The organism is Nocardia alba NBRC 108234 (assembly GCF_001612665.1).
In the GTDB taxonomy this organism is placed as follows: domain Bacteria; phylum Actinomycetota; class Actinomycetes; order Mycobacteriales; family Mycobacteriaceae; genus Nocardia; species Nocardia alba.
In genome coordinates, this window is sequence record NZ_BDAX01000001.1 from 57672 (window position 1) to 113472 (window position 55801).

Genomic DNA, 55801 nt, shown 5'->3' on the forward strand with positions numbered 1-55801 from the left:
CAACATCGGGACCCGTTTCCCCGCCTACGCCACCTCGATGGGTCGGGTCCTGCTCGCCGACCTCGACGCCGACGCGCTGGAGAACTATCTGGCCACGGTCGAACTGACGCCCCTCACCGACACGACGGTCACTACGAAACGACAACTGCGCGCCGAGCTGGCCCAGGTCCGCGCGGACGGCTACTGCGTCGTCGACCAGGAACTCGAGCACGGTCTGCGGTCGATGGCGGCGCCGGTGCGCGACCAGCGCGGCGTGGTCGTCGCCGCGGTGAACATCTCCACTCAGGCCGCCCGCTACACGCTGCGCGAGGTCCGCGACTCCCTGGTTCCCGCCCTGCTCGAGACCGGTGCCGCGATCGAGCACGACCTCACCCGGATCCGATCCACCACCTGACACCTACGAGGAAGAGCTATGCCCGAAGCTGTTATCTGCGAACCACTGCGAACCCCGGTCGGACGATTCGGCGGGGTTTTCAAAGACATCGCCCCGCAAGACCTCGCCGCGACCGTGATCACCGAACTGATCACCCGCACCGGACTCGACGCCACGACCGTCGACGACGTCATCCTCGGCCAGTCCTCGCCCAACGGCGAGGCGCCCGCGATCGGCCGCATCGCCGCGCTGGACGCGGGCCTGGGGGTCGGCGTGCCCGGCATTCAGGTGGACCGGCGTTGTGGGTCGGGTCTGCAGGCGGTGTTGCAAGCCTGCATGCAGGTGCAATCGGGCGGCAGTGATCTCGTCCTGGCGGGCGGTGTGGAGTCGATGAGCCGCACCGAGTTCTACGCCACCGACATCCGCTGGGGCATCCGTGGTGACGGGCCGGTGTTGCACGACCGCCTCGCGCGTGCGCGAATCACCGCCGGTGGCAAGAACTTTCCGGTCGACGGCGGCATGATCGAAACTGCGGAGAACCTGCGCGCGCAGTTCGCGATCAGCCGTGCGGACCAGGACGCGCTCGCCGTGCAGTCGCACCAGCGTGCTGTCGCCGCGCAACGTGATGGTCGCTTCGAAGCGGAGCTGGTTAGTGTCGCTGTGCCGCAACGCAAGCGGGAGCCGCTGCTGGTGCGCACCGATGAGCATCCACGAGCCGATACCGACCTGGACACGCTGGGCAAGCTTCGCCCGATCCGGCTTGGTATCGATCCTGAATCCACGGTGACCGCCGGAAATTCCAGCGGTCAGAACGACGGTGCGGCAATCTGTATCGTGACGACACCGCAGCGTGCACAAGCACTCGGGCTGCGCCCCATGGCTCGACTGGCGTCGTGGGCCGTCGCGGGCGTACCGCCGTCCACCATGGGCATCGGGCCGGTACCCGCGACCGAAAAAGCGCTGGCGCGACTGGATCTCACACTCGACGACCTGGACGTGATCGAACTCAACGAGGCCTTCGCCGCGCAGACGCTGGCTGTGCTGCGGACCTGGAAGGTCGAACCCGACGACCCGCGCGTCAACCCCAACGGCTCGGGAATCTCCCTCGGTCACCCGGTCGGCGCCACCGGCGCCAGAATCCTGGCCACCCTGCTCCACGAACTGACCCGCCGCGAAGGCCGCTACGGCCTCGAAACGATGTGCATCGGCGGTGGCCAGGGGCTCGCGGCCGTTTTCGAACGCCTCTGATCCACCCGGGACCCGGTCGCGACTACCTGTCGCGGCCGGGCTTGGTCGCGGGTGGTTGTACGGCGGTGGCACCGAGTAGATCCAGTGCGTCGACCGCGTTCGTCACGCGCAGGGGTGATTCGGTGTCGGTCTCACCCAGCTGTGCGGCGACCCATGCACGGGTGGGGCCGGATTCGTGGCGGCCCGCGACGAACCACACACCGCGTGCGGGTTCGCTCGACTGGTTGACGTACATATGAGGCCGGGTGGAGTCGAAGCACAGTGAGTCGCCCGCGCCGATGGTGTACCTGTCGAAATCGAGCAGCAGCGTCAACTCCCCGGCGAACAGGTAGGCGTACTCGGTTCCGGAGTGGCGCATCGGCATTCGGTCCACCGAGCTCGCGGCACCCGGCTCGTAGGTGACCAGCAGGGCGTCGACGCCCGCGTCCGGGTCGACCGCCAGCTTTTCCCACCGGACCCCGTTGGCCATTTCCAGTACCGGGTTGTCCGCGGCGCGTTGAACGACTCCGGTGGAACGGCTGGTGCCCGGAAGTCCGGCCGGTTCCGCGGTGGGCTCGGTGCGGCCGTACCGGATGCCCAGCAGATCGTCGAGGGAGACCTCGAGATGGTTGACGAGCGCGTAGAGAGTGCTCACCGACGGCTGGGACTTGTTGTTCTCGATCTGGGAAAGCTGGCTGGCGGAGATGCCCGCCGCGGCCGCCAACCCGCGCAGACTTGAACCCCGATCCAGACGCGCCTGCTTCAACGCCGGTCCGATCCTGTCCTGCATCAGCGCACCTCTGTCCACTCGCCGAAACAAAATCAACTATTAGTGAACACTACGGGTTCACTGATAGTGAACACTACTGTGCCGCACGGCGAACCTCGGTAGTCCGCCCCGACGTGCCGTTTTCGACAGCGCTTCTGCCCCTGAGGTGCCTCTTCTCGGCGATTCGAATGTCGCTCACGAGCCGCGATCGAGGCGATAACCGTTGTCCCGTGGTTGACATCACTCCCTATATGTTTAATGATACTGAACACATTCGCGGTGGCTTCAGCCCCGTTCCCCGTCATCGACGACGAAGGAGACTCGTGTCTTTCCCGATTGCGCGACTTCGGTCGACCTGCTTTTCTCCGCCTCTCACCACCGCTCACCGATTCGCCGCGACAGTCGCCGTAGCGGGGGAGGGGCCGTGCTGATCGGATTCGCGGGCCTGGGCCGAATGGGCAGGCCGATGGCCGCCCACCTGGCCGCGGCGGGACACACCGTTCTCGCCTATGACCCGCATGTCGAGCAAGCGCCCGAAGGGGTCGGCCTCGCCGACTTCCCCGATGCGCTGGCCGCCGCCGCATTGACGATCAGCATGCTGCCCGATGGTGAATCCACTCGCGACCTGGTGATCGAGGGTCTGCGCGCCGTCACGCCCGGCCACTTGCACATCGTGATGGGTACCGTCGGCCCGGAGGTCGTCCGTGAACTCGCCGACCTGCCGCATCTCGCGGTGATCGATGCCCCGGTGTCGGGCAGTGTGTCGATGGCCGAAACCGCCGCCATCACCACGATGGTCGGCGCCACGCCCGAACAGTTCAAGCGGGCGCAGCCGGTACTGGCCGCGATGACCACCGCCCAGTTCCACGCAGGACCCGTCGGCTCGGGGTCCACAGCCAAACTCGCGGTCAACGCCGTCCTGGCCGGGCTGAGTCAGGCTGTCGCGGAAGGACTTCTGCTCGCCGAAGCCGGTGCCCTCGACCCGGCCACGTTCTACGACATCCTGCGCAACAGCGCGGCGGGCGCACCCTATGTCGGCTACAAGCAGCAGGCATACCTCGCGCCGGAGTCGACCCCGGTCGCGGCGCCGGTATCGCTGATCCGCAAGGACCTCGGCCTGGCACTCGCGCTGGCCCACCGTCACCGGCTGCTCCTGCCCGGATCCGAAGCCGCGTTCGCCGTCCTCGACGATGCCGTGGCCACCGGGCTGGGTCAGGCCGACATGGCCGAGGTCCTCACCGTCCTGCGCCGCCGCAACGGCGTGATGTTGCGCGAAACCCTGTCCACCGCACCACAGACCGGAGCCCTCTCATGACCGATACTCTCGCTACGGCCGAGATCGAATCGACCATCCGCTCTCTCGAAGACGCTCGCTACGCCGCGGTAGTGGCAGGCGACATCGAAGGCTTCGCCGCCTTCGCGCACCCCGAGTTGCTCTACACGCACTCCAATGCCGCGGTCGACACCCTCGACAGCTACCTGGAGAAACTGCGCACCGGCTTCTACGTCTACCACCGGATCGACCACCCGGTGCACAAGATCGTCGTCGTCGGCGACACCGTGCTGGTCTCCGGTGAGATGCGCGCCGACATCACCGCCGGCGGGGTGCGCAAACAACTCGCCAACAGCGCGCTCGCGGTCTGGGTGCGCGACGGCGGTCGGTGGCTGCTGCTCGGCTACGGACCCACGGTCATCCCGGGGGCTATCTGATGACACAGTTCACCTACGACGGCCTGCCGGGCCGGGTCGTCTTCGGCGCCGGTGCCGCACGGACCCAATTGCTCACCGAGCTCGACCTGCTCGGCGCCCGCCGCGTGCTGCTCATCGCCACCGATGCCGAGAACGGCACCGCGACACAGCTGTGCGCACCGTTCGCCGATCGGGTGGTCGCGACCTTCTCCGAGGTTCGTCCCCACGTGCCCGCCGAGGTCGCCGAGCTCGCCCGCAAGATCGCACTCGATGCCGACGCCGACGTGGTGCTGTCGGTGGGCGGCGGCTCGACGACGGGAACGGCCAAGATCGTCGCCTTGACCACCGGTCTGCCGGTGCTCGCTGTGCCGACGACCTATGCCGGTTCCGAAGTGACCCCGGTGTGGGGCCTGACCGAGCGCGGGCGCAAGACCACCGGGACCGATCGACGGGTGCTGCCCAAGACCGTCGTCTACGACCCGGAGCTGACTCTTACTCTGCCGGTAGAACTCTCGGTCGCCAGCGGACTCAACGCGGTGGCGCACTGTGTCGAGGCTTTCTGGGCGCCACGGCGAAGCCCGGTGTCCAGTGCGGTCGCCGAAGACGGCATCCGTCACCTGGTCAACGGCCTGACCACGATCGCGTCCACCCCGACCGGCCTGGCCAGCCGCGGTGAACTGCTGCTCGGTGCCTACCTGGCCGGATCGGCGTTCGCCGTCGCCGGATCCGGGCTGCACCACAAGATCTGCCACGTCCTCGGCGGGGCGTTCGACCTGCCCCACGCCCATACACACGCCATCGTGCTGCCCTACGTACTGGCCTACAACGCTCCCAACGCAGGCGAGGCCGTCGGCCGGATCAGCCGCGCGCTCGGGCGAGTCGACATCGTCGACGGCCTGCGTGAACTCGGTGGTGCGGTCGGCGTCCCCGCGGGGCTGCGTGAGCTCGGCATGGACGAGTCCGGTGTCGACGACGTGATCGACGACATCCTGGCGATCGCCCCGGCCGACAACCCGACCCGCGTCACCGCGGAAGGGCTGCGCGCGATCTTGCACGGTGCATGGGCAGGATCGCACCCTGTAGGGCCGACGGCATGACCGGCGACCCGGCTACCGCCGTGAACAAGGAACAGGCCGTCACCGAGGAGGTGCTGGCCAGCTTCGATGCCACCCCCGATCCTCGGCTGCGCGAGGTGATGCACAGTCTCGTGCGGCACCTGCACGCCTTCGCCCGCGACGTCAGGCTCACCGAACACGAGTGGGAGTCGGCGATCGAATTCCTCACTCGCGCAGGGCATATCACCGACAGTCGGCGTCAGGAATTCATTCTGCTCTCCGATGTACTCGGCCTGTCCATGCTCACGGTCGCCATCAACGAACCCGCCGAGCCCGGCGCTACCGAGTCGACGGTGTTCGGTCCGTTCTTCGTCGATTCCGCACCGGAGATTCCGCTCGGCGGCGATATCGCCCGGGGCGCGAAGGGTCTGCCCTGCTACGTATCCGGCCAGGTTCGCACTACCGGTGGCGAGCCGATCGAGGGGGCGCGGATCGAAGTGTGGGAAGCCGACTCCGACGGTTTCTACGACGTCCAGTACACCGACGACCGCTCGGCCGGTCGCGGCTGGCTGCGCTCGGGCGCGAACGGCGAGTACCGATTCTGGTCGGTGCTGCCCGCGCCGTATCCGATTCCCCACGACGGCCCGGTCGGCGACCTGCTGACCGCGACCGCCCGCGGCCCGATGCGCCCCGCGCATCTGCACTACATGGTCACCGCGCCGGATTTCCGGCCCCTGATCACCCATATCTTCGTCGCGGGCGACCCCTACCTCGACTGCGACGCGGTGTTCGGCGTGAAGGAGAACCTCGTCGTCGAGGCGGTCCACCACGCCGACACCCCCGCTCCTGACGGGACGCATCCGCAGGACGGCTGGACGAGCATCACGTTCGACCTGGTGCTGGCCACCCACGACGGCCGCTAGCGCTCCCGTCACTCACACGACCGGACCCGTCGAGGTCCGGATCGAACGGCACCGCTATGCCTTTCGCCGGATTACACACCGGCAGGCGATTGCTCGGTGCCGGTTCCACCTGTGCGGCGAACACCCGTTCGCCGCGATTCGAAGATCACTGCTGCCCGGGCACGACCCCCAGCAGCTCACACTGGAGGTACAACGATGCGACGTACACGTTGGATCGTGCTCGGCGGGTGTTTTCTCGCCTACCTGTTCGACGCCCTGGAAATCGTCCTACTCTCCATGGCGCTACCGTCCATCCGTAAGGACTTGGGCATCACGATCACCCAGGGCGGCCTGCTGGCTACCGCCACCCTGGTCGGCATCGGTGTCAGCAGCGTCCTCGGTGGCTACGTGGCCGACAACTTCGGGCGCAAGAAGGCACTGCTCGCCGCACTGAGCATCTTCGGCATCTTCACCGCCGCCATCTACGTGGTCCCGAGCTACGAGGTCTTCCTGCTGCTGCGGTTCCTCGCCGGTATCGGGCTCGGCGCAGTCTGGAGCGTGGTCTCGGCCTATGTGGTCGAGACGTGGCCCGAAAAGCATCGTGGTCGCGCAGCCGCATTCGTGATCAGCGCCTTCCCCGCGGGCGGTGCGATGGCAGCCACGATCTCGGGCTGGTTCCTGCCGGATTGGCGACTGATGTTCCTGGTGTCGGGCTGCGCGGTAGTGCTGCCGATCGCCATCGTCGCGATCTTCTTCTCCGAATCCGCCACCTGGGCAGCTCAGAAGGCCGACAACGCCGACGATGTCGTCTCCGTGCGTGATGTGCTGGGCTCTTCGCTGCGCCGGCGCACCCTGCTGGGCACCCTCATGGCGGCGCTCGCGCTGTTCGGCTACTGGGGCGCGATGACCTGGCTGCCCACCTACCTCACCACCGAGCGTGGGCTGCCGTCGACTTCGGTCGCGCTGTTCATCACGACACTGAATCTGGGAATGTTCTTCGGCTACAACGGTTTCGGCTACCTCGCCGATCACATCGGCCGTCATCGGACGATCATCATCACCTTGCTCGGCGTCACGCTGACACTGCCGATCTACGCACTCACCACCCAGGAGACCGCCCTGCTGTGGATGGGACCGCTGTTCGGCGCGTTCACCGCCTTCTTCGGACTGTTCGGCTCCTACCTCGGGGAACTGTTCCCGACCAGGGCCCGCGCGACCGGCGCCGGGTTCTGTTTCAACGTCGGTCGCGGTGTCTCGGCGCTGGCGCCGTTCGCTCTGGCCGGACTGGCGGCGAATATCGGATTCCAGGGCGGCCTCATCGTGTGCGCGGGATTCTTCGGCCTCGCCGCGGTGGTGGCACTGTTCCTGCCCCGCGGCAGCACTGTCACCGATGACGTTGTCGCCCAACCGGTTACCGACCCACGTGACGGAGAACCCGTCAAGGTGTGACAACCGATGGTCTGGGTCGCTCATGGCGACCCAGACCATCTACCGGCATTCGAACCCTATCCACCATCTCGACGAGGAAGACACTGCTGTGCCATCGACGATGCAAGCCGCCGTCTACTACGGCCCCCGCGACATCCGACTCGAAGAAGTCGACATCCCCGCTCCGGGCACCGGGGAAACACTCCTGCGGGTGCTGCGATCGGGAATCTGCGGGACCGACGCCGCCGAGTGGACCGCCGGACCGAAAACCTTTCCCGTGCAACGCCGCCACCCCCACAGCGGGCACCTCGGCCCGATCATCCCCGGCCACGAATTCGTCGGCGAGATCGTCGAAGCCGACCCGGATTCCGGCCTCACCGAGGGCATCCTGGTCGCCAGTGGCGCCGGTGTCTGGTGCGGTAAATGCCGACGATGTGGCGAAGGCCGAACCAACCAGTGCGCGCAGTACCGAACCCTCGGGCTGAACGTCCACGGCGGGATGGCCGAATTCGTCGCCGTCCCGACGAAGACACTGCGTCTGTTGCCCACCGGGTTGCCCTTGGACCACGCCGGACTCGCCCAACCCCTGTCTGTCGGCATCCACGCGGCTCGCCGGTCCGGAGCGCGCGAGGGCGACAACGTCGTCATCATCGGTGCCGGCGCGATCGGCTCGTTCGTCCTCGCCGGTCTGCGACACCTCGGCGAGCTCGACACCACCGTCATCGACTTCCCCGGCAGCCGCCTCGACCGCGCGCAACGTCTGGGCGCCGATCGCACCCTCACTCCGTCGCAGTCCATCGCCGCCGATGTCACCGACGCACTCAACGGCCGCAAACCCGACGTCGTGATCGAGGCAAGCGGGGCCCCCGGACAGCTGGCGGCGGCACTCGAGATGGTCGCCGACGGCGGCCGCGTCCAAGCAGTCGGAATTCCCGAGGACAAGCCCGCCCTCGACATGCACTCGATGATCTTCCGCGAGATCACCCTCGACACGACGCTGGCCCACGTCTGCGATACCGATCTCCCGGCCGCGCTGCACATCCTCGCGGCAGACTCACTGCTCGGCACCGAATTCGCCGAAACCCCGGTGGGACTGGCACATCTGGGCGCATCACTCGATCGGCTCGCCGCAGGGCAAGTGGAAGGCAAGATCCTTATCGATCCTGGCGCGTGACCGGTTCCGGACAGGCTTTGCGCACGGCAGTGATAGAGCGCAGGAGTCGACACGACTGGACTCGATCCGCCATAGATTCGCGTTGGCAGGGGCAGCCCAAAGCTGCGCTCTTTCATGGGTTCGATCGGAAACCACATGCTGGAACGGCGGTTAGGGACTATCGCCGCGTGGTTGTAGACGTTGAATTTCCCAGTCGCGGACGTCGCCGAGTCTGTACCGGCGGTAGCGGCCCATGCGGGCGAAGCGAGGTCCGGTTCGGGCTGATGCCCAAGCCGCGAGGGTCTCTATCGGGATCTGCAGGTGGGCAGCCGATTCGGCTGTGCTCAACGACGTTTCATCGTCTGGTTGGGGCGGTCGTTGTGGACCTGTTTTCGCGGTGTGAACGTGTGGTCGTGTGGCCCTTGAAAGCGCCCTCATATCTGGCGCGACAGGCGTTCCGGTGCGATGTGCCTGTAGGCGTGTTCACAGATCTCGGCCACCTCGGCCCAGTCGACATCACCGTCGAGCCGCATCCCGACCCAGCCACGTCCCCCAACGTAGGGCGGTACGAAGAAACGTTCCGGATCATCGCCGACGACCGCGTCCTGTACCCCCGCTGCCGCGGCCGCCCACAGATGTGGCTCGTCGCGCCCGTGATGCCCCTGCGGCCACAACATCACGAACTGCTTCTTCACGAAGAACCCGGGCGCACCATGCGTGACCCGCTCGGCGCTCTCCGGGAACCCGAGGCAGATCTCTCGTATCTGGTCGGTCAGCTGCTGCGGTGTCATACGCCAATCATCCGACTTTCCGGATCCCCTGTGCCGACAGGCACGTCTGAGCGGTGGCGCCTTGGCCATCGCCTTTGTCGGGGAAGCCATACATCCGGTTCCGGCATACCAGACCGAGGCCTAGTTCGCCTCTTGGGTTTTCGGGGAGAAGATCCGTTCCGCGGGGCTGCTGCCTTCGTTCGGCACCGTCGGAGACGGGCTCGATAACGCCATGATGGAAAGCTTCTGGGGCTCCATACAGATCGAGTCCGATCAGCATTCAGTCGGCACCGACAGCATTAACCAGATCCCGAACCCACCCAGCGTCACTGCCGCTTCGCAGGGTGAGCCGGAGGTCATCGCCGAACGATCCCCCGCAGTAGCCTGAACCATCGTGAACTACCTTGGATCGATCCGAAATCCCGTGCATGACGGGCTTTTCCTGGTGCTGTGTGATGCGGGGGCGCGGTTCGGTGGCTGGGATGTCCACGGCGACGAGCTCGCCGCTGAGGGCAGCGCGCAACTGGTGCTCGACGGGTTGCGCGTCTACGTCGAGGAAGCCCACGGTGACGGCCGCCACGAGGTGCGTCGCAGCGATGATGGAACCCTCTGGATCTCACCACCGGCCGAGCCGGGTATCCGCCCGATTCCGGAGGACGGCCTCGAACACGAGCCACGTACCGAAACCCTTCCGATGGGGCTCGTCGATGTGCCGAGCGGAACGCTGGTCCTTGCCCTCGCTTACCCGCCGCTCAACATGACGACCGACGGCGACCACGCGGGCGTTACGCATGGAGAAGGCGAACGCCTCGACGTCGTGGTCGGGCCCGGCGTCTTGGTGATCACACGCGAGCGCACCGCCGCGGGCCAGACGGTAGCCCTGCGTTTCCTGCAGCCGCACGGTGCCTAGGCCGGGAGCGTCGGACCAAGGCGGGTGCGGTCACGACGGGCTTCTCGCATGATCCACGCAGGCTCAGCTGTCGCGTCAGCGCGCCGCCCATCTGATGCGCGCCGGACCTCGGGCGGTGCGACGGACGTGACACGGTTGCCAGATACCATCGGCTCCCGCGGCGGCAGAGCCCGCGTCACGACGTGGCAGTATCCGTCCGTGCCGGAATTCCCGCCCCGTCTCCGTGCGCACGTCGAGATCGGCGTGCCGGTACTGCGTGACGGCTGGGTCGCCGTCTTCTACCTGCCCGACTCCTGCGACCGGCATCGCGCGGCGGTGGCGGAGAGCGTCGCGGAGTATCTGCGCCTGGTCGACAGTCCGGACCTGCGGCTGACCATCGACGAGGAGGGCTATCCGGTCGCGCTGACGGATGCGGAGATCGCGGAACGGCTCGCCTACGTCGCGAAGCCGAGTGGTGAATCCGTCGGCTTGTCTCTCATGGATCGCAAGAACGGTGTCAGCGGACATCGGTTGCGCTACATGGGTTTCGGTGCCGATGACCCGATCGCGGGGCCGGAAGCGACCAGCCTGTTGCTGCTCACCTACACCTCGGAGACGGTGGAACGTCTCGGGCTGGAGCGCTTCGCTCGCTTCCACGACGAGCTCGCCGACCGCCTGCCGCTGTCCACCGGCTATGTGTCGCCCGCGTTCCTCGCCGCGACGGGTGCGGGCGAACCGGCCGCCTTCGAGGTGATCCGGGCGATCTGGCGCGAGCATCCCTGTCTCGACATCCCCTACATCTCGCTGGACTGGATGCTGCTCGGTGACCGGATTCGCGGTGCCTACTGGCTCAACTATCTGGCACCGGGAACCGTCGACCCGTCGACCGATCCGGATCTGCTGGTTCGCGAATTATCCAGCGGCACAATGGCGATTCAGGTCGACGGCCCGCCGGACGGCGATCCCGCGCCCTACCGGAGGCTCGCGGAATCGTTCGCGCCGAGAGCGTTTCGGCCCACCATTCCGTTCCCGGAGTTCGATGCGGAGGAAATCGCGGCCTGGTTCGCGCGCTTCGATCCGAGCTGATGGTCCGTTCCGGCGAGTGCGAAGCGTTCCAGCCGCGACCGCGCGGCGAACACACGGACAGTACGGCTCAACCGGTGCCTGTTGTCAGCGACGACGCGTGGCAAGCGGGATCGAGGCACTGCGCTGCGGGCTGCGGCGTAGCGTTGACGCGGTGGCGGAGACACCTAAATACCTACACCGGACATGCGCCCGGTTCGTGGGCTGTCGACAACAATGTATGGGTGCTGGGTGATGACGACGAGGTTGTCATCGTCGACGCGGCCCATGATGCCGAGCCGATCGTCGAGACTGTCGGAGACCGCAAAGTGGTTGCTGTGGTGTGCAGCCACGGCCACAACGACCACGTGACTTTCGCGCCGGAACTCGGCCGAACGCTCTACGCGCCGGTGGTTCTGCATCCCGGCGACGAGAAGTTGTGGGCGATGACGCACCCGGGGGAGTCGTACTGGCCGGCGACCGACAAGCAGCGAATCGCTGTGGCTGGAACGGTTCTCGAGATCGTTCACACCCCTGGTCACTCACCAGGTTCGATATGCCTGTATCTGCCGGAAGTGCGGGCGGTGTTCTCCGGCGACACATTGTTTCGCGGTGGCGCTGGTGCGACGGGACGATCGTTCTCCGACTTCCCGACTATCGTCGGCTCGATCCGCGACCGGATCTTCGCGCTGCCGGAAGATACGCGGGTCCACACCGGACACGGTGAAGGGACGACGATCGGCGCGGAAGCTCCGGATCTGGCCGAATGGATCGAGCGAGGATTCTGACAAGCAGTGGGCATGGTGACAGCGGTGGCGTGACATGTCGGCTGGGGCGCAGGTGATAGGTCAGGTCGAACTGCGCGGGATGAGGACTGCGAAGTCACCGGTCGGCGCGATGTCTTCGGTGGGTAGGCCGAGGGCGTTCATCATCGCGTTGACTGCGGTGTCGACGATTTCGGGGGCGCGAAACCCGATGGTGGTCAGCGGCGGATCGGCGAGGGCCGCCAGCGCGATGGCGTCCACGCCCATGACTGCGAGATCTTGTGGGCAACGCAGTCCGGCGCGGCGGATGCCGTGGAGCACGGCGAAGGCGGTCTCGTCGCTCTGCGCGCAGACGGCGGTCACTCCGCGCTCGACCCACTGCGCGACCAACTGCGCGGCGTCGGAGCCGTCGGCGCGGAACTCGGCTACGACCGGGTCGGGTAGGTCGTGGTCATGTGTCGCGGCGCGCACACCGGCGAGCCAGTAGTCGGCCAGTGGACGCAGCTTGGGGTTATCGATGACAGCGAATCCCAGCTGCCGGTGCCCCCGAGAGATCAGGTGTCGCACGCGAAGTTGTTCCACGCTCAGATTGAGGGTTGTCAGCAATTCCAGGTTGGAGCTTCCCAGGTGTATATGCGGGATCGCTGCCCTGGTGACGGCCTCGAGAGCGGCGCCGGTCAGAGGGAACGTGGCCGCGACCGCCCTGGGGTTCAGGCTGGCGATCGCCTCCACCACGTTCGCGCCGTCCTCGGTCTCGAATTGCAACGACATGAGCAGTCCGTGACCGGCCAGCGCTGTGGACAGGCGGGTGCCGACTTCCATGGCCAGCTCGCCCAACGCCATCTGCGGCACGATGTAGAGCACGACTCCGCTGTCGCCGATCACCAGATTGCGTGCCGCGAGGTTCGGACGGTATCCGAGCGTGACCGCGGCCGCACGGACGGCCCGTTGAGTCCGCGCCGATATCCGTTGGCCCTCGACATTGTTCAGTACGTAGGAAACCGTCGCCGTGGACACATTCGCCAGGCGTGCGACGTCGGTTCTAGTCGGTCTGGCGGTCCTGCGCACATCCTCCACGCTGCCTCCGACCACTATCGATATCCCGGTCAGCATCATCGCACAGCCGTCTCGCCACATCGTGTGGGTGCGGGGTGACTCGAGGGAGTCATCGATTGCCGAACGGTGCGGATCGTTCGGCCATGCCTCGCCAGGTTCGGCGCCGCGGGCAGGCTGGCGTGCCGGTGTGATCTCCGCACCAGCGATGCCTCGCTACCTTGGGGATCTTTCGCTGGACGAGTGGTACTTACGCGAGTAACCTTCGATGAGAATTCTTGCTTTCAGAGAATTGAATTCTCTTGACCTGGAGGGGAACTGAATGGGCGTCGAGGCATTGCCCCTGCCGCGGGACTGGGACCAGATGACACCGGAGTGGATGTCGCTCGCGCTGGCAGCGCACCATCCGGGCGTGGAGGTCGAATCGGTCTCGGTGGATCTGCGCGATGACGGAACCAACCGCCGCGCGCGGTTGCGGCTGACCTATGCCGCGGGGCAGGGACCGGCCACGGTTTTCGTGAAGGCGGCCGATCCGGCGCACAAAGAACTGATCCGCATGACCAGTGGGATGTTCCACGAGCCACGCCTTTTCAACTCGCGAGTACCCCTGCATCTCGAGCATCCGACGGTCTATGCCGCGCTCATCGACGAGGACAACTACGACTTCGTCATGGTGATGGAAGACGTCATCGCACGCGGCGCCGATCCTCGTGACGCCACCCGGCCGCTGACCGTGGACCAAGCCGCCGCAGGTGTGCGCGGGCTGGCCCGGATGCACGCGAAGTACTGGGAACGGGTCGAGGGTCATCCCGATCTGGGCTGGCTGGAACCATTCGTGCCGTGGAACGGGATGGAGATCGCGCCACTGCCCGCCGCACTGGAACGCCTCGGCCCCGACGCCCCGCCGCAGGTCATGGCCTTGAGTATCGGCGAACTCATAGACGACATCTGGAAGCCCTATATCCGCACGTTGACCCGTACCCCGCAGACCCTGCTGCACGGCGATGCCCATATCGGTAACACCTATCTGCTCGCTGACGGCGAGGTGGGTTTCCTGGACTGGCAGGTTGCCCGGCGCGGGAACTGGTCGATGGATCTGGGCTATTTCCTCCAGGGCGCGCTCACCATCGAGGACCGCCGCCGAGGCGAGGACGAGTTGCTCGGTATCTACCGCGATGCGCTCGATCTGCCCGCCGCCCACCTGCCCACACCCGCGGAGATCGAACTCGGTTACCGAGCTTCCGTCGCGCACGGACTCACCCTGTGGCTGTGCACCGCGAGCGCGGGTGAGTTCTGGCAGCGTCCCGATATCGCGTTGGCTCTGGCGCAACGCTATTCGGCTGCCTACGCCGATCTCGACACTGCCTCCGCGATAGCCGAGCTGTCCCGGTGATTCGCTGCGATCGACGCGCCTGCTGACGGGGGATGAGCTTGCCCGGCGCGCGGCTCACCGGCGCCGAGCCGGTGTATGACTCGAGAGCCCTGTCATCGGCGAATCGTTCGGTCGTCACCGATTTCGGCGCGGTGGCCGCAACCGCGTAGCGATCCGTCCCTATCTGGTGGTGCCGATGATGCGGTGGCAGCGTTGTTGCAGGAGTAGGACCGCGATGGCGAAGGAGCGGAAGGCGGGGTTGGTGGTCTGTTTGTGGTGGTATCGGTAGTAGATCTGTTGGCAGATGGCGGCGAGCCGGAACAGGCCGAAGACTTCGTAGAAGGCCCATTCGCGGTCGGTGAGTCCGATTCCGGTGCGCCGGCAGTAGTGTTCGACGACGGCGTGGCGGGTGAGCATGCCGGGGGTGTGGGTGGGTTGGCGGCGGAAGAAGCGGAAGGCCAGGTTGTCGTCGGCTTGGACCCAGTAGGCCAGGGCGGAGCCGAGGTCCATCAGGGGGTCGCCGATGGTGGCCATCTCCCAGTCGAGCAGTCCGATCGGTCGGGTGGGGTCGGCGTGGTCGAGGACGATGTTGTCGAAGCGGAAGTCGTTGTGGATGACGACCGCGCCGCGGTCGGGGGGCTGGTTGGCGTCGAGCCAGCTCATGACTTTGTCGAACGAGCCGACGTTCCAGGTTTTGGCGCGGCGGTACCGCTCGCTCCACCCGTGGATCTGCCGAGTCACGTAGCCCGGCCCCTTGGACATCCAATCCAGTTGCGCGGCAGTGGGATCGATGGTGTGCAGATCGATCAGAACGTCGAGGACATTGGTGCACAGGGTGTGGACCTGTTCGGGAGTGAGACCGAGGTCGGTGGGGAGGTCCTTGCGGGGGATGAGGCCGTCGAGTCGTTGCATGAGGTAGAAGGGCGTGCCGATCACCTCGGGGTCCTCGCACAAGGCGAGGGTGGCCGGGACGTAGTCGAAGACCGGGTTCAGGGCCGTTTGCACGCGGTATTCGCGCGCCATGTCGTGAGCGCCCTCTGCGCGCCGACCGTTCGGGGGACGTCGCAGGATGAGGTCGCGGTCCGGGTAGGACAGCAGATAGGTGAGATTGGAAGCGCCGCCGGAGAATTGGCGGACAGCGGGCGTGGTCGCCAGGTCGTGGTGGTCGGGTAGTGCTGCGTGTATCCAGGTGGTGAGCGCGTCGGTGTCGAAGGCGTCTTCGGTGCGGACCTCGCGAGCGCCATCGGTTCGTGCGGGTGTGCTCATGTGAGTTTCCTGATGATCGACAGCGGTAGCAGTTTCATGACGGGAGCTAGCGGGAGCCAGGGCCAGCGGGGGACGTAGGCGGTGGTGGCGCGGGCTTCGATGGCGCGCACCATCGCGGCGACGCCGGGTTCGGTATCGACCATGAATTGTGTGCGGTCGGCCGCGGCGGCGTTCATTTCCGAGCGGATGTAGCCGGGGCAGATCAATGAGATGTCCACGCCTGGAATGCGTTCGCTGCGCAGCCCTTCGGCCAGTGCGGCGACTCCGGCTTTGCTGGCGGCGTAGGTGGTCATGGCACGTCGCATACCGCGCAGGGCGGAGAACGAGGAGATCAGGACCAGATGTCCGTGATGCTGGTCGCGGAAGATCTCCAGGGCGTGCTCGGTCTGAGACAGCGCGCCGACGAAGTTGGTCATCGCGGTGCGGCGGTTGGCGGCGTGCCCTCCGGTGCCCAGTGCCGCGCCGGCGCCGCTGCCCGCGTTGACGATCACCCGCTCCACCGTGCCGAACTGCTCGCGGAACTCGGTGAACACGGTGTGCACGGCGTCGTCGTCGGTGACGTCGAGGGCAGCGGTGCGGATCCGGCGTTCGGGGTGGGCGCGGGTGAGTTCGGCCGCGAGTTCGGTCAGGCGGTCCGTGCGGCGCGCGCACAGGCCCAGGTCGTAGCCGAGAGCGGCGAACTGGCGTGCCATCTCCTCGCCCAATCCGGAACTCGCGCCGGTGATGATGATGGTTCCGGTACTCATCGGTGAGTGGTGTTTCCCTTCGCTGCCCGTTGGGCGGTGGTGGCGGTACGCCGTCCCATCGCGAACATCTGTCGGTCGTAGAGCGGGCGCAGCAGACGTTTGCTCCAGAACGCCCGCCTGCCCGCGCGGTCGGTGAGAACCAAAAATCGGCGTGCGTCGATGCCGTCGAGTGCGGCGGCGGCGATCTGGTCGGCGTCCAGGGCCGCGGTGTCGATGAGTTTGCGGGCGACTCCGGCCATGACGGGGTCCTCGCCGCGCAGCGAGGTGGCGAGATTGGTGCGGAAGAACGACGGGCACAGCACCGAGACCGCGACCCCGTGCGGGGCGAGTTCGTAGCGCAGGCTCTCGCTCAAAGCGACGACCGCGGCCTTGGCAGCGGTGTAGGCGCTCATGGCGGGTGGGTGGACGAGCCCGGCGAGGGAGGCGGTATTGACCACGTGCCCGGCGCGAGCCTGTTTGAACAGCGGGACGAACGCGCGACAGCCGTTGGCGACACCGGCGACGTTGATGTCGAGTACCCGCGTCCACTCGGAGTGCGAGACCAGTTCGACGCGGCCGCCGGTGGCGATTCCCGCGTTGTTGACCAGGACGTCGAGTCCGCCGAATCGCTCGGTGACCACTTCGGTCGCGCGCGTCCAGTCGTTCTCGGAGGTGACATCCAGGCGCAGGTAGGTCGCGCCGTCAGGGACGGGGTGGTGTTCGGCGAGGTCGGTGACCAGAACGGTGTCGCCGCGTTCGGTGTAGCGGCGGGTCAGTGCCGCGCCGAGGCCGGACGCGCCGCCGGTGATCAGGATTCGGGCCATGGTCAGCTCCTGTCGGTGTGCTTGGCCAGTTCGAGGCGTCCGACCAGGTCCAGGTGGACTTCGTCGGGGCCGTCGGCAAGGCGGATGGCGCGCGCGGTCGTCCAGGCCGCCGACAGCGCGAAGTCGTCGGACAGACCCGCGCCGCCGTGGATCTGCATGGCGAAGTCGATGACCTCCTGCGCGACGGTAGGGACGTGCGCTTTGATCTGGCTGATCTCGCTCAACGCCCCGAACGCGCCGACGGTGTCGAGTTTCCACGCCGCGTTCAACACCAGCAGGCGTGCGGAGTCGATGGCGATGCGGGCGCGGGCGATGCGTTCGCGGTTGCCGCCCAGGGCGGCCAGCGGCTTGCCGAAGGCACTGCGGTCGAGTCCGCGACGGCAGGCGGCCTCGAGCGCGGTCTCGGCGAGTCCGATGAGGCGCATACAGTGGTGCACCCGGCCGGGACCCAGTCGGCCCTGGGCGATCTCGAACGCGCGGCCGGGTCCGAGCAGAATGTTGGCGGCGGGCACGCGCACGTCGTGGAACGAGACCTCACCGTGCCCGAATGGCTCGTCGTAACGGCCCATCGCGGGCAGCATCCGTTCCACCGTGACACCAGGAGAGTCGACCGGGACCAGCACCATGGTGTGGCGGTGGCGTTTGGGGGCGTCGGCGTCGGTGAGGCCCATGAACACGATCACCTGGCAGTCGGGGTGCCCGATACCGGTGGTCCACCACTTACGGCCGTTGAGTACGACTTGATCGCCGTCGAGGACGGCGGTCGCGGCCATGTTGGTGGCATCGGAGGAGGCGACATCGGGTTCGGTCATGGCGAAGGCCGAACGAATGCTGCCGTCGAGCAACGGGTCGAGCCAGCGGTCACGCTGGGCTCGGTCGCCGTAGTGCAGCAGCACCTCCATGTTTCCCGAATCCGGTGCGTTGCAGTTGAATACGTGCGGTGCGAGGAATGATCGACCGGTGAGCTCGGCGATCGGGGCGTAGTCGGTGTTGGACAGCCCGGCCCCGCCGTGCGTGCCGAAACGTTGTGCGTAGTCTCCGGCGTGCGCGGCGGGCAGGAACAGATTCCACAGCCCTTGTTCGCGCGCCTGCGCCCGCAGCCGGCTCAGCAGCGGTAGCGGCGTCCAGGGGTCATCGCCGCGATCGCGCGCCGTGCTCACCTGCCGGTGGTAGTCCGCTTCGACCGGGACGATCCGGTCTTCGATGAATCGGCCCACGCGTTCGATCAGGTCGGCGGCACGGGCACTGGGAGCGAAATCCATGATCTCCTCGATCGTTGAGAAAAGTGAACGCCTGGGCTCACGCCGGGACGTGGGTCACCGCGACGGCAGATTCGTGCAGACTGCCCAGCACCAGCGTGCGATCGTGTTCGGCGACGCTGGTGACCATGCTGTATTCCTCGGGTCCGCGTTGCAGATCGTGCACGATCTGCCCGCTGTCGGGGTCGACCCCCAACACCCAGACCGTGCGTTCGGGTGCGGGCTTGACCCGGTCGGGCACCCGCCACAACAGTGACCGAATCCACGGGGGGCGGTCCGCGAGCGCGTCGAGGAGCCTGTTGCGTGGCGAAGCCAGACTTACCCAGATCAGCCCATCGCTGCCCACCGAGATGTTGTCGGGGAACCCCGGAAGGTTGTCGATCAGGATCTCTCGCTCACCGGCGCGTGGTCCTCGCAGCCGGAACCGGTTGAGCCGGTACGCGGCGGTCTCCGCGACGATCAGGGCGTCACCTCCCGGTTCCACGGCCAGGCCGTTGGCGAAGTGCAACCCCTCCCACAGCACCGTCACCTGCCCCGAGGGCGCGAGCGCGATCAGTCGGCCGGTACCGGAATGCTCGAACAGATCACCCATCCACTGCTCGAGGAACCACCGCTGCGAGGACTCGGTGAAATAGATCGTCCCGTCGCCGGTTCGCACAACGTTGCTCGCGAAACCCAGCCGCTGCTCGTCTACCGTCTCGACCAGCACTTCCAGCCCGCCGCCACCCTGGTCCCAGCGCAGCAGGCCCCGGTGCGCGTCGCAGATCAGGAGCGATCCGTCGCTGTCGGCATGGAGGCCGAGGGGCCGCCCACCGGTGGACACCACCGGCCACACCTGCTCCCGGTGGGGATCGATCCGCAGGATCGCGCCGTCGGCTGTGCCGGTGTAGATCATGTCGTCGGCCCCGAAGACGACGTCCTCGGGCCCCGTGCCGGGCAATTCGATTCGGTGGATCACGGGCATCGGCGGTGCGCTCGCCTTCACCCTGGCTCGTGGGGGAGCGGAGGGTGGCCGCCACCGTATCGGAGTCATCTCGCCGCGGCGGATCACCTCGTTCATCACCTCTCCCATTCGGTGCGGCTACTTGCCGACACTCGATGTGCATATGCCATCCTGTAGGCGAGACATGGTCGATGAAATAGGCAGATCACCTCAATTGACTGTGCATGTGCACAGCCTGGTGTGAAATCGGCGAAAAGGAGCGACAGTGGTTGCGGACGATTCCCCGGTGATGGTGTTCGATGAGGATCGCCGCGCGATCGCCGGTCGGATCGCTGCCATCATCTCCGAGGTCGACCCCGAACTCGATGACATCGCCGCCGACCTGACCCGGCTCTACCGGGACAGCATTCCCGTCTACGACCAGGTCGACCCCGACTCGATCGAACACAACACTCGGCTGGTCCTGCGGATCGTCGTCGGTCAGATGCGCGCCGAGTCCTCACACACCGGTTTCCGGGAACTGTCCGATCTGGCCCGCATCTGGGCCGACCAGCGGATACCGCTGGAACTCGTCGCCCACAGCATCCAACTCGGCGCTCGCCGGATCTTCGAGCTGATCCGGCGCCGGGCCGCCGCTCAGCAACTGCCCGCCGCGCTCATCGACCAGATGCAGAATCTCACCTGGGAGTGGGCCACCGCATCGGCCACCGCCGTGCACATGGTGCTGCAACAACACGCCGTCACCGCCGCCACTCGCCGCGCCGACTTCCTGCGCCGCCTCCTCGACGGCAACCTTCCACCCGCCCTGCTCACCCGAGAAGCCGGTGAACACCGCCTCGACCCGGCCCGCCACTACCGCGTCGCCTGCACCCGCTGGAGCGACACCGCCCCCGCCTCCGACCTCCTCGCAGCGCTGCGTGCCCACGCCGCGACACCCGAGCATCCCGTCGTCCACACTGTCGTGGACAACCACCTCATCGCCCTGCTGCCCCGCTATCCCCGCGAATGGTCACCGGCCGCGCCGGTGGCGCTCGGCCCGGCGGTACCGCTGACCGACGCCCACACCTCGTATCGGCACGCGCTGCGAATTCTGCACCTGGCCACACGATTCGACCGGCACGGCCTGCTCGACCCCACCGCTCTCGGCCCTCTGCCGCTACTGGACTGCGCCGAAACCACCGCCGAGGCCCTGCACGCCAAGCACCTCGCCCCGCTGAACGAACACGGCGGTGCCGCGACAGAGATCACGGCCACCGTCGAAACCTACCTCGACTGCGACCGCCGCATCGACGACACCGCGAGCGCCCTGCACCTGCACCGCAACACCGTTCGCAACAGGATCACTCGCTTCGGCGAACTCACCGGCCTCGACCTCGACCACACCGAAGACCTCGTCCTCACCTGGTGGCTACTCAAACGCAACCCACCGATCCCGCCGACCCGGTCCGCATAGGGAAGCCGTCCGCGAATCCGGCAACGAAGATCCGCCAGTTCTCAGCACGACTCGGCCGCGACTAACGAACAAAAAATTGGTTCGATTTAGCAAGCACAAACCCCTGGCGTGAATATGCCACTACGGAGCTACATTTCGCCAACATCTACGAGTGGCCGGATGTCGGCGCACAAGGTTGAGTTCTCGACGACACGAATGGCGCTTGCAGCTTTCGGCATGACGTGTCGCCCGGAGGTTGCCGCTGCTAGCTCAATACGGCCGGCGCGAGGTATCCGGCGTCACCCGTCCCGCCTCGATGAGTGTCCGGAAAGCGACAGCCTTCCTGTCGCACCCATCCAGGCGGCAGCTCCGATGCACCTGCATCTCGCGGTGGGCTTCATCGGCCGTGAAGGGCCGATCTGGTGCATCGTGCGTCCACGAGTTCGGCCAGATGTTCAATACGGCATCGGTTGTCGATGGCGTTGACCCAGCATTACCGCCCGATGCCGGCGTGGCCGCGCTTGCACTGCCCAGATCTCCCGGCCACCGTGTCGCCATCATCACCACCGAAGCAAGCAGTGCAATCGCTGCCACGCCTGCGGACGCGGCGAGGAGCAGGTTCAGCCATATCGGCATGACTTACACCCCCGCAGGCAGACGTCGTCCGATTTCGATATCGGCTGCCAGGGCGTCGTAGCCGTCGCACAGTTCCATCAGCAACACTGCTTCGGGTGGATCGCTGACATCAGGTGCGCAGGCGCTCAGCAGTTCCCAAAGCTCGGCCATCCGCGCGACAACGTCCCCCACAGCGCGGTTTCGTCGGTAGAGGACTTCCTCCGCCAACCGTTCCTCGCGCTGGCAGGCCACCAGGTCGAAGGCCGGGTCGAGGATGTCACGACCAGCGATTGGCAGGACCCCTGCGAGCGAGGCAATGATCATCTCCGATGACGGGAGCGGTCCGACGAGTGCCTGGTCGGTAGTTGTATCGACCAGCTCGAGGTCGTTGGCGTGATGCGACTGTTTTGTCGTTGCGATGAAGTGCTGCATGGCAATCGAATTCGTAGTCATCGAGATCCTCCGTGACAGAGCAACCGAAATTGGCGGCGGTACCCGGCACCGGGGGCCTTCGCCACCGATCTGCCACCCACGGGTAAACCGGTGCGCCGCTGAGGGGTTGCGGCGTCAGCCCGGTACCGGGTACGCATTGGACGGTAAGCCCCGAAAACTGCCTGTTTCGCCTTGAAATAGCCAGTCCCCGCGCCGTTATACGGAAATCGGTATATGTGCAGACGGGCCGAAACCGTAGGGCGTGGGCGTCCTACCCGGCACAACCCAAGTAGGCTCGGCCGCTCAGGGGGTATCCGAAAATGTCTATGACAACGGGCGAGACCATCCGGCGGATTCGTCAGTCCATCGGGATGACTCAGGCGGATCTGGGTGCGCTCCTTCATTTCACTCAACCGGCAATTTCACAGCTGGAGCACGACGGTCCCGCCAGCTACGATCTCCGCGTGTTGCGCCGTGTGGCCATCGCACTCCAAGTGCCATTGGCCTTACTGGCGGCCGAGTCGGACGAGGAGGCGGACGTGCGGCGTCGCCAGTTTTTCAAGACGGGCGCGGTTGGGGTTGCTACGGCTGTCGGTGGGAACAAGCGCCAGGAGATCGCTTCGTCGGCATCTTATGAACCGAAGGTCGGCGCCACGGATGTTGAACGAATCGCCAAGAGCATCGACAAGATTCACGAATTGCAACTGATGGCTGGCGGTGATCGGTTGTGCGAGATTGCCTCCAACGAAGTGCGCTACGTCGAGCAACTTCTCGATGGTGGCAGCTACAGCGACAAGGTCGGCAAAGCGCTCACCAGCGCCGGTGCTGAGATGATGACCGCCGCAGGTTGGGTGCATTACGACGCCGGCCGCTGGAAGGATGCCAAGCGCTACTACGCCGATGCGGCTCAGGCTGCCACCGTCAGTGGTGACGGCATCGCCGCCGCACATACCTGGATCAACGCCTGCCTGCTGTCGTATCGGGAAGGTTCACGGCCGAAAGAGGGAGTGCAGCTCGCCCAAGCCGCACAACTCGCCGCCAGGCGAGAGGGTGGCCCGAAGCTGCGGGCACTAGCCGCAATTCGTGAGGCCGAGGCGCTCAGCGTCATCGGCGATCGTTCGGCGATGGTTGGTGCGGTCAATCGGGCGCACCGGGCATATGAATCAACCAGAGGTCATGATCCGGCCTATCTTGTCCATCTGCCGGAAGCGCAGCTCAGCGGACTTACCGGCCTGGCGTTCATGCGGCTGGGCGACCACAATGAAGCTGCCGTGTATCTGCGATCCGCCATCGACGGCACCGCGGCCTACCCGCGTGAGCAGACTGCCTGGCAGGTTCGCTTGGCTGAGAACTATGTTCAGGCCGGGGCGATTGCCGATGGCTGCGGGGTACTCATCGAGAACTTCGCGGGGATCAGCAAGGTGGCCTCGACCCGACTGCAAACAACGCTCACCGAGATCGCGGATGAGCTGCGTCAGCATGTAGCGGTGGCGGAAGTACGCGAGTTCTTCGGGCTGTGGACTGCCCGATGATCCCTAGCCACTGAGGCGTTCGGCGACCCGCGTACGCAGTAGTTCGTAGCGCTGTTTGGTGTGCTCGTAGGAGAGGCAGAACTCGCGCGTTGAGGGGAAGCCCTTAGTTTTCGGTGCCGGTTCGGAGAACTGGGTGTGTTCCGGGAATTGCTCGGAAGTGAGATCAACCGGCCTGCCGTCGATGAGATTGAAATAGTGGGAGACAGTATCCCCGCTGGGCAGGGTGGCGGTGGTGTGGAGGATATCGCCGCCCAGATGATCGTTAACGACGCAGGCGGTCACGGCACACTGACCCTTGGAGCGGTTGCTCTCGGTCCAGGCCGCGGAAGCGCTCGTGTCGGCTGACCAGGCGGATCGGATCGCTTGGCCGAGTGCTTCGAGCGGGACGATAGCCATGTAGTCGAGGGTATCGCGGCCATACGGTGAGGGCGGCCGGAAGGCCCGGCAGCACCAGTGGAATGAATGGGGACTGTGAACGTGCTCTCGATACTGAGCACGGGTTCGACCACCGACGCCATGATCGGCAGGTAGCGGCGGGTGAGCGAGTCCTGTGGCGCTCCGCCATATTGATTCTTTACACCTGGCTAGCCAGGTGTAAATATTGAGCTATGGATGCGGCCACGAGCACAGACGGAGGACGGCGAGCGTTGCGCGGTCGAGCGGCCGAAACGGTCGAGCGGCTGCTCGACGCGGGCCTGGAAGTGCTGTGCGAGCAAGGATTCGAGCAGCTGTCGATGCGCGAGGTCTGCCGGCGCGCCGGGGTGACCCACGCGACCGCGTACGGCTACTTCTCCGCCAAGGAACATCTGGTCTCGGAGATCTACTGGCGGCGAGTGCGAGCATGGTGCGAGACCCCGCTCGCGGACGGCACCCCGCTCGAGCGCCTGGACGCGGTGTTCGCCGAGCTGGCCGCGCTCTCGGCCGCCGAACCCGAGCTGAGTATCGCGGCCTCAGCGGCGGTGCTGAGCCGCGATCCTGATGTGGGCCGGGTGCGTACGCGCATCGGCGCGGCCATGAGCGCGCGCACCCGCCGCGCGGCCGGTGACTATCCCGCCGACGTGCTCACCGCCCTCGACATAGCGGTCAGCGGCGCGATGGTGCAGGCGGGCATGGGCTATTTCTCCTACCCGGAGATGGCGAATCGCCTGAGCTCGATCGCCCGCTTGGTGTTGCGCCCCTGAACTTTTCGATCCATCGCCGGGTGCGCGTCATGAGCCCGCCCCGGCACCCGCTGTACCGAACCGCGCGGCGGTTCGCGGATAGATGAGGACACCCGCACATGAGTTCAGATCGCGCCGAATTGGATTTGTTCTGGCAGGCCGCGACCAGCGGTCCCCAGCCGGGTCACTACCCGGGCCTGGAGCAGATGAGCAGCCCGCTGTGGCCGGTCCCGGCGGTCGATCTGTGACCGGCGCACGCGAGCCGCGCTGGTCCCTCGACAGCGCCGGGGACCAGAGCGGGCGCATCGCGGTGGTGACGGGTGCCAACACCGGCATCGGGTTGGAGATTGCCCGTGACCTGGCGCATCGGGGTGCGACGGTCGTGCTGGCCTGCCGCAACGCCGAGCGGGCCGCCGCGGCCCGCGCGGACATCCTCGCCGGTGCCGCCGACGCGAGCGTGTATGTCGAGGAGCTCGATACCAGCAGTCTCACCTCGGTCGGCCTGTGTGCCGGTCGATTGCGCGAGCGCTGGCCGGTCATCGACCTGTTGATCAACAACGCCGGTGTCATGGCCAAACAGCACACCGTGACCGAGGAGGGCTTCGAACTCGACTTCGTGACGAACTTCCTCGGGCACTTCGCGCTGACCGGGCACCTCGCGGACACGTTGTCCGCCGCCCCCGCCGCCCGGGTCGTGACCGTCAGCAGTCTCACCCACCGTCGTCGCAACGCGACCCTGGACTACGACGACCTGACCCTGCATCGCGGCTTCGACTCGGAGCTGGCCTACGCGCGTTCGAAGATGGCGTCGATGACGTTCATGATCGAACTCCAGCGGCGGTTCGCGGCCTCCGGTTCACGCGCGATCTCGCTGGCCGCGCACCCCGGCGGTGTGCGAACAGGCATTCTGCGCGAACAGAATCGCCTGGTTCAGCTCGTGTACAGCCCCCGAATGACCTGGCTGACAGGGTGGTTCACCCAGGGCACCGTCGAAGGCGCCGAGCCGATCCTGCGCGCGGCCCTCGATCCGAACGTGGAAGGCGGCGAGTTCTTCGGCCCCGGCGGGCGCGGGGAGCTCATCGGCCCATCGGTTCCGGTCGAGATCTCGCGCCGTGCACTGGATCCGGCTGCCGGTACGCGGTTGTGGGCGGTCGCCGAGAAGCTCACCGGGGTCTCCTTCCCCGGGGCGTGAGTGTTCCGGATCCGGCGGGTGCCCCCGATCCTCCGACGCTGTCGCCGGATATGGCCGGGGTGATCGCCCGTCGATTCGGATCATCCCAGTCATAAATCTCTGACGTGCAGACGGAGCGTGGAACTGTGTAGGTGTGCCGTGGCCGCGATTGGTCTGTCGGCTGATTGCGAAGGAGAGTTGTTGTCATGGGTGAGCCGCACTTCCACTGGTACCTCCCGACCTCGGGTGATGGACGGGAAGTGATCGGTGCGTTGCAGTCGGCGGGCGTCATCGGCACCGCGTCGGCGCACCGGGCGCCGAGCCTGGACTATCTGACGCTGGTGGCGAAGACGGCCGAGCAGCTGGGATTCGAAGCTGTGCTGACACCGACGGGGACCTGGTGCGCGGATGCCTGGATCACCACGGCGGCGTTGATTCCGCAGACTTCGCGCCTGAAGTTCCTCGTGGCGTTTCGGCCGGGGCTGATCACGCCGACCCTGGCCGCGCAGCAGGCGGCCACCTTCGCCCAATTGTCCGGTGGCCGAGTCGCCCTGAACGTGGTGACCGGTGGCGACGCGGAGGAGCAGGCGCGGTTCGGTGACCGGCTGTCCAAGACCGAGAGATACGCCCGGACCGACGAGTTCCTGCAGGTGATCCGGAAGGCGTGGACCGGCCAGCCGAGTGATTTCTCGGGCAAGTACTACGACGTGACCGGTGCGATGGTGCTGCCCGCGCCGTCGCCGGTTCCGGAGGTCTTCTTCGGCGGGGCCAGCGACGCGGCGCGTGAGGTCGCCGCCAAGAACGTCGACACCTATCTCACCTGGACCGAACCGCCCGCCGCGGTGGGCGAGTTGATCGATGATCTGCGTCTTCGTGCCGAGAAGTACGACCGGAAACTGACTTTCGGCATCCGGGCGCACGTCATCACCCGTGACACGCACGAACAGGCCTGGGCCGAGGCGCGAAACCTGCTGTCGCGCATGGATCCGGCGATCATCGAGCTGGCGCGGGCTCGCCTGGCGCAGGGGGAATCGGAGGGGCAGCGCCGGCAGCTGGAACTCAATGCCGACCGGGACAATCTCGAGGTGTATCCCGGGTTGTGGGCCGGTTACGGCCTGGTGCGCCCCGGCGCGGGAACCGCGCTGGTCGGCAGCCACGCCGAGGTCGCCGACCTCATCGAGCAGTACCGCGCCGTGGGCGTCGACCATTTCATCCTCTCCGGTCAGCCGCATATCGAAGAGGCGTACTGGTTCGGCGAAGGCGTCCTGCCCCTGGTCAGCCGCCGTTGAACGCGGGCTGGTAGGTCCGGCACGGGGCACCGCGCAGTCCGGCGCAGACGGCAGGCCGCGGTGCGCCCGCGACAGCCGAGGCGATCACCGGCAACACCAGCGACGATCCGCCGGCTCCCAGCCCGATCGTGTCGACCACGAGGCCGTCCGTCGCGGGGGTGTCGAATCGCCACGACGTGCGGTCCCCGCCCGGCGCGGTGAGGGTGACCCGGATGCGCGATCCCGCGCGGAACGCGTGCGCCAGCGGGTCGATCGAAATCCGTGCCTCGCTGAACCCGGGCGGCAGGTCGGTGGGATTGCGGTAGGACCGGAGCGGTTGCAGAGCAGTCGCATTCGCGTCGACCGCACGATAGGACGAGCGCAGATAGCCGGTGGCCACATAGCTCTCCTGGCCGTCCGGGCGCACCTCACTGATCGTCGCCTGTAGATCGGTGACCGGGGCGGTACTGGCCAGCTGCAGATCCAGGCTGGCCGGTCCGGCCGTCACGATGTCGTGGTCCAGCACCGGCGAGGTGAACCCCACGCCGGCCTGTCCCGGTAGCGGTGCCCAGTTGTACGGCGGAATCGGCTGCCACGGAAGGTCGGAGGGGCCGACCACGTCCAGCGTCCCCGCCGGGCGGGCAGTCGGGTCGGGTCGAAATGCCAGGCTCTCCGACGGACCGGGAGCTGTCGACAGACTGCCGCCGCCACCCAGATGCCAGGTGGTGGGCGCGATCCGCGCCGAGGGCCACTCGTTCAGTCCCAATGACCAGGGGGCCGCGAGTCCACCCGCCCCGGCGGCTCCGGCGCCGTTGTCGTAGAAGACTTCGACGCGTGGCCGGGCGGCGAACGCGGCCTCGGCGGCCTGCACGGACGGCGTATTCGACAGGCGGGCGCTGTCGACCCGGATCGCCGGAGAGCGGGTGATAGCGGCGTACATCACGGTACTGAGCGCTTCCAGGGCCGGGGACGGCGGCGGGACCCGTTCCGCCACGAAGATGTTCAGGAACTCCCACCACTGACTCAAAATCTGCGGGCCGAGCGAATCGAAGTGCGCGCCATTGATCAATCGCACCCAGACGTCGGGATTCGCGTCGAATTCGTCGATGATGCGGGTCCACTGCGGGCCGACCTGTTCGTCTTGTAGCGCACCGGTCAGGAGCACCGGCACCCGTACCTTCGGAGCCCACGTCGCCGGGCTGCGGTGGTCGAACACCGCGGGCGTGCGATCGGGGTTGTCGGCGACCAGTTGCCGAAGGCTCGGAGTCTGCAGTCGCAGTGACTGATTGGCCGCGCAGTCCTGATCGCCGCGCTGGATCAGCTGGCGCACATAGGGTTGTCCGCCGGACGGGCCGGGCGCGGCATCGGATTGCCGCTCGGTGAGCCAGGTGTCGGCGAAACCGGTATTGAAGATCCCGCCGGGGAATCCGGTGGAGTGCAGATCGTCGGTGAGACTCATGGGGGCGATGGCGGCCAGACTCGGCGGCTCGGTTCCGGCGACGGCGATCTGCGAGATTCCCGAGTACGAGATGCCGACCAATCCGACCTTGTGCCCAGCGACCCACGGTTGGGCGGCAACGGTTTCGACCGTGTCGTACCCGTCGTAGACGGTCGGATAGTCGAACAGGTCATAGGCTCCGCCGGAGCATCCGCTGCCGCGCATCTGCACGCTCACCGAGGCGAAGCCGATGTCGGGGGCGAGTTCGGCGCCGAGGACCAGGCCGTTCGCCGGGGCGAGCGGGTCGCGGGCCTTGGCCAGCCCGGTGGCCGCACCCACGACCAGCGGGTTCGGTGCGGCGGTCTGATAGCCGGAATACTCGATGACGGTGGGAAAAGGTCCGTCCGCGAGGGTCTTTCCGGCGGGCAGCCGGACGAATGCCGCCAGTGTGATGTCGTCCCGCATGCGCAGGTAGTTCATGCCGGGTCGCAATCGCTGGTCCGCGTAGTGCGACTGGGGCGGTGCGGCGGTGTCCAGCACGCGAAAACTGTTGCCGCGCAGTCCATCGACCTGGAATCGGTAGTCCTCGCCCGGCGGCAGCTCGCGCACCAGAAACGAGCCGAGCTGATCGATGCTGCCACGGCCGACGATTCGCTCGGCCGCGTCGAGCAGCTCCACGCTCGCCCCGGGGGTGGCTCCTCGCAGGTATGCCGCGGTCACCGAGCCGTGGCCGGTACCGGCATCGGGTGCGGCCTGGGCCGCGGGCGTGGTGCCCAGTGCGGTGAGCGCGAGCGCGAACAGGGCGATGATCAGCCGTCGACGTGGGGGCACCGTGAACACGGTATTAGTCAACTGACCAGGAAGCGCTGATTGCAGTCAGCGCGGTTCTAATCCGGAACAAATCACGCTGAGCGAATCTGGTCGGCCTACGCCGCGGTCGGCATACAGTTCGGCGTCAGTCGGCACCACACCGGTGATCGACCTATTTCGAGTGGGAGCCGCACGATGATCGAACGTCGGCATGTCGCTCGATAGCCGGGCCGAGGGCCTGACCCGCCGCAGGATCGCCGCCTATGGTGTCGGCTCGGTCGGGACCGCGGTCTTCGCGACGGTCCCCGGGCTGCTGCTGCTGTACTACCTGACCGACATTCTGGGTGTGGCCGCCGGCCTGGCCGGCCTGGTCGTGGTGCTTCCGAAGCTCTGGGACGTGGTGTTCAATCCCGTCGTCGGGGCGGCCAGCGATCGCGAGGCGGTCCGCACCGGCCGCCGGACCGGGTTGATGCTGCGGGGCGCGGTGGCGCTGCCCGTGCTCTTCGCGGTGATGTTCATGTCGCCGTTCACCGGTGGTGTGGGCGCGGCGTGGGTCGCGGTCGTGTTCGTCCTGGCCGCCAGCGCCTTCGCGCTGTTTCAGGTGCCCTATGTCGGGCTGCCGGCGGAGATGGCCGCCGACCCGGCCACTCGAACCTCGGTCACCGCGCGGCGTGTCATCTACCTGACCATCGGCATTCTGCTCGGCGGTGGGCTCGCACCGGCGCTGGTGGCGGCGGGCGGCGAGGGACGCGCCGGATACGTGCTGATGGGCTCGGTCGTGGGTGTGCTGATGCTGGGTGCACTGGTCAGCGCGGCGATCGGCACCCGGTGGGTGCCGTCGAGTCCGGGCCGGGCGCTCGGGTTGGTTGCCGCCGTGCGCGCCGCCCGGGGCAACCGGGCCTTTTTCGCACTGCTGATCAGTTACGTCGTGCATGCCGTCGCGGTGGCGGTCATGCTGGCCGCCGCGCCCTATATCGCCACCTATTGGCTCGGCGGTCACGGACTGACGTCGGTGTTGTTCGTCTGCCTGGTCGCGCCGAGCGCGCTGGCCGTCCCGGTCTGGGAGAAGCTCGCGCGCCGCTTCGGGAGGCTGCGCTGCCTGACCGTCGCGACGGTCGGCTACGCCGTCGGTGCGGCGCTGTTGTTGCCGGCCATCGCCCTGGGCGGGCCAGGACCGGCGCTGGCACTGGTCGCGGTCCTCGGGATCTGCTATGCCGCACTGCAATTGCTCTCGCTGGCCCTGCTGCCCGACACCGTACTGGCCGACGCCGATCGCACCGGGCAGACGCAGGCGGGGACATTCACCGGCCTGTGGACCGCGGGTGAGACCGCGGGCATGGCGCTCGGGCCGGGTCTCTTCTCCGTGGCGCTCACGGTCTCCGGATACACCCCGACCACCTGGGACGTCCCGCTGACCCAGGCCGCCGAGGCGAAACTGGGCATCCTCATCGGATTCACCGTCGCGCCCGCAGTGCTCATGCTGGCGTCACTCCCAGCGCTGCGTGCTTTCGGCCGCAGACGTAGCTGAACAGTGGAGACAACCGTGCCCCGGTGCCAGCGATGGTGTCGATGGCATCCGGGCGCGGAAGGGTGAATCAGCCCAGGTCCGGGTGGCCGACCCACTCGACGATCGTCCAGCCCTTCTGCGGGCTGCCCTGGAGGACGACGCGGCCGCCGTTGCGCATCGGATCGGTGCCGAGCTTGTTCTTGTCGGCGTTGTCGGCGTTCATCATCGACCAGAACATGATGGTGCCGCCGTGCGAGAAGATCACCGGGTCGGCACAGCCGCGGCGCTGTGCGTCGAGCAGTGCCTGATCGACGCGGCGGTCGAACTCGTTGCCGTCGATGGAGCCCGGAATCCGTGCGTTCAGGTCGCCGGAGAGCCACTTGATCGGCGCCTGGAGGTACCCGGACATCGCCTGGGCCTCCGGGGTGCCCTCGTACCGGCCTGCCTCGATCTCCCGGAAACCGGACTGAACGGTGAGGTTCAGGCCCTGCTCGGCGACGGTCGGTGCCGCGGTCTGCTCGGTACGCACCATGGTGGACGCGAACGCGCAGTCGTAATTCTCGCCGGCCAGCTGGATCGCCAGATTGTCTGCCTGTGTCCGGCCGCGCGAGGTCAGGTCGGGCCCGGGCACTGTGGTGTCGATCAGGCCGGAGGTGTTACCGAGGGACTCGGCATGGCGCACCAGGGTGATGACCATGTCGCCGCTGCTGCCGGAGCTGCCGAAGTCGATATCGGCGGACGCGGCGCCGGCGGTAGCGGTTGTGGCCGCGACCGCGGCCGCCATCACCGGGACGGACAATCGAAGAGATCGGATTCGCATGGGTGGGAATGCCTTTCATCGTGGCGAACGACACTTCGGATATGCCGAGGAACCGGAATCCGGGGTGTCGCGTCTCACAGAAGCAGCTATCTGCCCGAATCGAACGAGGGGTATCCCGTTCATCGGGATCTTCGGCGCGGTGGACAAATGTGTGCCGTCACGTCTTCGGCCGATCAGCGGTGCCGGTGCGACTCATGGGGTCGTCGGTGATATCGGGGTGGTAGCGAGCCGGACGATCAGGTCGACTGTGAAGTCGAACTCGCGATCGCGGTCGAACCGGGCGAGAAACGGTGCAGCAAGCTCGATCTGCGGCAGTCCAGATCCTTCGAGCGTGGCCTGACGCTCGGCGATTTGTGTGGGGTCTTCCGACCCGAACGTCGGTCCGGCCGCTGCCTCGCGCAGCAATGTTCCGATGAGCGTTGCCAGCAGCGTGCGCATGAGATGGACCGCTCCCTCGGGGCTGCGGCCCGTGCGTCGTAGCACGGTGAGGATTCCTTCGACAGGGGCCAGGGCGACTGTCGAGGAGAGTTGGCGGGTCAGCACCAACGTCGCGGCCTGGGGATGGGCGAGTGTGATGCGGCGGAATTCGTTGGCCCACGCACGAACATCACGGTCGATCGAGTCGGTCGGTTCCGGCAGGCGGAGTTGTTCGAGCACATGCTCGGCGACAGCGTCGAGCAGATCGTCTTTGTCCTCGACGTAGTGGTAGAGGCTTTTGGCGTCGACTCCCAGGACCCGGCTGACCGACCGCATGCTGACGGCATCGGTGCCCTCGGCGTCGATGACCGAGAGCGCGGCCTCGCGGATCGCGGTACGTGAGAGCTGAGCCTGAGCCTTCGGCGGACGGCCTCGTCGGGGCTGTCGCGGGCTCGGTGTCGCGTCGGTCATGGCGTTCATCGAACCCACTCTTGCATATTTCCACGGTGTGGGTTTAATCTGGTTTAATTCCACACCGTGGAATTAATGACGTGAGGTGAGAACGATGCGGATGCCGTGGCATCAAGGCGATGTGCTGGATCTGGCGAGTGTGGGTGTGCGGGTCGACAGCCTGACCGACGTCTCGGCGATCCCTGGTGGTCCGGGTGCCCGGCTCACCGCGATCCGGACCCAGGCGGTGGCGTTCAGGCAAGAGTTCCTCGGAACCGGCACTCCGGACAGCGTCACAACCTGTGACCTGGTCACCCTGCCGTACCCGACACGGTTCGGCTTGTTCCGCGCGTCCCGCGCGATAGCGCCGTTCCTCGCGATCACCAACCGGATGTTGGTCATCAGATGGGCTGAGAGCGACGGGACGCCACGGGTGCTGCTCTTCGAGCCCAGCGATGTCGAACTCGGCCGCTACACGCCGTACTTCGACAAGCTCGTCGAACGAACCCCCGACGTGGTGTCGAAACGGGTGGTGACCGAACACGGCACAGTGGTCGGGCACCTGTCCCGCCTCGGAATCGATCCGGCCGAGGTCGACTACCTGATGTTCGACCACCTGCACACCCAGGACCTGCGCCGCTGGATCGGCACCACCACCCACCAGGCCGACCTCGGCGGGCAACCGAAACCCGTGTTCCCGCGCGCGAAGGTCATCGTGCAGCGTGACGAACTGGCCGCGATGGCGGATCTGCACCCGATGCAGCGCCCGTGGTACCAGCCCGGGGCCTACCGCGATGTTTCGCCGGAGTCGTTCTTGCCCATCGACGGGTCGGTGGTGTTCGGTCCCGGCGTCGCGGTGGTGAAAACCCCCGGCCACGTCTTCGGCAACCAGAGCTTGGTGCTCAATACCTCGACCGGGGTCTGGGTCAGCAGTGAGAACGTCATCGCTGCGGAATGCCTCACCCCGGAATTCTCCCGGATGCCCGGAATCGCGCGGTGGGCGCGGGAGTGGGGACAGGAGATCGTGCTCAATGCCAACACCATCGAAACCACTGTCGATCAATACAACTCGATCATCTTGGAGAAGACGCTGGCCGATCGGAGTCAACGCGATTCCCGCTTCGCGCAGTTCTTTCCGTCGAGCGAGCTGACAGCGGCGTGGACCAATCCTGGTACCTCGCCGACATTCGCCCACGGTGCGATCACGCACCGGTGACCTCAGGGCCAATTCCGCATTCCACCATGCTGTGAAAGGAATCCCGCACATGCGTGCACTCATCGGCGGCGCCGGACCCAACTGGCTGCTGCGCGATATCGACACTCCGCACCTACTCGGTGCGGTCCGCATTCAGGTGATGGCCGCCGGCCTGAACCGCGCCGACCTCTATGCCCTGGAGGGCAGCTACACCGCCAACTCCCAACAGGCGGGCGAATTCACCGCCGGCATGGAAGTAGCGGGCGTGGTGGAAACGTCGAGTCCGCTCGCGCCACATCTGTGCGCGGGAACTCGGGTCATGGGCATCACGATCGGTGGCTTCGCCGACTACGCGCTGTGTGATCCTCGGCTACTCGTGCCCATCCCCGGCGGCCTGAGTTTCGAGGAGGCGGCGTCCCTGCCGATCGGGTTGATCACCGAACACGACGCGCTGGTCAGCCAGGCGGGTTTCGTCGCGGGCAACAGCGTGCTGATCGTCGGTGGGACCAGCTCGATCGGGCTGGTCGGCATCCAACTCGCCAAAGCGCTCGGCGCGAGCACCGTCATCGCGACGACCACCAGCGCGGACAAGCGAGACGCACTCACCGCCGCGGGCGCGGACATCGCTGTCGATACCACCGTCGAGGATCTCGCGGCGGTGGTGGCGTCCGCGACGAACGGCAACGGCGCCGATATCACCCTCGACCATGTCGGGGGTGAACTCTTCGCGCGGTTGCCCGCCGCGACGGCGATCGGCGGCGCCATCGTCAGCATCGGGCGACTCGCCGGTGCCACGACCACCCTCGATCTGGACACGATCGCTTTCCGTCGCCAGCGAATACTCGGCACTACCTTCAGCATTCGCACCCGCGACGAGCTGGCCGATGTCGTCGCCGCGCTGACCTCGCAGGTCGTTCCCGCGGTCGCCGCGGGAACGATCAGCCCACGCGTGGATGCCGTCTTCGTCCCCGAGCAAGCCGAGCGCGCCGCCGAGCGGCTCCGGCGGAACTCGGCGGTCGGCAAGATCATCTTGTCCTTCGCCGACGCGCATACCGGGCCCGCTCCGGCGACGGACGAGTGAAGGCAGCACTGGGCGGATGAAGGTCCATCACCTCAACTGCGGAACCATGCACCCACCCGCGACTCCCGGCGGGCTGGTCTGTCACGTGCTGCTGGTGGAAACACCGCGAGGGCTCGTCCTCGTGGATGCGGGCCTGGGGTTGCAGGACTCTCGTTCTCCTGGGCCGAGGTTCGGTGCGGGCCGCTTCTTCGTCCGACCCGTCTTCGACCCGGCCGAAGCCGCGATCACGCAGGTCGAGAAACTCGGCTTCGACCCCCATGATGTGCGCGACGTCGTGCTCACCCACTTCGACGCCGACCATGCCGGCGGTTCGGCTGACTTCCCTTGGGCCCGGGTGCACCTCACCGCCGCGGAGGCGTTCGCCTCCCGGAATCCGCGCACGCTGATCGAACGCGGCCGCTATCTCCCCGCGCAGCGCTCCCACCATCCGATCCTTGTCGAGTACACACCGGACGCGGGGGAGTCATGGCGGGGGTTCGCCGGTGCGAAAGAGCTCACCGGCATCTCACCCGGAATCGTGCTGGTCAACCTCCCCGGCCACAGCCGGGGCCACGCGGCTGTGGCTGTCGACGCCGGTGATCGTTGGATTCTGCATGTCGGCGATTCCTTCTATCACCATGGTCAGCTCGATGGGTCCTGCTCCGCGCCACGGGCTCTCACCGCGATGGAACGTGTCATCGCCGCCGACTGGACCCGGGTCAAGGCCAACCATGAACGTCTCGCCGAGCTGTGGACCGCCGCCGACCCCGACCTGCTCCTGATCAATGCCCACGATCCATACCTGCTCGATCGGGCACTGGGTCGTCTCTGAACCCCCTGAACAGAAAGTGAACTCGCTATGAGCCGGATCTTCGGCGGTATCACCCAAATGGGCTATGTCGTACGCGATATCAACGCAGAGATGCACCGTTGGATCGCCCAGGGCGTAGGGCCCTGGTTCTATGTCCACGACGTAGAGACCGACTACTTCACCTATCGCGGCAGCGATTCGCCGATGAAAATGAGCGTGGCGCTGGCCAATTCGGGTGACGTGCAGATCGAGCTGATCCAGCCGCGCAACGACGCGCCGTCGCTCTACCGGGAATTCCTCGACTCCGGGCGCGAAGGCTTGCAGCACATCGCCTACTGGACCGATAACTACCAAGCGCTCTACGACAAGGCGCTGGCGCTGGGCTACGAGGTGGGCCACGAAGGGTCGATCGGCGGTGAACTCGGTCGCTTCGCCTACTTCGACACCGAGAAGACCTTCGGCCACATCATCGAAATCTCCGACATCAGCGGCCCCAAAGGCCAATTCTTCCACTACATCCGGGAAGTCGCGCAAACCTGGGACGGCAGTGAACCCATCCGCGGCGAAGTCGACAAGCTCGCATGACCACAGAGGAGAACACCATGCCGATGATCGACTTCCCCGACCCCGCGACCCTGCCCCCCGCGCTCCGCGAAGCGTTGTCCACACACACGGCCAACATCTATCGTATGGTCGCTCACTCCCACGGCATGGGCCTGAGTTTTCTGACCATGGCCGACGCCATGCTGCAAACCAACTCTGTCCCTTTCCCGCTGCGCGAGCTGGCGATCTTGCGCGTCGGCCACGTCTACGAAGCGCCCTATGAACTGCACCATCACGAGAGGTTCGCGCGCGCGGTCGGGCTCAGCGAGGACGCGATCGCCGCTGCCGCCACCGGCTGCGGCGAAGGGCTGCGATCCGAGGAAGCCGCCGTGCTCCGCTGGACGGATACGATTCTTTCCGAGCACACGCTCGGGGAGGTGGCTCGGGCCGAAGCGCTAGAACTGTTCAGCGTCACCGAATTAGCCGATTTCGTCCTCACCGTCGGTTTCTACCAACTCGTCTGCAATTTCCTCAACACCTTCGAGGTCACTACCGAGGGGGAACCGTAGACGCGGCGAGGCCCGAATGACGATGCCCCGAGCTCGATCGAGCGACACAATTCACCGGCGGTCCGGATTCACCGCCGCGCGAGGGCAGCGTCGACGAGGGTGGTCGCGGCGGCCAGGGCGGCGCGAGCGACGAGCCCGGCATCGCGCATCTGGGCTTGCGCGATGGCTCCGTCGAACAGGATGGCCAGTTGATCGGCAAGGCTGTTCGGGTCGGCGATTCCGGCGTCGTGGGCCAGGACGCGAAATTGGTCGCTGGTGGCGGTCTTGTGTCGCTGGGCGACGGCGCGCGCGGGGTGTCCGGGGTCGGCGAGTTCCACGCTGGCGTTCATGAATGGGCACCCGCGAAATCCCTTGCTGGTGAACCAGGTTTCCAGCAGGGTGAAGCCGCCGAGCAGGCGGTCGCGAGCGGTGCCTGTCGCGGTCGCGGCGGCCAGCATCGCTCGGGCTGGCTCGTCGCGGGCTTCCAGGACCGCCACGACCAGGTCGTCCTTGGTGGGGAAGTGACGGTAGAGGGTCATCTTACTGACGTTGGCCTCGGCGGCGACGCGGTCGACGCCGACAGCGCGAATACCTTCGCGGTAGAAGAGTTTCGAGGCGGTTGCCAGGACTCGCTCGCGCGGGGTCACGGCGTGAACACCAACTTGGTGTAGTCGTGCGCGGTCAGGGCATCGGCGGCGTCGGCGAAAGGAACGACTCGGGTGGTGACAGGTGTCGGGTCGAAACGTCCGGAGGCGAGCAGGTCCAGTAGCGCCGGGGCGTCGCGGCGGGCGTGGATGCGGCCGGTGATGAAAGTCGAGTTCATCGTGTACAGCGCGAGGAGGGGGAGCCGGGGTTGCGCGGCGGGATCGAAATAGATAGCGGTGCAGGTGCACACACCGTCGCGATCCAGGCTGGCGAGCGCGAGGGACAGACCACGGATGTCGCCGGACGCGTCGACGGTGATCGGGAATTTGTCGTCGAGCCGGTCCGGGATGTGGTCGAGGGTCTCGATGCCGTAGCTTTCCGCCACGGCCCGGCGGGCCGGGTCGGTGTCGAGGTAGAGCACCCGTTCGCTGGCCGATGCCTTGGCTTGGGCCGCGGCGTAGAGACCGATCGACCCGGATCCGGCGCCGCCGACAACGAGTACGGGTGCTGCGGGGCGCTGGGCGAGGTGGGGCGCGACGGCGCGGAAGCCGTCGGTGAGGTTGTCGGAGGCTCCGGCGGCGGCCGCGGCGGTCAGGCCCGCCGGGACCGGGATGAGCATCGCGTCGGCATAGGGGACATGGATCAGGTCTGCGAGGAAGCCACCCCATCGGGTGTTCTGCTCGCCGAACCCGAATCCGTAGGTCGACATCAGGGGCACGCTCAGACAGTTGCCGGTCCGGCCTGCCTGGCACGCGTCGCAGGCGCCACAGTTGATCTGAAAGGGGACGACCACGCGGTCACCGGGCTCGACACTGCGCACGCCGTCGCCGACCAGGACGACCTCGGCGACGCATTCGTGGCCGAGAACGAACGGCGGCTCGAACGGCGAGCGGCCGCGGATGATCTCGATGTCCAGGTCGCAGGTGGCCACAGCGAGGGGTCGGACGACGGCCTCGCCGCTGCTCGTGATCACCGGGTCTGCGATATCGCGCCACTCGAGCTGACCGCGGCCGGCGAAGGTAAGTGCTCGCATGACTGTACTGTACTGTTCTGTATCGTTAGCTGGCAAGGTCGATGTCCTCGCCGAACACAATGCTGACGTCGGAGATCGGAACTGCCTGAAAGCCCTGTGATTCGGAGCTGTGGGGTGGTCAGTTCTGTCGGCGGAATCCACCTTCGGTGTTGATGACCTGCCCGGTGATCCATGAGGCTTCGTCGGTGGCGAGCCAGCCGATGAGGCGGGCGGGGTCGTCGGGTGTGCCCCAGCGTTGGGCGGGGAACCGGCGGCGTACCGCCTCGTGGAGTTCGGGCGATGCGTATCCGGTGTCGACGGGGCCGGGGTTGACGGTGTTGAGGGTGATCGCCTGATCGGCGAGATGGTCGGCCAGGGTGGGGGTGATCGAGGCGAGGGCGCCTTTGGCTGTGGCATAGGCGATTTCGTCGCGCATGGGGCCGAGGTCCTGCCCGGAGGTCATGAGGACGACGCGGCCGCCGGGACGTCCGTCGTGCTGTGCGGCGAATGCTTGGGTGAGCAGCAGCACCGATCGGGTGTTCACGGCCCAATGGGCATCGAGCAGTGCGGCGTCCAATGTGCCCAGTGGACCGTCGCCACCGCTGCGTGCGTGGTTGCAGACGAGGATGTCGAGATGCCCGTAAACCGCTGTCGCGGTGGTGATCAACCGCGCGGGCGCGTCGGCACCGGCGAGGTCGAGGCCGAGGTGGTGGACCGGGGTGTTGTCGGCCAGGGTTTCGAACAGGGCTTGTGGTCCGTCGGGGTCTGCTCCCCATGGCTGTTCACTGTCGTGGGGTGCGTGGTGGTGCAGGAACAAGCTCGCACCCGATGCGGCCAACCGGCGAGCGATCGCGTAGCCGATGCCCTTGCGTCGGCTCACTCCGGTGATCACGGCGACGCGGCCGCGCAGTGGCAATGGGTCACGCTGCAGTTCAACGGCAGTGGGTTCGGTGTGTGGCACGGGGCAATTCTCGGTCATGCCGTGTGGTGTGCCTGGATCAGCGCGACGTCAGGTGGTCGTGAGCAAGCCACCGTCGATCACGAGGTCCGAGCCGGTGATGTTCGCGGCGCGATCACTGGCCAGGAAGGCGGCGAGATCAGCGATCTCGTCAGGCCGGGTGAATCGGCCGGTAACGGATGCGGATGCGGCGGCCTGGGCGACGGCTGCGGCGTCGTCGCCGGTGGCCTGGGCGATCGCGGTGGCGACACCGGCCTCGCCCAGCCACAGGTGATCATGATGATGCTGCCTTTGCCGGCGCCGAGCACGGCGGGCAGCACCGCGCGGGTGGTTCGGATCGCGGCCAGCAGATTCAGGGGTGAAAGTGCCCAACCAGTGCGGTCGCTCCTTCGTCGGTCCGGTCGCTCACAGGCCCTGATCGGCGAGCCAGGCGAGCACCGCGTCGGCGACATCCTTCCACCCGCTGTCCACGGTGAGCGAATGACCACGCCCTTCGAATTGGCGAAGTTCGGTGACCGCGGTGGAGTCGCGGTACTGCTTGAGTGTGGACCGAGTGACCACATCGGGCACTGTGTGGTCCTCGAGCCCTGAGATGAGCAGCAGCGGGCCCCGATCGGCGTTGCCTGTGTTCACCTTTGCTTGGGAATGCGGCACGAAGTTGGCGGCGGCGGCTTGGAACAGCGGACGCGCCGGTGAGGGAATGGTCCACTGCTCGAACAATTCGTCGGACTCCTGCTCGGAGACCGCGTTCCCGAATCCGAACCGGAATTCCTTGCTGGTGAGCGAGATCGCCTTGTGCAGATTCGCCGGGTTCCCCAGTGCGGGCAGTCCCGCGCGCAGCTGCGCCAACGGCAGCGGCAACACGCCCTTGATCTGTGCGGGATCGATCGCTACACCGGCGATACCCCGACCCTCACCCAGTAGCTTCTCGGTGATCAGGCCACCGAACGAATGCCCGACAATGATGGGCGCGGCGGGTAGGGCATCGATGATCTGCGCGAAATGTGCTGTCGCATCGTCGATTCCAACATCGGCAACCGCCTCGGGGTGTTCGCGGGCGGAGGTGACCGTATCGGGCTCGCCGGGCCATCCGGGGGCGAGCGGGGCGTATCCGGCGGCACGGAAATGCTCGACCCAGGGACCCAACTGCTGGCGTGTAACCACAGGCCGTGGATGAAGACGACAGGGGTAGCGGTCTGGGGCATCTCGATCCCTCTCAGCGCGGACCATGGACGCGGCCGCTGTGTCGATTCGACCAGGCATCAAGCGGAGGTCAACCCTGTGAATCGAACACCGATTCGCGGGCAATGTCCAGGTCATGTCGTGGCCGCACCGATAACCGCGTTATTATCGTCGCAGGCGAGGATGTATTCGTGGTCCGATGGCGCCAGAGAGCGAGAGCGGAATTGGACCTGGACCTACGCCTGCTGCGGTACTTCGTCACGGTTGCCGAGGAGTTGCACTTCGGCCGCGCCGCCGCCAGGCTCTACATCAGCCAGCCCGCGCTGTCGCAGCAGATCCGCAAGCTCGAAGAACAGCTGGGCGGCCGGCTGCTCGAGCGAAACAGCCGCCACGTGACGGTGACTCCGCGTGGGCATCGAGTGCTCTCCGATGCCCGGGAGATGATCGCCCTGGCCACGCGTATCGGCGAACGACCCGATGACTCGGGGGTCGTGCGTATCGCGCACATCTTCGAGTTGCCGACCACCCGGATCGTCGCCGACGCCTTCGCCGCGAGCTGCCCCGATATCCGGCTCGCCGAGTATTCGATGGACAGCTTCCGGCAGTTGGACGCGTTGCTGGGCCGACGGCTCGATATCGCGATACTGCGGGTCACCTCCGCGATGGTCGCACGGTATCCGACCGGCTGGCGCTTTCATCGCCTCCGGCTCGAGCCGATGCTGCTGGTCGGGCGCCCGAATGATCTGCCCGCGACCACGGCGTCGTTGTTCGAACGCCCGGTGGGAGTCTTCGCTGACACGCCCGAATCAGGGTTGTACAACGCCCACGGTGACTATCTGAGCGCGTTCGAACACCACACGGCGATGTCGTTGCGGTGGCTCGGGAACCCGGGCACCTTCGGGCATTGCCTGGCCGTCGTGCGGCGTACCCCCGAGGTGGGCTATGTCCTCGAATTCGAAAGCTACGCAGAACGATACAGCGAATTGGGGATACCGATCTATCGCCCCGCCGAGGTGCAACCGTACTACCCGTGGTGCATCGCGTGGCGCGACGAGCCCCACAGCGAAGCCGTCGCGAGCTTCCTGCGGATCGCCGAAGATACTGCGCGAGAACGGAATTGGCACACTCCGCCGCAGCAGACGGGGCTGCCCTGGGCGCCTGCCGGCGACCCCACGGATTCGTTCCAGGCCGCGGCCGCCGAGCCGTGGCCGCAGCGGTGACATCGTGACCTGCCCCACCGAATGTGTTCCAACTCTGGTTGCTGACAGACAGCCTTCCCGAAAGGCCGCCTGCGGCCCTGCCAGTGGCTCAGCGCAGCCCGGGGTGCTGGCGCGAAAGCATCGGCACCAGAAGTCGTTTCGGCAGGAAGGGCACCAGCGCGGCGGCTGCGCGGTTGGCCAGTCCCGGGATGGCCACCATGGTGCCCTTGTCCAGGCCGCTGATACCGACGCGGGCCACCACCTCTGGTGATACCCACATGACAGGCGGCAGTGCGGCGTGCGCCTCCTCGGAAGTGAAGCCCGCGCGCTCGCCGAAACCGGTGTCGACCGGCCCTGGGCACAGTACGGTCGCGGTGACGCCGGTGCCACGCAGTTCGCCGGACAGGCTCTGGGTGTAGGACAGCACGAACGCCTTGCTCGCGCCGTACCCGGCCTGGCCGGGCAGCGGCTGGAACGCGCCGGTGGAGGCGACATTGAGCACCGCTCCGGTGCCGCGGGCCACCATCGCGGGCAGGAAGCGGGTGCACAGATCGACGACCGCGACGACATCGAGTTCGACCATCGCGATCTCGGCATCCGGGGTGGCCTTGTGCACGGGGCCGAGAGTGGAGATTCCGGCGCAATTCACCAGGATCGAGGGAGCGAGTCCGAGCTCTTCGACGCGTCCGAGCAGCGCGGCGCGGGTCTCGCGGTCGCCGAGGTCGGCGGCGAGGATATCGGCGCGGACACCGGTCGCGGTGATCTCGGCGGCTAGTTCGGCCAACTTGTCGGCGCTGCGCGCGACCAGCGTGACCTGGTGTCCGCGCGCGGCCAGTTCACGGGCCAGCGCGGCACCGATGCCGGAGGAGGCGCCGGTGACGATCGCGGTGCGGTCGGCAGCGGGGGAGGGAAGGCTCATACGCCCAGCCTAGGGCGAACGCCGGCACCATCCGCGGAATCGGGTGACCAGGAAATGTCTAGCACGCCATGGATTGAGATACATGGGCTTTGATTCTCTTATTGTCTCGTCGCGTGATCTGCCGTAGCTTCCCCTTCGAGTCACAACGCAGATACCTTCGAAGTTCTCTCACGATGGCGGCAGCGCCAGAGGGGTCACTGTGCAGAATCAACCACCCGCAGCCGAGCTGCTGGAGTCCCTGGCCGAACTACTGGAGAGCACATTGCTGCCGGCCTTGCCACCCGCCCTGCAGCACCGTGCGCGGGTAGGGGCGAATCTGGCCAGGATCGTGCGTCGCGAGATCGATCTCGCGCCGGCGGCGACGCGACATGAACACGAACTACTCGGCGCGGTCGACGACGAGCGCGCCCTGTGGCAGGCACTGGTCGAGGTGGTGCGCGCCGACCTGGCGATCGCCAAACCCGGGTACGACAGCTGGGAGGGTCAGTGACCACCGATCTCGCCGCCGGTCTGGCCGAGTTCCTGACCCGGACCTGGGCCGCGCCTGCGCGGGTAGACGAGCTCGAGTATCTCTCGGCGGGCGCGCGCCGACGCAACGTCGGCTTCACCGCGCAGGTCGAGGGGGAGCGCGCACGCAAGCTGGTCGCCACGCTCGTGCCGGCCGCCGTGCAGATCATGTCGGTCGAGGATGAGGCGGCGGTGCGCGAACTGGCGCGGTCGCACGGGGTGGCGGTGCCAGCGGTGGTGGCGGTCTGCGCGGATCCGGCCGTGGTGGGCGAGCCGTTCGTTGTCAGCGATCACGTGGCCGGGGAGACCGTCCCGCGCAAGGTATTGCGCCTCATCGCGGCCGAAGGCAACGCCGAGGCAGTGGCCCGCGAGTGGGGCGAGGCGATGGGCAGGCTGCACGCCATCGATCCGGCCGCCGCTCCGGGCACCGTGCCCGCCGCGGGCGCCGACCCGGCCGCCGGCCTTTTCGCCGCGGCCGAGACGGACGTGCGTGCGCTGCTCGGCGACCGGCCGGTGTTCGAGCTGTCGCTGCGCTGGCTCGAACAGCGCCTCCCTGGCCCGCCGCCGCGCACCGCGCTGCTGCATACCGACCTGCGCAACGGCAATATCGTCGTCGCCGATGACGGTGTGCGGGCCGTGCTGGACTGGGAGGGCGCTCAGCGTTTCGGCGACCCGATGCGTGACGTGGCCTGGCCCGCGCTGCGGATGTGGCGCTTCGGCGCGGACGATCGCGAGTTCGGCGGTTTCGCCGACCGCGCGAGCTTCCTGCGCGGCTACCAGGGCGCGGGCGGTGACTTCGATCTCGACCGATTCCGCTGGTGGAAGGTGATGGGCACGCTGGCCTGGGGCGTCGGCCTGGCCGCCCAGGCCGCCGCGCATGTCGACGGCAGCGTGCGCGACATCGTCATGGCCGCCAGCGGCCGGCGGGTTTCCGAAATCGAGTGGGACCTGCTCATGCAGATTCGCCCCGAGGCGAAAGTATAGGAGAGACAGTGGATTTCGAACTGCCCGACGATCTGGCCGGATATCTGAGCGAGCTGGATGCGTTCATCGAGGCCGAGATCATCCCGCTCGAGCAGCAGGCCGACAACATGCGCTTCTTCGACCACCGCCGTGAGGACGCGCGCACCGACTGGGACCGTGGCGGTCTGCCGAGCGCGGAGTGGGAGCGATTGCTGGCTGAAGCGCGTCGTCGTGCCGATGCCGCGGGCCACTACCGCTATGCCTTCCCGCGCGAGTTCGGCGGGCGCGACGGCACCAATCTCGGGATGGCGGTGATCCGCGAGCACCTGGCCGGACGGGGTCTCGGTCTGCATTGCGACCTGCAGAACGAGCACGCCATCGTCGCCAACAATGTGGGTCTGCTGCTGATGCTCGAGTACGGCACCCCGGCTCAGCGAGCCCAGTGGGTGGACGGGTTGGCCGCGGGCACGAAGTTCTTCGCCTTCGGCATCACCGAGCCCGATCACGGTTCCGATGCCACCCACATGGCGACCACCGCCACCCGGGCGGGTGACGACTGGATCATCAACGGGGCCAAGACCTGGAACACCGGAGTCCACATCGCCGACGCCGATCTGATCTTCGCCCGCACCTCGGGACGACCCGGCGACGGACACGGCATCACCGCGTTCCTGGTGCCGATGGACGCGCCCGGCTTCCGGGTCGAGGAGTACCTCTGGACCTTCAATATGCCCACCGACCACGCGCGTGTCTCGCTGACCGAGGTGCGGGTCCCGAATTCGGCGATCTTCGGGCAGGAGGGCCGAGGTCTCGGCGTCGTCCAGCATTTCTTCAACGAGAACCGGATCCGCCAAGCGGCCTCCAGCCTCGGCGCGGCGCAGTACTGCATCGACCAGTCCGTCGCATACGCCAAGGAGCGCAAGCCTTTCGGCAAGCCGCTGGCAGCCAACCAGGCCATCCAATTCCCGCTGGTGGAACTGCACACCCAGTGTGAGATGCTGCGCGCGCTCATCCACAAGACCGCCTGGTCCATGGACACCTACGGCACTTTCGCTGCCTCCGAACAGGTTTCGATGTGCAACTACTGGGCCAACCGGCTGTGCTGCGAAGCCGCCGACCGGGCCATGCAGGTGCACGGTGGTCTGGGCTACTCGCGGCACAAGCCGTTCGAGCACATCTATCGCCACCATCGGCGCTACCGGATCACCGAGGGGGCGGAGGAGATCCAGATGCGGCGGGTGGCCGGGTATCTGTTCGGGTTCATGGACCGCACCGCGGTCAAAGGGGTGTGAGCCCGGCCCGATAGGGGCCCACCACCAACTGCATCTTGAATGGTCATCAAGAACGCGCTATCTTCTTGGGGACCGTTCAAGAATTTGACAGATCAAGGTGGTTTACTTTGGACACCCACGCCGCCGACGAACTGCGCCGCCTCGACAACAGCGATCTGCTCGCCCTGTTCACCACCCTGGAAGCCCCTGCGATCGCCGAGATGGAGGGCGAGTACACCGCCGCTCTGCTGGCCCAGCCGAACTTGTTCGCGGTGGTGACCGGAAAGGTGGCCGTGGCCAATCCGCTCGGTCCGTGGCTGTGCAAGGCATTCCGGCCGGTGGATGCGAACGGCGGGCGTGGCTACAACACTTTCGGCGAGTTCGGTCAGGTCCGGCAGCGCTACCCGATGCGCACACTCTTGGCACCGTCGCGCTACGACGGCGCTCCGGCCTACACGCTGATCTATCGCGCCTACATCTCGATGTGTGGGTCGATCAACATGGTGGACGAGGTGCGCCGGGCCGCGCCCGGCGTCTATCTGGGCCTGGGCACCTGGGGATTCACCGACTCTCAGCGCCGCGTGCCCCGGCCCTTCCTGCTGACCGGCCCGGTCGGCCCGTACCGCGGCGATATCGGCATCGCCAGGCCCGCATTCACGACCAGTTCTCGTGAGCTGCCAGGTCCACTCGCCTGACACCTCACCCATCCGTGCCACCCGAGCGAAGGAAATCATGACGACATCCCCTCGTACCGCGCTGATCACGGGCGCGTCCGCCGGCATCGGCGCGACGTTTGCCCGCCACTTGGCCGCGAGCGGCTACCAGCTGCTGTTGGTCGCCCGCCGCGCTGACCGTCTCCGGGAACTCGCCGAGCAGCTGACCGGCGACCACGGTGTGCGCTGCGAGGTGTTCGCCGCCGATCTCACCGATCCCGCCGCACCCGCCGCGATTGTGGATTTCGCCGACCAACAGGGCCTGGACATCGACGTACTCATCAACAACGCGGGACTGTCGGGCAAGACCGCGTTCGCCGATACCCCATGGGATGCCCTTGCCGGGGAGATCCAGCTGATGGTGACCGCTCCGACCGAACTCGCCCACCGGGTCATCCCCGGCATGAAGAAGCGGCAGTGGGGTCGCATCATCAACCTGTCCTCGGTGGCCGCGTTCGCCCCACCCGGCGCCAGCCTGCTCTACACCGGGATCAAATCCTATGTCCTCAACGCCTCGCAATCCCTCGACATGGAACTCAAACCTCACGGCATCCACGTCACCGCCCTGTGCCCCGGCTTGACCCACACCGAATTCCACGACGTCATGGGCACTCGCGACAAAGCCGACCACCTACCCGCCATCCTCTGGCAGCAGCCCGACGCCGTCGTCACCGAGGCCTTGGCGGCGGTGATGAACGGCAAACCCGTGTGCGTGCCCGGCGTCGTCAACAAGATCTCCGCCGCCGCTATGAAGCCCCTGCCCATCCGCCTGGGCTACTTCGTCGGAAAGACCTTCAACCCCTTCAAGAACGGCTGAACTCGCACCGCGCGTTCGGTGTCGGCCCGGGACCGCGATGTCGTGGCTGCCGTCCCGGATAGGGTCGGGCCAACGTTGGTGACGAAGTCAGGAATCGAACATGCCTCGCAACAGACGTCCTCGCGACCGCGAGGAGAAGCGCGCGGAGATCGTGGTGGCGGCTCGACGGTTGTTCACCGAGGAGGGCTATGACGCGGCCTCGATGGCGCGGATCGCTCGCGAGGCCGGAGTGGTGTCGAACACTCTGTATTGGTACTTCCAGGACAAAGACGCGGTACTGATCACGGTCTTGGACGCGATCCTGGCCGACTCCATGGCCGCCTACGGCGAAATCCTGGATGCCGGATTGGCGGATCGACTGTTGTGGCTGGTCACGGAATTGGAGCAGCTGGGCCGCCTGGTGAACACGGTGCACGCCCGCGTGAAAGAGTCCCCGGCCGTCGCTGAATGGCACGAGCAGTTCCACGCGCTGGCCGAGGGCCTGTTCCGGGCGGAGCTGATAGGGCTCGGCATATCCGCCGACGACGTGGATCCGTTGGTTTCGATGGGGGTTTTCGTCGTCGAGGGTATGTTGACCCACCCGATGCGGGAACCCGACAAGCGGGCGGTGATCGAGGCGTTGCTTCGCAGCGCTCGCGAGATCGCCGCGCCCACTACCTGATTCGGGTCGGTTGAGGCTGCGGGTCGAGGAGCCCGCAACTCGCCGTCTGCTCGCGCCGCGGGGAACCGACTAAACTCACGAAAGTCCGCCGAGGTCTAGGTGTTCGGAGCTTTGTGTGCACGTCCTTCTGGCCGTTCTCGGCCCAACCGCGGCCATCGTCGGCGTCCTCGTCGGTGGCCTGATCACCTCGAGGGCGCACACTCGCGCTCATGCGCTGAGCATCGCGGACAAGCGATTGACCGAGCGGAGAGACGCGTGCATCGACTTCCTGGCAGCTGTCCGTACGTTCCGGCGATACGTCATGTACTCAGAACCTCAGGTTCGAGGTGTCGGACCGACAGCGGATGAGAAAGGCAGTGTCGGCGTCGAAGGGCGCGCGGAGCACGACGCTCGGATAGACGCGGCACTGAGTCGGGTGATGGTTGTCGCGGGCTCCGAGGTGATCGTCACCGCGGCGATGAAACTGGCCAGGGATACCAGCGACTTCGTCACCGCGCGTGCCGATCAGGGTCGAGAGAAGATCCCCGATGCCGAGGTGGAACGACTTCGATCTGCGGAACAGAACTTCGCCACAACGGTCATCAAGTACCTCGAGCTCTAGCCGGACGGGTACGGCGGAGGTTGGAGCCGTGGGTGGCGTCAGATGGTGACGACTATCTTGCCGGTGTGGTGGCCCCGTTCCAGGTAGCGGTGGGCGGCGACGATGTCGTCGAGGGTGAACACGGTATCGATGACCGGGCGCAGTGCGCCGGTGCGGATGCCGGCGCTCAGGAAGGCCGTGATGCGGTGTACGGCCGCGGGGTCGAGGGTGTGTTCGAAGCTCATGTACCGGATCATGGTGATCGGGTCGGCGGGATACGGTGCGGGCCGCGGGTCCAGCCAGCCGACAGTGATCAGCCTGCCGCTGAATCGCTTGGCCGCGGTGGCGAGATCGGCCAGGCCGGGACCCATGACCGAGTCCAGGACGATGTCGGCGCCGGTGCCGTTGGTAAAGCGATGCGTGGCCTCGACGATATCGTCGCGGTCGGTGACGATGACGGTGGCGGCACCGGCGGCCAGCAGGGCGGGTTCTTTCGAGGCGCTCCGGGTGACAGCGAGGGGGACAGCGCCGATCTGGCCGGCGATCTGGATGGCGGCCAAGCCGACACCACTGGAGGCGGCGGTGATCAGGACATGGTCGCCGGGCCGCACCCCGGCCTTTTCGACGAGCGCGCCGTAAGCGGTGGAGTACGCCACCCACAACGCTGCCGCGCTGGTGGCGTCCAGCCCGGCGGGCCTGGCGACGACCCGGTCAGCGGGAAGGACGAGGTGTTCGGCGTAGGTGCCGTTGGTGTCCATATCGGGCACGGCCGTGACGATGACCGCGTCGCCGATGGCCCACCCTTGGACTCCCGAACCGACGGCATCGATCGTGCCGGTCGCTTCGATGCCGAGGCGGGCGCGTGGCAGGTGGATCGGTCGCGGTGAGTTGCCCGCGCGGATCATCTGGTCGAGGCGATTGACGCCGACGGCTTCGACCGCGAGCCGAACTTCGCCGGGGCCGGGGGCACCGACCGGTTCGTCGACCAGACGCAGGACTTCGGGGGCGCCGGTCTCATCGAAGACGACGACTCGTGACATGGGGGACTCCTGACCACTCATCTATTTCTCGTACGGTCGTTCTATTAATATAGATAGTACAGTCGTTCTAGGAATGTCAACGTGGCGAATCGGGAGACAGGTGATGGCAGGACGTCCGGTCGACTACCAGCGCAGAGACGAATTGCTCGACGCGGTAGTGGATTACATGGTCGAACGCGGGCTCTCGGAGCTGTCGTGGCGACCGGTCGCCGCCGGCCTCGGCGTCTCGGCGACCACGCTGGTGCACCACTTCGGCACCAAGGAACAGATGCTCCAGGTCGTCCTCGAGCGGTTACGGCGGCGCATGTTCGCCGCCACCAGCGATACGGCAGGCCCGCATCCCGACGTGGCGGCGGCAGCGCGCGCGGTCTGGGAGCGAACCTCGGACCCGCGAATGCAGGCGGAGTTTCGGTTGTTCTTCGCCGCCTATGGACGCGCCCTACAGGCCCCTGAGCAGTTCGCGGACTTTCTCGACCACGTCGTCACCGATTGGATGACCTCGTTGCGCGAGGCCCGGACACCGGGAACCGACCCCGAGACCGCTACCCGCACAGCAACGTTGGTGATCGCGACCATTCGTGGACTGCTACTCGACCTGCTCGCCACCGGTGACCGTAGCCGGGTCCAGGATGCCGCCGAGAGCTTCCTGAGTGCCCTCGAACGCTGACCTTCTCCACCGGGGCGCTCGAGTCCACACGTGTCGGAGGTCGTTTCTACACTTTCGGCGTGACACTCACCCTCGCCGATCTTGTCGGCTACACCGATCGTGATCTCGATGCCGATCTCGCCCGTTGGTTCCCGGACAGTGAACCTGTCGTCGTCCCCGCCGAAACCCGTGCGGTGGAACCATTTCTCGAACGACTGTCCCCGGACGATGCCGCCGCGCTCGCCGCCTTCGACCGCCGGGTCCGCTCCGGTCGGCTGCCGCAGTTCCTCGACATCTACGACTGGTCCTACGCTTTCGACTTCGCCGGCAACACGTGTGGGATTCTCGATGCCGACTACACCACCGAACTGACCGACGAGGACGTGTTCTCCCTCGGTGCCGACGGCGGCGGCAACCTCTATTGCGTGCTCACCACCGGTCAGATCGCGGTGTGGTTCCACGAGGAGGAAGTCCTCGAGGGCGGAACCCGCTTCGACAATCTCGACGTCTTCCTCTGGTCGTACGTGCGTTACCAGGCGGTGCGCGCGGGCAAGCTCGCCCTGTCCGAAGTCGAGGCCGACTTCACAGCGCTCGGCCAAGACGGCGCGCTGGTCGAAAACCTCGGGTTGCTGAGTCAGCTGAAACCTGTGGGCTGAGCCTCGCGGGTGATCCCGCTGGATGTGGTGGCAGATGTCACGGCGCATCCATGGTCGTCATTCGGAAAGGTGTCGGCGCGTACTGATTTCCGCGACCAACGTCGGAGTTGTCACTCGCGCCACACCTTTTCGGGCGTTATCGGTTACCGAGTGAGCGACGCGACTCCTCGTGCAGGATCGTGAGCAGTTCTTCTTCCAGCGCGACGAATTCGGGGGCGGTGATGATGGCCAGCTCGCGTGGTCGCGGCAGGTCGATGCGCAGTTCGTGGCGCACGGTGGCCGGGCGCGCCGACAGCACGATCACCCGGTCCGACAGGTACACGGCCTCACGGACATCATGGGTGATCATCAGGACCATCCAGCGATAGCGCTGCCAGACCTGCTGCAACCACGACTGCATCTCGGTGCGAGTCAGTGAGTCGAGCGCGCCGAAGGGTTCGTCGAGCAACAGCAGTTCGCGCTCCTGGACGACGGTGCGCAGCAGCGCGGCTCGCTGTCGCATCCCGCCCGACAGCTGGGACGGGCGGGCATTCTCGAAACCGGACAGGCCGAAAACCCCGAACAGCTCGCGCGCGCGGCGCCTGGCCGCCGCTTTCGGGACACCCTGTACGCGCAAGCCGAGGATCGTATTGTCGAGGATGGTCCGCCAGGGGAACAGCAGGTCCTTCTGTGGCATGTAGGCACAATGTGAGGCGGTGTTCTCGCCGTCGGCCGCACGGAATCCGACGCTGCCGGAATCGGGGGATTCGAGTCCGGCCAGCATGTTGAACACCGTGCTCTTGCCGCAGCCGCTGGGGCCGATGATCGTGACGAACTCGCCCGATCGGACAGTGAACGACACTCCGGCCAGCACTTCGAGATCAGGGCTGCGACGACCGAGTTGGGGGAACGATTTGACGATCCGGTCGACGACGATCCGGTCGTCTTCGGTGTCAGTCACGTCGGCTCCTGTTCTCCGTGCGCGCCCACGGCGCGACGAGGCGCTCGACCGCGAACGTCGCCAGGTAGAGCGCGATACTCAGCAGCGCGGTCACCACAACCGCCGCCAGCACCAGATCGGTGCGGAACGAGTTCTTCTGCAGGCTCATGTAGATGCCGAGACCGGCACTGGCACCGACGTATTCAGCGAACACCGCACCCACGACCGCGTAGGTGATCGCGATCCGCAACGAGGTGAAGAAGCGCGGCATCGCCGACGGCAGCCGCACATACCGGAACTCCTGCACCCGGGAGGCGCCCATACTGCGCAGCAGCGCGCCCGCGTCACGATCGGCCGCGGCGAACCCCTCGATCAGGCCGATGGCCATCGGGAAGAAGGTGACCAACGCGACCACCAGGATCTTCGGCAGTAGACCGAACCCGAACCAGATGATCATCAACGGCGCGATGGCGACGATCGGCAGCGTCTGTGACGCCACGAACAGCGGCACCAACGCGCGCCGCAGCCACGGCGAGAAGTCGACGATCACGGCCAGCACCCACGCCGCGCTCAGCGAGACCGCGAAGCCGATCACCGTGACCTGGAAGGTGGCGGCGGCGTGGGTGGCGATCTCGCCGCGATGGGCCCAGCCCTGCTCCACCACGCGCAGCGGCGACGGCAGCACCTGCGGACGCACACCGCTGGAGGTGACATAGAACTGCCACCCGGCCACGAGAGCGGCCAGGGTGACGATCGACGGCACCGCCCACCGGATTCGCGCCCAGCGACCGGTCCGGTCGCCGACGGGCGCGACGACCGGGTCTACGGACCGGTCACGGGGTGGCAAGGTAGACATCGGTGAAATACGTAGACCAGTCCGGTTCGGTGGTGAGCGGTTTGCCATCGGGTCCGGTGAGCAGGCCGGCGCGGTACAGGAATCGGGAATTCGCTGACCACTGCTCGAGGGTTTGGGTGCCGACTCGGCCGTTCGGGTCTTTCATGAACTGTTCGGCCAGCATGCGCTGGCTGTCGAAGACCAGCTTCTCGTCGTTGAACGCACCCGGGTTGGCCTCGATGAGATCCTTGGCGGCGGCGTCGGGGTTGTCGGCGGCGAATTGGTATCCGCGTTGCAGGGCCTGGATGAATTTCTTCGCCCGGTCGGGATTCGCGGCGAGCCAGCCTTCGTTGGCGTCGATCACGATGGCATAGGCGTCCGGGAAACCGTAATCGGTGTAGCGGAAGTATTTCATCGGGGTGCCGTGGTGCTCGGCCTCGATGCCTTCCCACGCCAGATACGAGACGGTGAAATCCGCTTTTCCGGAGTAGACGGCCTCGTACGCCGACGATCCCAGCATGACGGAGGTGAATTCACCGGTGCCGCCGTCGTTGCGGATGACCTGCGCGAGTGACTCCTTCTCGCCCGGGTCGCCGAAACCGGCGTAGGTCTTGCCATCCAGATTCTTCGGGCTCGCGAGGTCGGCACGGTCGGCGCGGACGCCGATCCCGGTGGCCCAGTGTTGCAGCGGTGCCAGCACCGACTGGATTCGCGCTCCCGACGCGCGGGCGAAGGTCGACGAATTGTGGGTACTGATCCCGAATTCCGCGTTCCCGGCATCGACAACCGTGTCGACCGCGGTGTTGTTGTACGGCAGCACCTGCACGTCCAGACCGGCATCGGCGAAATAGCCGCGCTGCAGCGCGACATACAGGCCGGAGTGGTTGGTGTTCGGCGTCCAGTCCAGCGCGAACCGGATGGTCTGATCCGAGCCGGCGCCCGAACCGCACGCGGTGACCAGCGACAGGACCGCGACGGTGGTCGCCATGACCGCGAGCGCGCGGCGCAGACCCCCGCTCACGCGGCAGGCCAGGGCTGCGGATGCAGGGCGGTGTCCCAGAACATCAGTTCGTAGCGCACGGCCAGGACGAACGCCTTCTCCATCGCGGCCCGCTCACCCTCGCTCGCCGACTCGGCGGCGGCGTCGACCAGCGATCGAGCCGTGGCCGCGGACTGCTGGAACTCCGGCGCGCCATAGGTGGCGACCCACTGCGCGTAGGGGTGGGCGGCGTCGGCGGCGATCACCTTCGCGGCGCTCTCGGCCAAGCCTCGGCCCACGTCGGCATAGATCCAGAAACAGGGCAGCGCGGCCGCCGCGGCCACCGCGTAGGACTCGGTCGCGGCGGCGGCGATCAGGTAGGAGACATACGCCAGACAGGTCTGGGAATGCTCCGGTTCACCCTGGCGAGGGGGCAGCGCTCCACCGGTGAGCATGCCCTCGTGCATGGCCGACTCGACAGCGGCGGCGTTCGCCGACGACGTCGCCCAGAAGGCCGCGGTCTGCGGGTCCGGCGACTTGGCGGCGAGAATCGCCAGCGCCTTCGAGTACCCGGTCAGATACAGCGAATCCTGTTCGATGTAGGTGCGGAACACCTCGAGCGGCAAGGTGCCCTCGCCGAGGTGGCGCAGGAACTCCAGTTCGTCGATCGCGCTGCGCAGGACCTTGGTCCGGTCCCAGAGATGATCGGTGAACAGGTCTGTATTCGTGGTGTGGGCGTGCAACACCGTGACATCCCTTCGTCAGCATTACCTGAGCAGGTTCAGCGGGTCTGTTCTCAGCCTCGCGGTCGCGAGACACCCCGTGTCGGAACTCGAACGACAGTAGCAGCGACCGCCGACACGCGGGGCGGCCCCGGGTTCGAGCGATCGCCCGGTCATGGTGGTAGGTGTTCGGCGCCGGACCGGCACCCAGTAACTTGCCTGGCAAGGACTCTGCACCTATCGACTCCGCCGAACGAAGAGAGCTGATCAATGTCGACCTCTACCGCGCGTGCACACATCGGTGTGACCGGGCTGGCTGTGATGGGCAGCAATATCGCCCGCAACTTCGCCAAGCACGGCTACACCGTCGCGCTCCACAACCGTTCCGTGGCCAAGACCGACGCGCTGCTCGCCGAGCACGGCGGTGACGGTGACTTCGTCCGCACCGAGACCGTGGCGGAGTTCGTCGCGGCGCTGGAGAAGCCGCGCCGCGTGCTGATCATGGTCAAGGCCGGTGCGGCGACCGACACCGTCATCGAGGAGCTGGCTGCCGCGATGGAGCCGGGCGACATCATCATCGACGGCGGCAACGCCCTCTACACCGATACGATTCGCCGCGAGGCCGCCATGGCCGAGCGCGGCCTCAACTTCGTCGGGGCGGGCATCTCGGGCGGTGAGGAGGGCGCGCTCAACGGTCCCGCGATCATGCCGGGCGGGCCGAAGGAATCCTACGAGTCGCTCGGCCCGCTGCTGGAGTCGATCGCGGCGCAGGTCGACGGGACACCGTGCTGCACCCACATCGGCCCCGACGGTTCCGGGCACTTCGTCAAGATGGTGCACAACGGCATCGAATACGCCGATATGCAGTTGATCGGCGAGGCCTACCACCTGTTCCGTGACGCGCTCGGTTTCGACGCCGGACAGATCGCGGACGTGTTCACCCAGTGGAACTCCGGGGACCTGGAGAGTTACCTGGTCGAGATCACCGCGCAGGTGCTCGCGCAGGTCGACGCGAAGACCGGCAAGCCGCTGGTCGACGTCATCGTCGATGCCGCCGAACAGAAGGGCACCGGCCGGTGGACGGTGAAGTCCGCACTCGATCTCGGTGTGCCGGTCACCGGCATCGCCGAAGCGGTCTTCGCCAGGGCGCTGTCGGGTTCGCGCGCTCAGCGCAAAGCCGCGGTGGGTCTCGCGTCGGGCACGCTCGCCGCCAAGCCCACCGATGTCGAGCAGTTCACCGAGGACATCCGGCAGGCCCTCTACGCGTCCAAGGTCGTTGCCTACGCACAGGGCTTCGACCAGATCGCCGCGGGCAGCGCCGAGTACGGCTGGGATCTGCGCCCCGGCGATCTGGCGACGATCTGGCGCGGTGGCTGCATCATCCGGGCGCGGTTCCTGAACCGGATCAAGGATGCCTACGAGCAGGATCCCGCCCTGCCGAGCCTGATCCTCGCGCCGTACTTCCGTGAGGCCATCGAGACCGCGATCGACAGCTGGCGGCGCGTGGTGTCCACCGCCACCCTGCTCGGCATCCCGGTCCCGGCGTTCGCGTCCTCGCTGTCCTACTACGACGCACTGCGCGCGGAGCGGCTGCCCGCGGCGCTGACCCAGGGGCAGCGTGATTTCTTCGGAGCCCATACCTACGAGCGCACCGACGCGGAGGGCAAGTTCCACACGCTGTGGAGCGGTGACCGCAGCGAGGTCGCCGCGGACTGAGCTGCTGGTCTCCGGCCCGGGGCAACCCGCCTCGCGTGCCTGACGGTCCGGACGTCAGGCACGCGAGCCCGGCCGCTGGCCACCACCGGTCACTGCGCGAGATCGCCTGTCGCGGTGCCCAGGTGGTAG

Annotated in this window: 60 protein-coding genes, 2 pseudogenes and 1 riboswitch (2 of these 63 only partly in view); of the genes and pseudogenes, 36 read left to right on the top strand and 26 right to left on the bottom strand. The window is 66.8% G+C overall.

The window, feature by feature from the left end:
* Both NA12_RS00260 and NA12_RS00265 read left to right on the top strand, forming a co-directional pair.
* On the top strand, positions 1-394 hold the 3' portion of the coding sequence (locus NA12_RS00260; RefSeq protein WP_067444431.1) for an IclR family transcriptional regulator domain-containing protein. The gene continues 386 nt to the left of window position 1, outside the view; only the last 394 of its 780 coding nucleotides appear in the window; the start codon falls outside the window, past its left edge; its stop codon occupies positions 392-394.
* 18 nt (positions 395-412) lie between these two features.
* Positions 413-1621 carry an acetyl-CoA C-acetyltransferase gene (locus tag NA12_RS00265; protein WP_067444434.1) on the top strand — a complete coding sequence of 403 codons (1209 nt, stop codon included), beginning with the start codon at positions 413-415 and terminating at the stop codon, positions 1619-1621.
* A 22-nt stretch (positions 1622-1643) separates the two neighbouring features.
* On the opposite strand, the gene NA12_RS00270 is transcribed toward NA12_RS00265, so the two are convergent.
* The gene (locus tag NA12_RS00270; RefSeq protein WP_067444437.1) at positions 1644-2390 is read right to left on the bottom strand and encodes a helix-turn-helix domain-containing protein; all 747 of its coding nucleotides are present in this window, start codon (positions 2388-2390) and stop codon (positions 1644-1646) included.
* A 403-nt stretch (positions 2391-2793) separates the two neighbouring features.
* On the opposite strand from NA12_RS00270, the gene NA12_RS00275 reads away from it, so the two are divergent.
* From NA12_RS00275 to NA12_RS00300, 6 genes are all read left to right on the top strand, one after another.
* Positions 2794-3684 (top strand): NAD(P)-dependent oxidoreductase, encoded by an 891-nt coding sequence (locus tag NA12_RS00275; RefSeq protein ID WP_067444440.1) that lies wholly within the window; start codon positions 2794-2796, stop codon positions 3682-3684.
* A complete protein-coding gene (locus tag NA12_RS00280; RefSeq protein WP_067444443.1) occupies positions 3681-4079 on the top strand; it encodes a nuclear transport factor 2 family protein in 399 nt (132 codons plus the stop codon). The genes NA12_RS00275 and NA12_RS00280 overlap by 4 nt, the downstream gene beginning before the upstream one ends.
* Positions 4079-5155 carry a maleylacetate reductase gene (locus NA12_RS00285; RefSeq protein ID WP_067444445.1) on the top strand — a complete coding sequence of 359 codons (1077 nt, stop codon included), beginning with the start codon at positions 4079-4081 and terminating at the stop codon, positions 5153-5155. Before NA12_RS00280 ends, NA12_RS00285 begins: the two co-directional genes overlap by 1 nt.
* Positions 5152-6036: a hydroxyquinol 1,2-dioxygenase gene (locus tag NA12_RS00290; protein WP_067444448.1), complete on the top strand. Its 885-nt coding sequence runs from the start codon at positions 5152-5154 to the stop codon at positions 6034-6036. Before NA12_RS00285 ends, NA12_RS00290 begins: the two co-directional genes overlap by 4 nt.
* A gap of 195 nt (positions 6037-6231) precedes the next feature.
* Positions 6232-7464: an MFS transporter gene (locus NA12_RS00295; RefSeq protein ID WP_067444451.1), complete on the top strand. Its 1233-nt coding sequence runs from the start codon at positions 6232-6234 to the stop codon at positions 7462-7464.
* A 22-nt stretch (positions 7465-7486) separates the two neighbouring features.
* Entirely contained in the window at positions 7487-8617 is a 1131-nt protein-coding gene (locus NA12_RS00300; RefSeq protein WP_243654852.1) for a zinc-dependent alcohol dehydrogenase, read from the top strand.
* Between the two features lie 413 nt (positions 8618-9030).
* On the opposite strand, the gene NA12_RS00305 is transcribed toward NA12_RS00300, so the two are convergent.
* Positions 9031-9387, bottom strand: coding sequence for an MmcQ/YjbR family DNA-binding protein (locus NA12_RS00305; protein ID WP_067444454.1), 357 nt, complete (start codon positions 9385-9387; stop codon positions 9031-9033).
* Positions 9388-9511: 124 nt separating this feature from the next.
* Between NA12_RS00305 and NA12_RS32900 the strand changes: the two are divergent.
* From NA12_RS32900 to NA12_RS00320, 4 genes and pseudogenes are all read left to right on the top strand, one after another.
* A pseudogene (locus NA12_RS32900) lies at positions 9512-9634 on the top strand (IS3-like element ISAar24 family transposase); the annotation flags it as partial.
* Positions 9635-9760: 126 nt separating this feature from the next.
* Positions 9761-10276 carry a hypothetical protein gene (locus NA12_RS00310; RefSeq protein ID WP_132369817.1) on the top strand — a complete coding sequence of 172 codons (516 nt, stop codon included), beginning with the start codon at positions 9761-9763 and terminating at the stop codon, positions 10274-10276.
* A 198-nt stretch (positions 10277-10474) separates the two neighbouring features.
* Positions 10475-11341, top strand: a complete 867-nt coding sequence (locus tag NA12_RS00315) for a type VI immunity family protein (RefSeq protein ID WP_067444460.1) — start codon at positions 10475-10477, stop codon at positions 11339-11341.
* Positions 11342-11484: 143 nt separating this feature from the next.
* Positions 11485-12105, top strand: coding sequence for an MBL fold metallo-hydrolase (locus tag NA12_RS00320; protein WP_067444463.1), 621 nt, complete (start codon positions 11485-11487; stop codon positions 12103-12105).
* Positions 12106-12165: 60 nt separating this feature from the next.
* On the opposite strand, the gene NA12_RS00325 is transcribed toward NA12_RS00320, so the two are convergent.
* Positions 12166-13194 carry a LacI family DNA-binding transcriptional regulator gene (locus NA12_RS00325; RefSeq protein WP_067445186.1) on the bottom strand — a complete coding sequence of 343 codons (1029 nt, stop codon included), beginning with the start codon at positions 13192-13194 and terminating at the stop codon, positions 12166-12168.
* Between the two features lie 262 nt (positions 13195-13456).
* Here NA12_RS00325 and NA12_RS00330 point away from each other — a divergent pair, with 262 nt between their 5' ends.
* Entirely contained in the window at positions 13457-14527 is a 1071-nt protein-coding gene (locus NA12_RS00330) for a phosphotransferase (protein ID WP_067444466.1), read from the top strand.
* A 159-nt stretch (positions 14528-14686) separates the two neighbouring features.
* Here NA12_RS00330 and NA12_RS00335 read toward each other — a convergent pair whose 3' ends face one another.
* Genes NA12_RS00335 through NA12_RS00355 form a run of 5 tightly spaced genes read right to left on the bottom strand, consistent with a single transcriptional unit; the run spans position 14687 to position 19640 of the window.
* Entirely contained in the window at positions 14687-15772 is a 1086-nt protein-coding gene (locus NA12_RS00335; RefSeq protein WP_067444469.1) for a phosphotransferase family protein, read from the bottom strand.
* The gene (locus NA12_RS00340) at positions 15769-16518 is read right to left on the bottom strand and encodes an SDR family oxidoreductase (RefSeq protein ID WP_067444472.1); all 750 of its coding nucleotides are present in this window, start codon (positions 16516-16518) and stop codon (positions 15769-15771) included. The genes NA12_RS00335 and NA12_RS00340 overlap by 4 nt, the downstream gene beginning before the upstream one ends.
* On the bottom strand, positions 16515-17321 hold the full coding sequence (locus tag NA12_RS00345; RefSeq protein ID WP_067444475.1) for an SDR family NAD(P)-dependent oxidoreductase: 807 nt from the start codon (positions 17319-17321) through the stop codon (positions 16515-16517). The genes NA12_RS00340 and NA12_RS00345 overlap by 4 nt, the downstream gene beginning before the upstream one ends.
* 2 nt (positions 17322-17323) lie before the next feature.
* Positions 17324-18583, bottom strand: coding sequence for an acyl-CoA dehydrogenase family protein (locus tag NA12_RS00350; protein ID WP_067444478.1), 1260 nt, complete (start codon positions 18581-18583; stop codon positions 17324-17326).
* A 37-nt stretch (positions 18584-18620) separates the two neighbouring features.
* Positions 18621-19640, bottom strand: a complete 1020-nt coding sequence (locus tag NA12_RS00355; RefSeq protein WP_243654854.1) for an SMP-30/gluconolactonase/LRE family protein — start codon at positions 19638-19640, stop codon at positions 18621-18623.
* A gap of 148 nt (positions 19641-19788) precedes the next feature.
* On the opposite strand from NA12_RS00355, the gene NA12_RS00360 reads away from it, so the two are divergent.
* Positions 19789-20976, top strand: coding sequence for a PucR family transcriptional regulator (locus NA12_RS00360; protein ID WP_067444481.1), 1188 nt, complete (start codon positions 19789-19791; stop codon positions 20974-20976).
* Between the two features lie 249 nt (positions 20977-21225).
* Here NA12_RS00360 and NA12_RS33440 read toward each other — a convergent pair whose 3' ends face one another.
* Positions 21226-21591 carry a hypothetical protein gene (locus NA12_RS33440; RefSeq protein WP_132369818.1) on the bottom strand — a complete coding sequence of 122 codons (366 nt, stop codon included), beginning with the start codon at positions 21589-21591 and terminating at the stop codon, positions 21226-21228.
* Between the two features lie 3 nt (positions 21592-21594).
* A complete protein-coding gene (locus NA12_RS00365; RefSeq protein ID WP_132369819.1) occupies positions 21595-22023 on the bottom strand; it encodes a hypothetical protein in 429 nt (142 codons plus the stop codon).
* 305 nt (positions 22024-22328) lie between these two features.
* Here NA12_RS00365 and NA12_RS00370 point away from each other — a divergent pair, with 305 nt between their 5' ends.
* Positions 22329-23534, top strand: a complete 1206-nt coding sequence (locus NA12_RS00370) for a helix-turn-helix domain-containing protein (RefSeq protein ID WP_165914791.1) — start codon at positions 22329-22331, stop codon at positions 23532-23534.
* A 3-nt stretch (positions 23535-23537) separates the two neighbouring features.
* Here NA12_RS00370 and NA12_RS00375 read toward each other — a convergent pair whose 3' ends face one another.
* Positions 23538-23930 (bottom strand): YunG family protein, encoded by a 393-nt coding sequence (locus NA12_RS00375; protein WP_067444490.1) that lies wholly within the window; start codon positions 23928-23930, stop codon positions 23538-23540.
* A gap of 212 nt (positions 23931-24142) precedes the next feature.
* On the opposite strand from NA12_RS00375, the gene NA12_RS00380 reads away from it, so the two are divergent.
* The 4 genes from NA12_RS00380 to NA12_RS00390 all read left to right on the top strand — a co-directional run bounded on the left by NA12_RS00380 (position 24143) and on the right by NA12_RS00390 (position 27154).
* Positions 24143-24715 carry a TetR/AcrR family transcriptional regulator gene (locus tag NA12_RS00380; protein WP_067444493.1) on the top strand — a complete coding sequence of 191 codons (573 nt, stop codon included), beginning with the start codon at positions 24143-24145 and terminating at the stop codon, positions 24713-24715.
* Between the two features lie 98 nt (positions 24716-24813).
* Complete coding sequence (locus tag NA12_RS34510; RefSeq protein ID WP_255284059.1) at positions 24814-24942, top strand: hypothetical protein; 129 nt, start codon at positions 24814-24816, stop codon at positions 24940-24942.
* Positions 24939-25886: an oxidoreductase gene (locus NA12_RS00385; protein WP_067444496.1), complete on the top strand. Its 948-nt coding sequence runs from the start codon at positions 24939-24941 to the stop codon at positions 25884-25886. Before NA12_RS34510 ends, NA12_RS00385 begins: the two co-directional genes overlap by 4 nt.
* 185 nt (positions 25887-26071) lie before the next feature.
* Entirely contained in the window at positions 26072-27154 is a 1083-nt protein-coding gene (locus NA12_RS00390) for an LLM class flavin-dependent oxidoreductase (protein WP_067444499.1), read from the top strand.
* On the opposite strand, the gene NA12_RS00395 is transcribed toward NA12_RS00390, so the two are convergent.
* Positions 27141-29402 carry a CocE/NonD family hydrolase gene (locus tag NA12_RS00395; protein ID WP_067445190.1) on the bottom strand — a complete coding sequence of 754 codons (2262 nt, stop codon included), beginning with the start codon at positions 29400-29402 and terminating at the stop codon, positions 27141-27143. The genes NA12_RS00390 and NA12_RS00395 overlap by 14 nt on opposite strands.
* 190 nt (positions 29403-29592) lie before the next feature.
* Between NA12_RS00395 and NA12_RS00400 the strand changes: the two genes are divergently transcribed.
* Positions 29593-30909, top strand: coding sequence for an MFS transporter (locus NA12_RS00400; RefSeq protein WP_067444502.1), 1317 nt, complete (start codon positions 29593-29595; stop codon positions 30907-30909).
* A gap of 67 nt (positions 30910-30976) precedes the next feature.
* On the opposite strand, the gene NA12_RS00405 is transcribed toward NA12_RS00400, so the two are convergent.
* Entirely contained in the window at positions 30977-31708 is a 732-nt protein-coding gene (locus NA12_RS00405) for a histidine phosphatase family protein (RefSeq protein WP_067444506.1), read from the bottom strand.
* A 192-nt stretch (positions 31709-31900) separates the two neighbouring features.
* Positions 31901-32659 carry a TetR/AcrR family transcriptional regulator gene (locus tag NA12_RS00410; protein ID WP_243654855.1) on the bottom strand — a complete coding sequence of 253 codons (759 nt, stop codon included), beginning with the start codon at positions 32657-32659 and terminating at the stop codon, positions 31901-31903.
* 31 nt (positions 32660-32690) lie between these two features.
* On the opposite strand from NA12_RS00410, the gene NA12_RS00415 reads away from it, so the two are divergent.
* The 5 genes from NA12_RS00415 to NA12_RS00435 are packed head-to-tail and all read left to right on the top strand — an operon-like array spanning position 32691 to position 36753.
* A complete protein-coding gene (locus NA12_RS00415; RefSeq protein ID WP_067444512.1) occupies positions 32691-33791 on the top strand; it encodes a hypothetical protein in 1101 nt (366 codons plus the stop codon).
* A 49-nt stretch (positions 33792-33840) separates the two neighbouring features.
* On the top strand, positions 33841-34851 hold the full coding sequence (locus tag NA12_RS00420; RefSeq protein ID WP_084472246.1) for a zinc-binding dehydrogenase: 1011 nt from the start codon (positions 33841-33843) through the stop codon (positions 34849-34851).
* A gap of 16 nt (positions 34852-34867) precedes the next feature.
* On the top strand, positions 34868-35662 hold the full coding sequence (locus tag NA12_RS00425; protein ID WP_067444515.1) for an MBL fold metallo-hydrolase: 795 nt from the start codon (positions 34868-34870) through the stop codon (positions 35660-35662).
* Between the two features lie 27 nt (positions 35663-35689).
* Positions 35690-36226 (top strand): VOC family protein, encoded by a 537-nt coding sequence (locus tag NA12_RS00430; RefSeq protein WP_067444518.1) that lies wholly within the window; start codon positions 35690-35692, stop codon positions 36224-36226.
* A gap of 17 nt (positions 36227-36243) precedes the next feature.
* Positions 36244-36753 carry a carboxymuconolactone decarboxylase family protein gene (locus NA12_RS00435; RefSeq protein ID WP_207905587.1) on the top strand — a complete coding sequence of 170 codons (510 nt, stop codon included), beginning with the start codon at positions 36244-36246 and terminating at the stop codon, positions 36751-36753.
* Between the two features lie 68 nt (positions 36754-36821).
* Here the strand turns inward: NA12_RS00435 and NA12_RS00440 are convergent, their stop codons facing one another.
* From NA12_RS00440 to NA12_RS00460, 5 genes and pseudogenes are all read right to left on the bottom strand, one after another.
* A complete protein-coding gene (locus NA12_RS00440; RefSeq protein WP_067444524.1) occupies positions 36822-37379 on the bottom strand; it encodes a TetR/AcrR family transcriptional regulator in 558 nt (185 codons plus the stop codon).
* A complete protein-coding gene (locus NA12_RS00445; protein ID WP_067444528.1) occupies positions 37376-38410 on the bottom strand; it encodes a zinc-dependent alcohol dehydrogenase in 1035 nt (344 codons plus the stop codon). Before NA12_RS00445 ends, NA12_RS00440 begins: the two co-directional genes overlap by 4 nt.
* Before the next feature lie 118 nt (positions 38411-38528).
* A complete protein-coding gene (locus NA12_RS00450) occupies positions 38529-39350 on the bottom strand; it encodes an SDR family oxidoreductase (RefSeq protein ID WP_243654856.1) in 822 nt (273 codons plus the stop codon).
* Between the two features lie 48 nt (positions 39351-39398).
* Positions 39399-39617 (bottom strand): annotated as a pseudogene (locus NA12_RS00455) (SDR family oxidoreductase); the annotation flags it as partial.
* Between the two features lie 135 nt (positions 39618-39752).
* Complete coding sequence (locus tag NA12_RS00460; RefSeq protein ID WP_307188330.1) at positions 39753-40511, bottom strand: alpha/beta fold hydrolase; 759 nt, start codon at positions 40509-40511, stop codon at positions 39753-39755.
* 209 nt (positions 40512-40720) lie between these two features.
* Here NA12_RS00460 and NA12_RS34870 point away from each other — a divergent pair, with 209 nt between their 5' ends.
* Entirely contained in the window at positions 40721-41749 is a 1029-nt protein-coding gene (locus NA12_RS34870; RefSeq protein ID WP_279388128.1) for a LysR family transcriptional regulator, read from the top strand.
* Between the two features lie 88 nt (positions 41750-41837).
* Here NA12_RS34870 and NA12_RS00470 read toward each other — a convergent pair whose 3' ends face one another.
* Complete coding sequence (locus tag NA12_RS00470; RefSeq protein ID WP_067444542.1) at positions 41838-42647, bottom strand: SDR family NAD(P)-dependent oxidoreductase; 810 nt, start codon at positions 42645-42647, stop codon at positions 41838-41840.
* Between the two features lie 199 nt (positions 42648-42846).
* Between NA12_RS00470 and NA12_RS00475 the strand changes: the two genes are divergently transcribed.
* From NA12_RS00475 to NA12_RS00505, 7 genes are all read left to right on the top strand, one after another.
* Positions 42847-43137: a DUF6285 domain-containing protein gene (locus NA12_RS00475; RefSeq protein WP_067444545.1), complete on the top strand. Its 291-nt coding sequence runs from the start codon at positions 42847-42849 to the stop codon at positions 43135-43137.
* On the top strand, positions 43134-44138 hold the full coding sequence (locus NA12_RS00480; protein ID WP_067444549.1) for a phosphotransferase family protein: 1005 nt from the start codon (positions 43134-43136) through the stop codon (positions 44136-44138). Before NA12_RS00475 ends, NA12_RS00480 begins: the two co-directional genes overlap by 4 nt.
* 8 nt (positions 44139-44146) lie before the next feature.
* A complete protein-coding gene (locus NA12_RS00485; RefSeq protein ID WP_067444552.1) occupies positions 44147-45409 on the top strand; it encodes an acyl-CoA dehydrogenase family protein in 1263 nt (420 codons plus the stop codon).
* Between the two features lie 107 nt (positions 45410-45516).
* Positions 45517-46083 (top strand): hypothetical protein, encoded by a 567-nt coding sequence (locus NA12_RS00490; protein WP_067444555.1) that lies wholly within the window; start codon positions 45517-45519, stop codon positions 46081-46083.
* 37 nt (positions 46084-46120) lie between these two features.
* Positions 46121-46918 (top strand): SDR family NAD(P)-dependent oxidoreductase, encoded by a 798-nt coding sequence (locus NA12_RS00495; RefSeq protein WP_067444558.1) that lies wholly within the window; start codon positions 46121-46123, stop codon positions 46916-46918.
* Between the two features lie 100 nt (positions 46919-47018).
* Positions 47019-47579: a TetR/AcrR family transcriptional regulator gene (locus NA12_RS00500; protein ID WP_067444561.1), complete on the top strand. Its 561-nt coding sequence runs from the start codon at positions 47019-47021 to the stop codon at positions 47577-47579.
* Between the two features lie 115 nt (positions 47580-47694).
* The gene (locus NA12_RS00505) at positions 47695-48180 is read left to right on the top strand and encodes a hypothetical protein (protein WP_067444564.1); all 486 of its coding nucleotides are present in this window, start codon (positions 47695-47697) and stop codon (positions 48178-48180) included.
* 38 nt (positions 48181-48218) lie between these two features.
* Here the strand turns inward: NA12_RS00505 and NA12_RS00510 are convergent, their stop codons facing one another.
* Positions 48219-49199 (bottom strand): zinc-dependent alcohol dehydrogenase family protein, encoded by a 981-nt coding sequence (locus NA12_RS00510; RefSeq protein ID WP_067444567.1) that lies wholly within the window; start codon positions 49197-49199, stop codon positions 48219-48221.
* A 103-nt stretch (positions 49200-49302) separates the two neighbouring features.
* Between NA12_RS00510 and NA12_RS00515 the strand changes: the two genes are divergently transcribed.
* Positions 49303-49866 (top strand): TetR/AcrR family transcriptional regulator, encoded by a 564-nt coding sequence (locus NA12_RS00515; protein WP_067444569.1) that lies wholly within the window; start codon positions 49303-49305, stop codon positions 49864-49866.
* A 59-nt stretch (positions 49867-49925) separates the two neighbouring features.
* A complete protein-coding gene (locus NA12_RS00520) occupies positions 49926-50501 on the top strand; it encodes a hypothetical protein (RefSeq protein WP_067444572.1) in 576 nt (191 codons plus the stop codon).
* A gap of 136 nt (positions 50502-50637) precedes the next feature.
* Here NA12_RS00520 and NA12_RS00525 read toward each other — a convergent pair whose 3' ends face one another.
* From NA12_RS00525 to NA12_RS00540, 4 genes are all read right to left on the bottom strand, one after another.
* On the bottom strand, positions 50638-51441 hold the full coding sequence (locus NA12_RS00525) for an ABC transporter ATP-binding protein (protein ID WP_067444575.1): 804 nt from the start codon (positions 51439-51441) through the stop codon (positions 50638-50640).
* Positions 51434-52183: an ABC transporter permease gene (locus NA12_RS00530; RefSeq protein WP_371855966.1), complete on the bottom strand. Its 750-nt coding sequence runs from the start codon at positions 52181-52183 to the stop codon at positions 51434-51436. The genes NA12_RS00525 and NA12_RS00530 overlap by 8 nt, the downstream gene beginning before the upstream one ends.
* Before the next feature lie 70 nt (positions 52184-52253).
* Entirely contained in the window at positions 52254-53243 is a 990-nt protein-coding gene (locus NA12_RS00535) for an ABC transporter substrate-binding protein (RefSeq protein ID WP_067445200.1), read from the bottom strand.
* Positions 53244-53272: 29 nt separating this feature from the next.
* Entirely contained in the window at positions 53273-53980 is a 708-nt protein-coding gene (locus NA12_RS00540; RefSeq protein ID WP_067445198.1) for a TenA family protein, read from the bottom strand.
* Positions 53971-54067, bottom strand: a riboswitch (TPP riboswitch). (Overlaps the previous gene by 10 nt.)
* A gap of 159 nt (positions 54068-54226) precedes the next feature.
* On the opposite strand from NA12_RS00540, the gene gnd reads away from it, so the two are divergent.
* Positions 54227-55672, top strand: a complete 1446-nt coding sequence (gene gnd / locus NA12_RS00545; protein WP_067444578.1) for an NADP-dependent phosphogluconate dehydrogenase — start codon at positions 54227-54229, stop codon at positions 55670-55672.
* A gap of 89 nt (positions 55673-55761) precedes the next feature.
* Here the strand turns inward: gnd and NA12_RS00550 are convergent, their stop codons facing one another.
* Positions 55762-55801, bottom strand: the 3' portion of a protein-coding gene (locus tag NA12_RS00550) for a saccharopine dehydrogenase NADP-binding domain-containing protein (protein ID WP_067444581.1). The gene runs 1085 nt beyond the window's last position; 40 of the gene's 1125 nt are visible here — the last part of the coding sequence; the start codon falls outside the window, past its right edge; it ends in the stop codon at positions 55762-55764.

Excerpts from the sequence above, each read along its gene's own strand:
- NA12_RS00470 (WP_067444542.1), bottom strand. The coding sequence starts at position 42,647 with ATGAGCCTTCCCTCCCCCGCTGCCGACCGCACCGCGATCGTCACCGGC.
- NA12_RS00400 (WP_067444502.1), top strand. The coding sequence starts at position 29,593 with ATGTCGCTCGATAGCCGGGCCGAGGGCCTGACCCGCCGCAGGATCGCC.
- NA12_RS00425 (WP_067444515.1), top strand. The coding sequence starts at position 34,868 with ATGAAGGTCCATCACCTCAACTGCGGAACCATGCACCCACCCGCGACT.
- NA12_RS00430 (WP_067444518.1), top strand. The coding sequence starts at position 35,690 with ATGAGCCGGATCTTCGGCGGTATCACCCAAATGGGCTATGTCGTACGC.
- NA12_RS00340 (WP_067444472.1), bottom strand. The coding sequence starts at position 16,518 with ATGAGTACCGGAACCATCATCATCACCGGCGCGAGTTCCGGATTGGGC.
- NA12_RS00330 (WP_067444466.1), top strand. The coding sequence starts at position 13,457 with ATGGGCGTCGAGGCATTGCCCCTGCCGCGGGACTGGGACCAGATGACA.
- NA12_RS00445 (WP_067444528.1), bottom strand. The coding sequence starts at position 38,410 with ATGCGAGCACTTACCTTCGCCGGCCGCGGTCAGCTCGAGTGGCGCGAT.
- NA12_RS00420 (WP_084472246.1), top strand. The coding sequence starts at position 33,841 with ATGCGTGCACTCATCGGCGGCGCCGGACCCAACTGGCTGCTGCGCGAT.
- NA12_RS00300 (WP_243654852.1), top strand. The coding sequence starts at position 7,487 with ATGGCGACCCAGACCATCTACCGGCATTCGAACCCTATCCACCATCTC.
- NA12_RS00350 (WP_067444478.1), bottom strand. The coding sequence starts at position 18,583 with ATGGATTTCGCTCCCAGTGCCCGTGCCGCCGACCTGATCGAACGCGTG.
- gnd (WP_067444578.1), top strand. The coding sequence starts at position 54,227 with ATGTCGACCTCTACCGCGCGTGCACACATCGGTGTGACCGGGCTGGCT.
- NA12_RS00335 (WP_067444469.1), bottom strand. The coding sequence starts at position 15,772 with ATGAGCACACCCGCACGAACCGATGGCGCTCGCGAGGTCCGCACCGAA.
- NA12_RS33440 (WP_132369818.1), bottom strand. The coding sequence starts at position 21,591 with ATGCCGATATGGCTGAACCTGCTCCTCGCCGCGTCCGCAGGCGTGGCA.
- NA12_RS00295 (WP_067444451.1), top strand. The coding sequence starts at position 6,232 with ATGCGACGTACACGTTGGATCGTGCTCGGCGGGTGTTTTCTCGCCTAC.
- NA12_RS00375 (WP_067444490.1), bottom strand. The coding sequence starts at position 23,930 with ATGGCTATCGTCCCGCTCGAAGCACTCGGCCAAGCGATCCGATCCGCC.
- NA12_RS00265 (WP_067444434.1), top strand. The coding sequence starts at position 413 with ATGCCCGAAGCTGTTATCTGCGAACCACTGCGAACCCCGGTCGGACGA.
- NA12_RS00285 (WP_067444445.1), top strand. The coding sequence starts at position 4,079 with ATGACACAGTTCACCTACGACGGCCTGCCGGGCCGGGTCGTCTTCGGC.
- NA12_RS00390 (WP_067444499.1), top strand. The coding sequence starts at position 26,072 with ATGGGTGAGCCGCACTTCCACTGGTACCTCCCGACCTCGGGTGATGGA.
- NA12_RS00405 (WP_067444506.1), bottom strand. The coding sequence starts at position 31,708 with ATGCGAATCCGATCTCTTCGATTGTCCGTCCCGGTGATGGCGGCCGCG.
- NA12_RS34510 (WP_255284059.1), top strand. The coding sequence starts at position 24,814 with ATGAGTTCAGATCGCGCCGAATTGGATTTGTTCTGGCAGGCCGCGACC.
- NA12_RS00290 (WP_067444448.1), top strand. The coding sequence starts at position 5,152 with ATGACCGGCGACCCGGCTACCGCCGTGAACAAGGAACAGGCCGTCACC.
- NA12_RS00495 (WP_067444558.1), top strand. The coding sequence starts at position 46,121 with ATGACGACATCCCCTCGTACCGCGCTGATCACGGGCGCGTCCGCCGGC.
- NA12_RS00325 (WP_067445186.1), bottom strand. The coding sequence starts at position 13,194 with ATGCTGACCGGGATATCGATAGTGGTCGGAGGCAGCGTGGAGGATGTG.
- NA12_RS00435 (WP_207905587.1), top strand. The coding sequence starts at position 36,244 with ATGCCGATGATCGACTTCCCCGACCCCGCGACCCTGCCCCCCGCGCTC.
- NA12_RS00500 (WP_067444561.1), top strand. The coding sequence starts at position 47,019 with ATGCCTCGCAACAGACGTCCTCGCGACCGCGAGGAGAAGCGCGCGGAG.
- NA12_RS00270 (WP_067444437.1), bottom strand. The coding sequence starts at position 2,390 with ATGCAGGACAGGATCGGACCGGCGTTGAAGCAGGCGCGTCTGGATCGG.
- NA12_RS00345 (WP_067444475.1), bottom strand. The coding sequence starts at position 17,321 with ATGGCCCGAATCCTGATCACCGGCGGCGCGTCCGGCCTCGGCGCGGCA.
- NA12_RS00510 (WP_067444567.1), bottom strand. The coding sequence starts at position 49,199 with ATGTCACGAGTCGTCGTCTTCGATGAGACCGGCGCCCCCGAAGTCCTG.
- NA12_RS00380 (WP_067444493.1), top strand. The coding sequence starts at position 24,143 with ATGGATGCGGCCACGAGCACAGACGGAGGACGGCGAGCGTTGCGCGGT.
- NA12_RS00365 (WP_132369819.1), bottom strand. The coding sequence starts at position 22,023 with ATGACTACGAATTCGATTGCCATGCAGCACTTCATCGCAACGACAAAA.
- NA12_RS00535 (WP_067445200.1), bottom strand. The coding sequence starts at position 53,243 with ATGGCGACCACCGTCGCGGTCCTGTCGCTGGTCACCGCGTGCGGTTCG.
- NA12_RS00280 (WP_067444443.1), top strand. The coding sequence starts at position 3,681 with ATGACCGATACTCTCGCTACGGCCGAGATCGAATCGACCATCCGCTCT.
- NA12_RS00305 (WP_067444454.1), bottom strand. The coding sequence starts at position 9,387 with ATGACACCGCAGCAGCTGACCGACCAGATACGAGAGATCTGCCTCGGG.
- NA12_RS00515 (WP_067444569.1), top strand. The coding sequence starts at position 49,303 with ATGGCAGGACGTCCGGTCGACTACCAGCGCAGAGACGAATTGCTCGAC.
- NA12_RS00415 (WP_067444512.1), top strand. The coding sequence starts at position 32,691 with ATGCGGATGCCGTGGCATCAAGGCGATGTGCTGGATCTGGCGAGTGTG.
- NA12_RS00370 (WP_165914791.1), top strand. The coding sequence starts at position 22,329 with ATGACAACGGGCGAGACCATCCGGCGGATTCGTCAGTCCATCGGGATG.
- NA12_RS00355 (WP_243654854.1), bottom strand. The coding sequence starts at position 19,640 with ATGAACGAGGTGATCCGCCGCGGCGAGATGACTCCGATACGGTGGCGG.